At 35.4% G+C, this 57671-nt stretch carries 47 protein-coding genes, 5 pseudogenes and 1 other annotated feature (1 of these 53 running past the window's edge); of the genes and pseudogenes, 35 read left to right on the top strand and 17 right to left on the bottom strand.

The genetic code is table 11. From position 1 onward, the window contains the following. The 8 genes from AXY_RS11970 to AXY_RS11935 all read left to right on the top strand — a co-directional run. On the top strand, positions 1-823 hold the 3' portion of the coding sequence (locus AXY_RS11970; protein WP_015011092.1) for a LysM peptidoglycan-binding domain-containing M23 family metallopeptidase. The gene continues 626 nt to the left of window position 1, outside the view; 823 of the gene's 1449 nt are visible here — the last part of the coding sequence; the start codon falls outside the window, past its left edge; it ends in the stop codon at positions 821-823. A gap of 673 nt (positions 824-1496) precedes the next feature. Continuing rightward, complete coding sequence (locus AXY_RS11965; RefSeq protein ID WP_015009078.1) at positions 1497-2717, top strand: IS110 family RNA-guided transposase; 1221 nt, start codon at positions 1497-1499, stop codon at positions 2715-2717. Between the two features lie 404 nt (positions 2718-3121). Next, positions 3122-3823 carry a response regulator YycF gene (gene yycF, locus AXY_RS11960; RefSeq protein WP_015011091.1) on the top strand — a complete coding sequence of 234 codons (702 nt, stop codon included), beginning with the start codon at positions 3122-3124 and terminating at the stop codon, positions 3821-3823. 4 nt (positions 3824-3827) lie between these two features. After that, positions 3828-5651, top strand: coding sequence for a cell wall metabolism sensor histidine kinase WalK (walK, locus tag AXY_RS11955; protein WP_015011090.1), 1824 nt, complete (start codon positions 3828-3830; stop codon positions 5649-5651). 2 nt (positions 5652-5653) lie between these two features. Next, on the top strand, positions 5654-7003 hold the full coding sequence (locus tag AXY_RS11950; protein WP_015011089.1) for a YycH family regulatory protein: 1350 nt from the start codon (positions 5654-5656) through the stop codon (positions 7001-7003). Beyond that, positions 6984-7919 carry a two-component system regulatory protein YycI gene (locus AXY_RS11945; RefSeq protein WP_015011088.1) on the top strand — a complete coding sequence of 312 codons (936 nt, stop codon included), beginning with the start codon at positions 6984-6986 and terminating at the stop codon, positions 7917-7919. Before AXY_RS11950 ends, AXY_RS11945 begins: the two co-directional genes overlap by 20 nt. Then, positions 7916-8713, top strand: coding sequence for an MBL fold metallo-hydrolase (locus tag AXY_RS11940; RefSeq protein ID WP_015011087.1), 798 nt, complete (start codon positions 7916-7918; stop codon positions 8711-8713). The genes AXY_RS11945 and AXY_RS11940 overlap by 4 nt, the downstream gene beginning before the upstream one ends. A 54-nt stretch (positions 8714-8767) precedes the next feature. Further along, positions 8768-10015 carry a S1C family serine protease gene (locus tag AXY_RS11935; protein ID WP_041450400.1) on the top strand — a complete coding sequence of 416 codons (1248 nt, stop codon included), beginning with the start codon at positions 8768-8770 and terminating at the stop codon, positions 10013-10015. Positions 10016-10452: 437 nt separating this feature from the next. Here AXY_RS11935 and AXY_RS11930 read toward each other — a convergent pair whose 3' ends face one another. The 3 genes from AXY_RS11930 to AXY_RS11920 all read right to left on the bottom strand — a co-directional run bounded on the left by AXY_RS11930 (position 10453) and on the right by AXY_RS11920 (position 15210). Continuing rightward, a complete protein-coding gene (locus tag AXY_RS11930) occupies positions 10453-11820 on the bottom strand; it encodes an ABC transporter substrate-binding protein (protein WP_015011085.1) in 1368 nt (455 codons plus the stop codon). A 251-nt stretch (positions 11821-12071) separates the two neighbouring features. Further along, a complete protein-coding gene (locus AXY_RS11925; protein WP_015011084.1) occupies positions 12072-13616 on the bottom strand; it encodes a glycoside hydrolase family 43 protein in 1545 nt (514 codons plus the stop codon). Between the two features lie 61 nt (positions 13617-13677). After that, the gene (locus tag AXY_RS11920) at positions 13678-15210 is read right to left on the bottom strand and encodes a glycoside hydrolase family 43 protein (protein WP_015011083.1); all 1533 of its coding nucleotides are present in this window, start codon (positions 15208-15210) and stop codon (positions 13678-13680) included. A gap of 298 nt (positions 15211-15508) precedes the next feature. On the opposite strand from AXY_RS11920, the gene AXY_RS11915 reads away from it, so the two are divergent. The 3 genes from AXY_RS11915 (at position 15509) to AXY_RS11905 (ending at position 19312) form a co-directional block, all read left to right on the top strand. Continuing rightward, positions 15509-16291, top strand: coding sequence for a helix-turn-helix transcriptional regulator (locus AXY_RS11915; RefSeq protein WP_041450204.1), 783 nt, complete (start codon positions 15509-15511; stop codon positions 16289-16291). Between the two features lie 192 nt (positions 16292-16483). Further along, positions 16484-17602, top strand: coding sequence for an IS4 family transposase (locus tag AXY_RS11910; RefSeq protein WP_041450203.1), 1119 nt, complete (start codon positions 16484-16486; stop codon positions 17600-17602). Between the two features lie 171 nt (positions 17603-17773). Then, entirely contained in the window at positions 17774-19312 is a 1539-nt protein-coding gene (locus AXY_RS11905) for a hypothetical protein (RefSeq protein WP_015011080.1), read from the top strand. A gap of 58 nt (positions 19313-19370) precedes the next feature. Here the strand turns inward: AXY_RS11905 and AXY_RS11900 are convergent, their stop codons facing one another. The 5 genes from AXY_RS11900 to AXY_RS11880 all read right to left on the bottom strand — a co-directional run bounded on the left by AXY_RS11900 (position 19371) and on the right by AXY_RS11880 (position 24205). Then, the gene (locus AXY_RS11900) at positions 19371-19730 is read right to left on the bottom strand and encodes a Lin0512 family protein (RefSeq protein WP_015011079.1); all 360 of its coding nucleotides are present in this window, start codon (positions 19728-19730) and stop codon (positions 19371-19373) included. A 98-nt stretch (positions 19731-19828) separates the two neighbouring features. Then, positions 19829-20656: an energy-coupling factor transporter transmembrane component T family protein gene (locus AXY_RS11895; RefSeq protein WP_015011078.1), complete on the bottom strand. Its 828-nt coding sequence runs from the start codon at positions 20654-20656 to the stop codon at positions 19829-19831. Beyond that, positions 20647-22362, bottom strand: a complete 1716-nt coding sequence (locus tag AXY_RS11890) for an ABC transporter ATP-binding protein (protein ID WP_015011077.1) — start codon at positions 22360-22362, stop codon at positions 20647-20649. The genes AXY_RS11895 and AXY_RS11890 overlap by 10 nt, the downstream gene beginning before the upstream one ends. A 46-nt stretch (positions 22363-22408) precedes the next feature. Continuing rightward, positions 22409-22963, bottom strand: a complete 555-nt coding sequence (locus AXY_RS11885) for an ECF-type riboflavin transporter substrate-binding protein (protein WP_015011076.1) — start codon at positions 22961-22963, stop codon at positions 22409-22411. A gap of 384 nt (positions 22964-23347) precedes the next feature. Beyond that, entirely contained in the window at positions 23348-24205 is an 858-nt protein-coding gene (locus tag AXY_RS11880) for an SAM hydrolase/SAM-dependent halogenase family protein (protein WP_015011075.1), read from the bottom strand. Between the two features lie 62 nt (positions 24206-24267). Further along, positions 24268-24550, bottom strand: a binding site (T-box leader). Between the two features lie 279 nt (positions 24551-24829). Between AXY_RS11880 and AXY_RS11875 the strand changes: the two genes are divergently transcribed. Next, the gene (locus AXY_RS11875) at positions 24830-26158 is read left to right on the top strand and encodes a hemolysin family protein (protein ID WP_015011074.1); all 1329 of its coding nucleotides are present in this window, start codon (positions 24830-24832) and stop codon (positions 26156-26158) included. Positions 26159-26278: 120 nt separating this feature from the next. On the opposite strand, the gene AXY_RS12880 is transcribed toward AXY_RS11875, so the two are convergent. From AXY_RS12880 to AXY_RS11865, 4 genes are all read right to left on the bottom strand, one after another. Next, positions 26279-26470, bottom strand: a complete 192-nt coding sequence (locus AXY_RS12880) for a hypothetical protein (protein ID WP_015011073.1) — start codon at positions 26468-26470, stop codon at positions 26279-26281. Between the two features lie 15 nt (positions 26471-26485). Next, positions 26486-26632: a hypothetical protein gene (locus AXY_RS12875; protein ID WP_155835513.1), complete on the bottom strand. Its 147-nt coding sequence runs from the start codon at positions 26630-26632 to the stop codon at positions 26486-26488. A gap of 138 nt (positions 26633-26770) precedes the next feature. After that, positions 26771-28108 (bottom strand): CoA-disulfide reductase, encoded by a 1338-nt coding sequence (locus AXY_RS11870; protein ID WP_015011072.1) that lies wholly within the window; start codon positions 28106-28108, stop codon positions 26771-26773. Between the two features lie 134 nt (positions 28109-28242). Beyond that, complete coding sequence (locus AXY_RS11865; protein WP_041450202.1) at positions 28243-28947, bottom strand: ferredoxin reductase domain-containing protein; 705 nt, start codon at positions 28945-28947, stop codon at positions 28243-28245. A 232-nt stretch (positions 28948-29179) separates the two neighbouring features. On the opposite strand from AXY_RS11865, the gene rlmH reads away from it, so the two are divergent. The 9 genes and pseudogenes from rlmH to AXY_RS12870 all read left to right on the top strand — a co-directional run bounded on the left by rlmH (position 29180) and on the right by AXY_RS12870 (position 38984). Continuing rightward, positions 29180-29659, top strand: coding sequence for a 23S rRNA (pseudouridine(1915)-N(3))-methyltransferase RlmH (rlmH, locus tag AXY_RS11860; protein ID WP_015011070.1), 480 nt, complete (start codon positions 29180-29182; stop codon positions 29657-29659). 22 nt (positions 29660-29681) lie between these two features. Next, positions 29682-30803 (top strand): annotated as a pseudogene (locus tag AXY_RS11855) (DUF3387 domain-containing protein); the annotation flags it as partial. 148 nt (positions 30804-30951) lie between these two features. Beyond that, positions 30952-32082, top strand: coding sequence for a protein kinase family protein (locus AXY_RS11850; protein WP_015011068.1), 1131 nt, complete (start codon positions 30952-30954; stop codon positions 32080-32082). Positions 32083-32261: 179 nt separating this feature from the next. Beyond that, positions 32262-34976, top strand: coding sequence for an ATP-dependent DNA helicase (locus AXY_RS11845; RefSeq protein WP_015011067.1), 2715 nt, complete (start codon positions 32262-32264; stop codon positions 34974-34976). Positions 34977-35735: 759 nt separating this feature from the next. After that, positions 35736-36398, top strand: a complete 663-nt coding sequence (locus tag AXY_RS11840) for a hypothetical protein (RefSeq protein ID WP_015011066.1) — start codon at positions 35736-35738, stop codon at positions 36396-36398. A gap of 125 nt (positions 36399-36523) precedes the next feature. Then, entirely contained in the window at positions 36524-37378 is an 855-nt protein-coding gene (locus AXY_RS11835) for a hypothetical protein (RefSeq protein ID WP_015011065.1), read from the top strand. Between the two features lie 374 nt (positions 37379-37752). After that, positions 37753-37905, top strand: a complete 153-nt coding sequence (locus AXY_RS13050) for a hypothetical protein (RefSeq protein WP_015011064.1) — start codon at positions 37753-37755, stop codon at positions 37903-37905. 113 nt (positions 37906-38018) lie between these two features. Next, positions 38019-38294: a RhuM family protein gene (gene rhuM / locus AXY_RS13045; protein WP_015011063.1), complete on the top strand. Its 276-nt coding sequence runs from the start codon at positions 38019-38021 to the stop codon at positions 38292-38294. A gap of 528 nt (positions 38295-38822) precedes the next feature. Further along, entirely contained in the window at positions 38823-38984 is a 162-nt protein-coding gene (locus AXY_RS12870; RefSeq protein WP_015011062.1) for an AbrB/MazE/SpoVT family DNA-binding domain-containing protein, read from the top strand. A gap of 265 nt (positions 38985-39249) precedes the next feature. Here the strand turns inward: AXY_RS12870 and AXY_RS13235 are convergent. Beyond that, positions 39250-39402: pseudogene (locus tag AXY_RS13235) on the bottom strand (ATP-binding protein); the annotation flags it as partial. A gap of 107 nt (positions 39403-39509) precedes the next feature. Between AXY_RS13235 and AXY_RS11820 the strand changes: the two are divergent. From AXY_RS11820 to AXY_RS11805, 4 genes are read left to right on the top strand one after another with little or no spacing between them, the layout of a single operon-like run. Beyond that, positions 39510-40823 carry a toprim domain-containing protein gene (locus AXY_RS11820; protein WP_015011060.1) on the top strand — a complete coding sequence of 438 codons (1314 nt, stop codon included), beginning with the start codon at positions 39510-39512 and terminating at the stop codon, positions 40821-40823. Next, a complete protein-coding gene (locus AXY_RS11815) occupies positions 40799-42226 on the top strand; it encodes a hypothetical protein (protein ID WP_015011059.1) in 1428 nt (475 codons plus the stop codon). Before AXY_RS11820 ends, AXY_RS11815 begins: the two co-directional genes overlap by 25 nt. Continuing rightward, positions 42168-42881, top strand: a complete 714-nt coding sequence (locus AXY_RS11810; RefSeq protein WP_051007556.1) for a hypothetical protein — start codon at positions 42168-42170, stop codon at positions 42879-42881. The genes AXY_RS11815 and AXY_RS11810 overlap by 59 nt, the downstream gene beginning before the upstream one ends. Next, positions 42862-46050, top strand: coding sequence for an AAA family ATPase (locus AXY_RS11805; RefSeq protein WP_015011057.1), 3189 nt, complete (start codon positions 42862-42864; stop codon positions 46048-46050). Before AXY_RS11810 ends, AXY_RS11805 begins: the two co-directional genes overlap by 20 nt. Positions 46051-46082: 32 nt before the next feature. Here the strand turns inward: AXY_RS11805 and AXY_RS11800 are convergent, their stop codons facing one another. The 3 genes and pseudogenes from AXY_RS11800 to AXY_RS12690 all read right to left on the bottom strand — a co-directional run. After that, entirely contained in the window at positions 46083-46304 is a 222-nt protein-coding gene (locus AXY_RS11800) for a hypothetical protein (RefSeq protein WP_172635014.1), read from the bottom strand. Next, entirely contained in the window at positions 46282-46662 is a 381-nt protein-coding gene (gene gloA, locus AXY_RS11795; protein WP_015011055.1) for a lactoylglutathione lyase, read from the bottom strand. Before gloA ends, AXY_RS11800 begins: the two co-directional genes overlap by 23 nt. A 269-nt stretch (positions 46663-46931) precedes the next feature. Next, positions 46932-47129, bottom strand: a pseudogene (locus AXY_RS12690) (ATP-binding protein); the annotation flags it as partial. Between AXY_RS12690 and AXY_RS12685 the strand changes: the two are divergent. Continuing rightward, positions 47121-47303: pseudogene (locus AXY_RS12685) on the top strand (ATP-binding protein); the annotation flags it as partial. The pseudogenes AXY_RS12690 and AXY_RS12685 overlap by 9 nt on opposite strands. Before the next feature lie 35 nt (positions 47304-47338). Here the strand turns inward: AXY_RS12685 and AXY_RS12860 are convergent. Next, positions 47339-47622 (bottom strand): annotated as a pseudogene (locus AXY_RS12860) (hypothetical protein); the annotation flags it as partial. 321 nt (positions 47623-47943) lie between these two features. On the opposite strand from AXY_RS12860, the gene AXY_RS11790 reads away from it, so the two are divergent. The 9 genes from AXY_RS11790 (at position 47944) to AXY_RS11750 (ending at position 57603) form a co-directional block, all read left to right on the top strand. Continuing rightward, the gene (locus tag AXY_RS11790; RefSeq protein WP_015011054.1) at positions 47944-48435 is read left to right on the top strand and encodes a DUF2975 domain-containing protein; all 492 of its coding nucleotides are present in this window, start codon (positions 47944-47946) and stop codon (positions 48433-48435) included. A gap of 10 nt (positions 48436-48445) precedes the next feature. Then, positions 48446-48664, top strand: a complete 219-nt coding sequence (locus AXY_RS11785) for a helix-turn-helix domain-containing protein (RefSeq protein ID WP_015011053.1) — start codon at positions 48446-48448, stop codon at positions 48662-48664. A 38-nt stretch (positions 48665-48702) separates the two neighbouring features. After that, positions 48703-49470, top strand: a complete 768-nt coding sequence (locus AXY_RS11780; RefSeq protein ID WP_015011052.1) for an isoprenyl transferase — start codon at positions 48703-48705, stop codon at positions 49468-49470. A gap of 109 nt (positions 49471-49579) precedes the next feature. Continuing rightward, entirely contained in the window at positions 49580-50932 is a 1353-nt protein-coding gene (gene brnQ, locus AXY_RS11775; protein WP_015011051.1) for a branched-chain amino acid transport system II carrier protein, read from the top strand. Between the two features lie 183 nt (positions 50933-51115). Beyond that, positions 51116-52165, top strand: a complete 1050-nt coding sequence (locus AXY_RS11770) for a hypothetical protein (RefSeq protein WP_015011050.1) — start codon at positions 51116-51118, stop codon at positions 52163-52165. Between the two features lie 59 nt (positions 52166-52224). Beyond that, a complete protein-coding gene (locus AXY_RS11765; protein ID WP_015011049.1) occupies positions 52225-53598 on the top strand; it encodes a M28 family peptidase in 1374 nt (457 codons plus the stop codon). Positions 53599-53817: 219 nt separating this feature from the next. Next, positions 53818-54660: a methyl-accepting chemotaxis protein gene (locus tag AXY_RS11760; RefSeq protein ID WP_015011048.1), complete on the top strand. Its 843-nt coding sequence runs from the start codon at positions 53818-53820 to the stop codon at positions 54658-54660. A 204-nt stretch (positions 54661-54864) separates the two neighbouring features. Then, positions 54865-56274, top strand: a complete 1410-nt coding sequence (locus AXY_RS11755; RefSeq protein ID WP_015011047.1) for a SulP family inorganic anion transporter — start codon at positions 54865-54867, stop codon at positions 56272-56274. Between the two features lie 207 nt (positions 56275-56481). After that, positions 56482-57603: a glycoside hydrolase family 113 gene (locus AXY_RS11750; protein WP_015011046.1), complete on the top strand. Its 1122-nt coding sequence runs from the start codon at positions 56482-56484 to the stop codon at positions 57601-57603. Positions 57604-57671 lie beyond the last annotated feature (68 nt).

Genomic DNA, 57671 nt, shown 5'->3' with positions numbered 1-57671 from the left:
AGCCGTTAGACTATTAGAAAAAGGTACTTTAGAAGATATGATTCATCAAGTGGTCTCAGGAGATACGCTTTACTCAATAGGTGAAAAATATAATCTATCACAAGACCAATTATTAAAGCTTAATAATGATTTAGATGTAGATAGTATTTTACAACTTGATCAAGAAATTAATGTAACGGATTATGTGCCATTAGTAAATGTAGTTGTTTATGAAGAACAGCGTAAAGAAGAAGTAATAAAAGCACAGAAAAAGACTGAAGAAACTGATGAGCTTTATCGAGGCGAAACAAAGATAAAACAAGCTGGTGAAGACGGTAAAAAAGAAGTTCATCTAGCGATTGAAAAAGTAAACGGACAAGTCGTTGAACGAGAAGTCTTGGATGAGAAAATTATTAAAGAAGTGAAACACGATATTACGCTTGTAGGGACTAAAGTGATTCCGTCACGTGGTACAGGTGATTTTGCTTGGCCAGCAGTTGGTGGCTACATCTCAAGTAGTTATGGTTCGCGTTGGGGATCACATCATAAAGGAATCGATATTGCTCGCCCAACAAATCGTAACATCCTTGCATCAGACAATGGTGTTGTTGAAAGAACAGGTTATAATAGCGGGTATGGTAACTTTGTAGAGATTAACCATAACAATGGTTATAAAACATTGTATGCTCATTTATCAAGCATTGAAGTGAGTAAAGGTGACACTGTACCAAAGGGAACGAAGATTGGTACTATGGGAACAACAGGCCGTTCAACAGGCATCCACTTGCATTTTGAAGTGAAGAAAAACGGGTCAAATATTAACCCTGCTGAAGTATTAAATTAATCAAAAAACCTCTGTTAGTAAAGAGGTTCTATAATTTTTGGTGTTGGTGAGTTCTTTTACGAATTCGCTGGCACCTTTTTTGTGTTTCCATCGAAAAAGGCCCGTAGATTCCTTTAGAGTTAAGTTGACGAAAACCAATTTAAAGGAGAATCTACATGGCCTACGCTCATTGTATACGAAAAATATTTAATATTAAAGACGAAGGGTTAAATCCCTTACATTTATAGAGGAACGAAAGCAAGAGGAAACTGCTTAGTTAAAATAGTAGCCATTTAATTTAGTAGTGAAAAACAGCAGGTGAAATACACGAGACTCCTGCGGGAATAAATCTTTTCGGTGGGACGAGTAATCGCAGTCCCAGCACGAGCTGAAGATCCACTAAGGCAAGCGCTCTTGGCTTGCCTTAGTTAGCTAAAAGCCGTGCCCGTGGAAACATACTAAGATTAGTAGTACAAGACCTAGGCCAGGTTTTGTGCTACTATTTTTTTATAGTAGAAGTGAAGTAAAGCCGAATCACGCTAAGGACCTTGAGTTCGACGATCGGAAACTGGCTAACTTCACTCCCTTATTTGAATCAGCTTAGTATGTTGGGTCCCCAGAGACCGTGTATAAGAAAGTGGAATCGATAAGGTAAAGTGGAGACTTCTACAAAAATATTAAGGAGGAGAAGAAAATGAGATGCGTTATTGCTTTCGACGTTAGTCGAAAGAGTAGTACCATGGCCGCTTACAACGAGCAAGGTAACTGTGAATTTGAAGGGAGGTTAATTCATTCAAAAACGGGATTCTCTAATTTAAGTAAAATCATTAAAGATCTAAGTGAAAAGAATAATTATACCTTAGAATTTGTTTTTGAAGCGACTGGAGTATATTCGGCTGCTTTAGAACGATTCTTACGAGAGAATAATCTCGTTTATTATTCTTTAAATCCTTTATTAGCACACCTTAACACCCAATCTCTAAGAAGAAACAAAACAGATATAAGTGATGCGCATCAACTGGCTAAGAATCATTTTAAAAACGATTATTTCCAAACTTATCGCGAAGATTCTTATTACGAACAGATGCGTACAATGTCACGTCGCTATGATGAGATTATGAAAGAGAGGATTCAGTACAAAAATCGACTACATGCATCATTACAATTATCTTTCCCAGACTTTGATACGGCTTTTATTAACAAATCAAAACTTTATTATAATCTTGTACAAGTATTCCCTCACCCAAACTTGATATTAAAACGATCTAAAACAGTTATTAAAAATCGTATTAAAAAATGCACTAAGAAAAACTATTCATTAAAAAAGTTAGAGGAAAGAGCAATTTTATTGATTGAAATCGCAAAGGATTCATTTCCAGCAGTTGATGAAACAGACTATTCTTGTGAGTTAGTAAGGGATTATGCCAAGAAAATATTAGAGATGGAGGAAGAGCAAGATGAAATCATTCAAAGAATGACAGAAATGTCAAAAGACCGTAAAGAATACAGGATCCTTCGGTCATTTCCCGGAATAAAAGATAAATTAGCCTGTAGAATCATAGCTGAACTAGGGGATTTAACACGTTTTAAAAATAATAAACAACTAAATGCATACGCCGGTATAGATATCGTAAGATATCAGTCTGGAAATATGGAGTATAAAGATCGTATAAATAAACGCGGTAATAGTAGACTGCGTGGTATTTTGTATTTTATGATTGTCTCAATGCTTTCTGCTAAAGGAAAACAAATAAATCATTTAGTTGATTATTATTATAAATTAAAAAAACAACCCTATAATAAGCATCATAAGGTTGCAGTAGTCGCTTGTATGAATAAATTCTTGAAAGTCGCATTTCATCTTATTCAAAACGACCTATTGTATGATTATGAGAAAGCTTCAAGCCAACAATAATCATACTATGATTTAATTATAACACAATAGACCTTGAAAAAAAGACAAAAAACACAAGGTCTATTCGAAGTGCAAAATTTTAATTAATTCCCGGAGGGGTACCCCTCCGGGAATTAATTAAAAAAAGGGATTTAAACACTTGACTAAACGTAAGAAAGCGAGTGTATTTCACCTGCGGTGAACAAGTTGTAACTTTATTAATACTAATATAAATTTATTCTCGACTAATTATAAAACTACCAACACTATTTGACATTGAACCAGTAAAGAACAGAGTTTTTTTTCATCCATTTGAAATGAAAAAAGTTAAAATATACAAAAATCTATTTCAGCATAAGACATTTTGCTTAAAGTGCGTTAAAATAAGGCAAGAGGATAATATATTATCGGGAGGCAATATCGACATGAATCATAAAATTTTAGTGGTAGACGATGAAAAGCCAATAGCAGATATATTAAAATTCAACTTAGAAAATGAAGGTTATGAGGTCATATGTGCGTATGATGGTGATGAAGCGATTGAATTAACACATAAAGAAAACCCAGATTTATTATTACTTGATATCATGTTACCAAAACGTGATGGTAATGAAGTTTGTCGGGAAATAAGAAAGACACACAATATGCCAATAATTATGCTAACAGCTAAAGACTCGGAAATTGATAAAGTTTTAGGTCTAGAGCTTGGTGCTGATGACTATGTGACAAAACCATTTAGTAATCGTGAAGTAATTGCCAGAGTTAAAGCTAACTTAAGACGTCAGCAACAACCATATGATCAGACAAGTGTAACAAAAGATATTCAAGTAGGGACATTAATTATTCATCCAGATGCTTATGCGGTGACTAAGGGAGGCAAGCAGGTGGATTTGACTCATCGTGAGTTTGAATTGCTTCATTACTTAGCGAGACATATTGGGCAAGTCATGACACGTGAGCACCTATTAGAAACTGTTTGGGGCTATGACTATTATGGTGATGTGAGAACAGTTGATGTGACGGTCAGAAGACTTCGCGAAAAAATAGAGGATAACCCAAGTAATCCAGTTTGGATCATTACCCGCCGAGGTGTAGGTTACTATTTACGAAATCCTGAACAGGAGTAAGCACATGAAAAAAGTAGGACTATTTCAATCGATTCAATGGAAGATCATCATTATTATGATCTTACTTCTATTATTAGCGATCCAAGTTATTGGTGCCTATTTTTCTCAAGGATTAGAGAAAGAGCTTAAGCAGAATTTTGAAGAATCTATTGATGAACGATTGGAAGTTTTGAGTTATAACATTAGAGATGCGATATTAGCAGATAGATCAGAGGGTAATTTAGAGCGCTCGCTAGAGTATGATATTGCAAATATCATTGCACTATATGGCCAAAGTGATGCATACTCGAAGCTACAAATTGTAGATCGTCAATTCCGTATTATTGGTACAAATAATCAAGAAGACATTGGCAAGATTGTTACTGGTGAAAGTAGTGTAAGACCATCGATAATATCAGGAACCAAATCACGATCGATTCAAAGAGATGCTGTTACTGGTGAAAGGCGACTTGTTAAGATTCACCCATTATCAAACAATGATGATGAGCCAATTGGTGCTATTTATTTAGAGGCGTCAATGGAAAGTATTTATGAGCAACTTGCTAGTATTAATACGATTTTCCTTAATGGTACCTTAATTGCAGTTGGTATATCAGCTATTGTTGGTGTCTTAGTTGCTCGATCAATTACAAAACCGATTACTGAAATGCGTGAACAGGCGCAGATTTTAGCAAGCGGTGATTTCTCACAAGAAGTAAATGTATATGGTGTTGATGAGATTGGTCAGTTAGCTAATACATTTAATGAAATGAAAGAAAATATTAAGATTGCTAATCATACAACTGAGGAAGAGCGAAGAAAGCTAAGTTCGGTCTTATCAAATATGTCCGATGGTGTAATTTCTACTAATGAAGCAGGGCAAATCATTTTAATGAATGATCCGGCAGAGATTTTAATCGGTCAAACCTTTGAACAAGTACAGAATAAGCTTATTTTCGATGTGCTTAATTTAAGTGAAGATATGATTCAATTAGTTGAAATGCAAGATTCGAGTTCAATTACAATTGATTTTAGTGATGATAATCACTTCTTATTATTAAAGGCTAATTTTACTGTAGTAGAAGATGAGTATGGCCGATTTTCAGGATATATTACTGTGATTAGTGACGTTACTGAACAGGAAAAGGTTGAAAGGGAACGTCGAGAGTTTGTATCCAATGTATCTCATGAACTACGTACGCCATTAACGACAATGCGTAGCTATTTAGAGGCTCTTATTGATGGAGCATGGACGAATAAAGAGATCGCGCCACAATTTTTAGAAGTGACTCAAAATGAGACTGAACGAATGATTCGTCTTGTTAATGACTTATTACAATTATCCAAAATGGACAATAAAGGTCACGAAATGGTAAAAGAACGAGTGAACGTTGTACCGTTTTTCCACCATGTACTTGATCGATTTGAAATGAATAAAGATGAACGAATTAAAATTGAACGGAGTATCCCTCGTGAAAGTATTTTCTTATGGATGGATAAAGATCAAATTATTCAAGTCGTTGATAACATTATGTCAAACGCACTAAAATATTCACCACAAGATGAGGCTGTTCGGTTTAAATTAACGAAAGAGCGAAATCGCATAAAGGTAATGATTGCCGATAATGGCCCTGGTATCTCACCAAGTAAATTGGACAAAATATTTGATCGTTTTTATCGTGCTGATGCTGCTCGTTCTAGAGAACGTGGAGGTACAGGCCTAGGCTTAGCAATTGCTAAAGAAATTATTGTCAATCATCAAGGTCAAATATGGGCAGAGAGTATTGAGGGGCAAGGAACGAGAGTATTCTTCTCATTACCTTTAATTGCACGAAAGCAGGGTGATTAACGATGAAGCGGGAACAATTAAAAACAATCCTACTCGTATTACTTGTGTTTTCAAGTATGTTTTTAACATTAGCAATTTGGAACCACCAGCCGAACTTTGAGATGTCTGGTAATGATGAGAATTTAGTTGATCCAGAGATTGAATCAGGTTATCGTTTATCACGCTCAGAAATTTTAAAGCCCATCTATCTAATTATGCATAAGCAAAGCGAGGAAAAACCAATCGGTTTAGCAAGAAAATTAGCAGAAGTTCATTTATTTGAGCGAATCCGTGAATATTCATTATATAATTTTACGAGTTTTAATTTAGATGAGGAGTGGTGGGAAGAAAATAATGATCGATTAGAAATCGTATTTGCGACAGAACTACCATCTGAAACAATTTATGATTTATTTTCAGTTGATCAATCAACAGATATTCCAGAAGGTATTTTTAATCGAATCGAAATTATTTTAAATCATGAAGGATTTCATCTCATTTTTAGGAATGATCTAGAAGATCGGGTAATTGGGGCTAGTTTACAGGAATATGCGGAAGGAGTAGAGCGGATTGAGCGAGTATTTTCTACTGAGCCGTCAATAACATATGAAGTCCATGAAAGTAGTCGTGGGACAAATATGTATTTGCCGAATTATTTAGATGTTAAAGTTTTACTTTTTTCTTATCGAGATATCCCAATCGATCCGTTTAAGAATTTCCTCTTTAGTACCCCATCAATTGTTCGAAGTTCAAGAACTTCAACAGGAGATACAATTTTTATTGATGGCACTAGAGAGCTATCACATAAATCAAATTATATAACATTTACCAATCAAACAAATCAACAAAGAATTTCGGATGAAGATCTAACGTATTATGAGTTGCTAAATGAAGTAAATGATTTTATCAATACACATAAGGGTTACACGTATGAGGAACCATTTAGTTACTTTATTTCTCGATTAGAGATGACACCACAGACGAATCGTGTAGATTTTTCACTATCTTATAATGGGATTCCAATTTTCTCAGAATCACCGTTATCGACTATTTCGGTTGCTTGGCATAATCATGTTGTTTATCAATATCGTCACCCATTAATTACTTTAGTGGAACAGCGTGGTGTTGCTAGGGAGATGACAAATTTAATTAGTGCTAATGAAGTTATCCAAATATTGAGTGGTGATAGTTACCGGAGATCAGCAATCTATGATGTAACTGTTGGTTATCGTGTTAGAGAGCAAATAGGTGGTCAAGGCCAAGTGTATGAATTGATTCCGACCTGGTATGTTAAGGGGATTAATGGCTGGAGTCCGTTAGTAATTCTGCCGGAAGGTATAGGAGGGGATTCAAATGCAATGGGGCCAAATTAAAAATTTATTTATTGTTTGTTTTTTAATTCTAAACATATTTTTAGTGAAACAGCTGATTGATCGGCAAGAAGAGGACATGGCTACTATACCCATTACATCCCGTGAAGAACAATTGGAATTCAACATTAGTGGCTTAGATAACCTTTCAGATGAGAATTACACAGCGCCACTAATTCATACGCAAAATTATAATTATAATTTATATGCCCAAAAAGAACTTGAACAATTACCTAATCAACAAATTGTAGTGATCGATGATTTTTATTTGTTTTCTCGTTTTGATGAGCCAGTTGCTTTTGATTTTCTTGATGAGGATAATCAACTAAGTGATATTATTTTAAACGGCGATCGCTATACTTATTGGGATGAAGTTGAACAAGCTAGAGTACTGGTCTATTTTCAAAGTATCGAACACCCTGTATTCTATAATTCTAATGCTATTCTGTTGATTCATCTAAATTCTGAAGGGCATATTACACAATATGAACAGACACAATTAAGGGTTGTTGGTGGTGCGGATGAAGAGAGATCATTGATTAAACAATATGATGCTGTTTACCGACTATATCATCACTTAAACGCTTTAAGAACAGGTGATACAATCACAAATGCTTCTTTGGGATATCATAATTTAGTTTCACTACCTAATGGTGAGCAATTACTCAATCCAACTTGGAATATTCAAGTAAATAATAGTCAACATCATTTTGTTAATGCGATTGAAGGTCATAATTATCCACAAAATGATCAGTTTTTTTTAGAAAATATCATCAGTTTAGTAGACTTACTTGAATCAGAACACGATGATAACCTGAAATTTTATCACTTAGAGGAAGAAAGAGAAGATTTACTTTCAAAAATTACACAAACATTATTAGGTGTTCATCAAAATATAGTTGAGGTGGATAAAGAATGACGTTTCAATTTTCAGTGCTTGCCTCAGGAAGTTCAGGCAATGCATTTTATATAGGGACAGATAAAGAGAAAATTTTAGTCGATGCTGGGCTTAGCGGAAAGCAGATCGATCGATTGTTTGAAGAATCGGGTTTAAATCCCAAAGAACTATCAAGGATTTTAGTTACTCATGAGCATAGTGACCACATTAAAGGGCTCGGCATTATCGCAAGAAAATATAATTTGCCGATTTATGCAAACGAAAAAACATGGAAGGCAATGGAGCACTCCATTGGTAAAATCTCACTTGATCAAAAATTTATTTTTGAGATGGAACAAGTTAAAACATTTGGTGATATTGATGTAGAATCTTTTGGTGTATCACATGATGCAGCTGAGCCGATGTTTTATGCATTTCACCACCAAGGAAAGAAAGTTGCAATTGTAACGGATCTAGGCTATGTTTCCGAACGAATTAAGAAAACAGTGGAAAATGCTGATGCATTAATATTTGAAGCTAATCATGATGTTTCAATGCTTCAAATGGGCCGATACCCTTGGAACGTTAAGCGTCGTATTTTGGGTGACTATGGTCACGTATCAAATGATGACTGCGCGCTTGCATTAGAAGATATAATTGGTGACCAAACAAAACGAATTTATCTGGCTCATTTAAGTAAAGATAACAATATGAAGGAACTTGCACGAATGTCAGTAGAAAATCACCTAAAGCAAGCTGATTTTCCAATTGGTGATACAGTTACAATTCATGATACAGATCCTCTAGTGCCTACGCCTCTTTATCAAGTGGTTTAAACTTCAACTTTTTGAGGTAAACTAGTCACATTGGTAGTAAAGGGGTTGATCAGGATCGTATATTTTGATGATGGTACGAATAGAAGCCGAAATAAACGTTATCGACGAAATACAATAAATCTATTCCTCTCCTTAGTTATAGGAGTAGTTTTAGGTGCATTTTTGTTTGCTGTAGCTTTACCTAAACTAATAGAATTGGACTTGTTACCGTATCAATTTTATGTCGTATCCGAACAAGGAAATATTGTTGGACAGATGATGCATACTACACAAGAAGAGTCCACTTATAAATTAGATCCAATTAGACCTGTAAGTGTTGATATTGCTACACAAGTAACCTCGATTGTTGAACGTGTAACGCCAGCTGTAGTTGGGGTTGAGAATCTCCAAACGAAATCATTTAACTTTTGGGATCAGGCAAGTTATGATGGTGGGACGGGATCAGGCGTTATTTATAGAAAAGAAGCTGATCGAGCCTATATTGTGACGAACCATCATGTTATTGAAGGTGCAGATCAAATTGAGATTATTTTAGAAGACGATACACGCTTAATTGCTGAGCTTAAAGGTAGTGATTTATACACTGATTTAGCTGTACTAGAGGTTGATGGAACACATATTGATGTAGTCATTGAGTTGGGAAATTCTGAGCTAACGAAAGTTGGAGAACCAGTGATTGCAATTGGTAATCCATTAGGTTTAGGATTGTCAGGCTCTGTCACACAAGGGATTATTAGTGGCACACAACGTTCAATACCTCAAGACTTTAGTGGTGATGGATTAGCAGATTGGCAAGCAGATGTTATTCAAACGGATGCTGCTATCAACCCAGGTAACAGTGGTGGTGCGCTGATTAACATGCAAGGACAGTTAATCGGAATTAATTCAATGAAAATTAATCAGGAAGCGGTTGAAGGAATTGGCTTTGCGATACCCATTAATGAAGCCCTACCTGTTATTCAAGAATTAGAGCAAACAGGGCAAGTGACACGCGCATTTTTAGGTGTTGAGGCATATTCACTAATTGACGTTCCTAAAACAGAGTGGAAAAGAAGCTTACAATTACCTGATCACGTGATGGGTGGTATTTACATTCAATCAGTTGAACCCTTTACTCCCGCAGACTATGCAGGATTACAACCTTATGACGTCATTGTTGAATTAGACGGGGAACCCGTCCATACGATCGTTGATCTAAGGAAGTTTTTATATCAAAAGAAACAACCGGGTGATACGATGGTGGTCGACTTTTACCGAATGGGTCAAGCAGAACAGGTCATAGTTGAATTAACAAAACAGTAAAATTTAAATACCATATATAGTTCCTAATTAAAAGTGTTAGTGTTATGCTAACACTTTTAATTTGTTAAAAAATATTTATATATATGATGTCCACAGGGATTAAAATGTATTAAATACAAGTCTAATCAGTTGGATATAAGGCTAAAAGGAGCTAGACAGGGTAGGTTTTGGGGATAAACCAAACGTTATCCACAGACTGTGCATAACGTTGTGTGTAACTTTCAATATATAGTACAGAACGGGTATTCCCACACAAAATGTCTAACTGAAAAAAATAAATTTTCAACAAAGTGTGGAAAAGTTGTGGTTAACCTGTGTAGTATCAGTGGATAAAGCAATATAATGAGTTCTGTGGATAAGAAAGTGGATAAAAAAATTTAAGCAGTATCCTACTTAAACATAGGATACTGCTTTATGATTAGCTTTTGAATTATTTATTATTCTCCCCAAACCTCGTCAATGGCTGCTTGGAATGAAGGACCATATGATTCAATGAGTGTTGAAATATTAACGCCATCACTTAACTCACCACTAAATTCGTAATAAGGCATTGATGGGTAATAGTCAATTTGCTCAATAACTTGGAAACTTTGAACAGCTAATCTAGCGTTGTTAATATCATCTTCATTATTGAAGTGTGTTTCGAAGTTAGCTTGTTCTGGATAGTCATAAATTGATTCAATGTCATACATCTTCTCCCACAGATAAACAATCTTATCTGGATCCTCTACAGCACTTGGAATTGTGTAGTAGTTAGGAATTGTAATATGTGTTTGGTAACTTGATGCACTTGGCCCCATAGGGAAAGGAAGGAATCCAATATCATGGTCTGGTAGTCCATCAATAAAGTCAGCCATCTCATAGTCCTGACCTACATACATTAGAGTATTACCTTGTAAGAAGAACTGTTTAGGTTCAGTCCAGTCTCCACCTTCAGTTGGACGAGCAATACCATCACCAAGCTCAGAAATAAACTCCATAACTTCAATAGTAGCTGGATCTTCTAAGTTTTGTTTTCCGTTACGTACAATTGCTGCTTCGTTAGCTGCAAGTGCTTGGACGAGAATGCTTGATGTTGCAAGTCCCCACGTGTCGATAGTACCATCATTGTTAGTGTCTTGATTTGCTGATTCAGCAACTGCTTTAAACGTTTCCCAATTCCACTCACCATTATCAACATAAGCCTGTAATGGATCTAAGTTTAACTCATTCATAAGTGTTCGGTTATAGAATACACCACCAGCAGCTCCTGCGATACCGACACGGAATCCATAACCTCTACCGTCAAACTCAGAATGTTGTTCAGTGTATTGAAGAACAAATGAGTTTTCATTAATAACGTACTCATCTACTGGATGGAATAATCCTTGTCTAGTTAGTGTAGGAATCATCCATGGTCTCGGAAGTCTAATAATATCACCTAAAGGTTCACCAGCAATTAATGATGCAGTAACTCTCTCTTGATACTCACCGTAATCAACTACAACGTATTCAATATCGAAGTTATGCTTTTCTTTTAGTGCTTCCATATTCTCAGAAATAGCAATACTGTCTGGGCTACCTTCACCTACTTGCTCATCGTACCATGATACAAGCTTGAGTGTTCTGCCACCTAGGTCAAAATCCATTTCTGGTGTTTGTTCATAGTCAACTGTGGGCTCTTCTTCTTCAACCTCATCAGTCGTCTCTTCAGTATTGTCGGTGTCGTCACCCTCAACGTCATTTGGAGAAGCAGTATCTTTATCTCCACAAGCTACAAGTGCAAAAATAAGTACTAATAAAATTGCCAATATCCGCTTTTTCACCTTTATACCCCCAAAAATATAATTTGGATCACGAAATCAGCTTAATATATATAGACCTCCACTTCGTTTTGATTCCGTTGTCCTCACCTTAAATGATAGCGCTTTCAAATTAAAATACCACATGTCATAAGTTAGTTATTTAACAGGGGAAATTCTAGGTGAAAATAGGAAAAAGCATAGATATGATCTCTGGTCAATATTAATCCAAAGTGTATCTATGCTTTGCTTTTATTTAACTATGTTTAATTATATTACTTTATATATTTAAACTGACTGAATTGAACAGTGCCGCCAGATTGCTCTGTTGAATAGTAGAATAAACCAAATCTACATCCGGTAAAGTGATCTAGTCTAAAAGCCGTTTGATGATTAGGGCCTATCTGAATAAATTGATCGTCTTTTTGATAAAGGAATTTTACTTCGTCTTTCATCTGCCAAAAGTCCGCTTCAATTCTAAATGTCATCGTAGGATGATCAATTTCAATTCGCTCCCACTCTTTTTCAGGTGTTTCATTCGGGTCAAATGATTGCATCTCTAAGTTATCTAGTGGCTTAGTTCGCATAATTAAATAGTATTTTGAATCTTGCTTTGTGATGCCAACAAATCCATACGCTCCTTGAAATGCGCTAAATCCTGTCACATCGCCATCTTTAATTTGGCTTGCATCAACAGTAACTTCAGCGGCACAGTGAGGGAAGAGCATTCTAGTTGTTAATGTATTTGTTGCATCTAGTATATTATTTGTCACTTTACTTGTTCTTAATTCAAAATAACCTTTATCCTCATTAATTGAAAAATCACTTTCAATTGGTTCATGATTAAATTGCCATATTGGCGCTAATCCATAAGTATTATCGTAACGTTGCTTAAAATCATCAGAGTTAACTAATGGTTGATATGAATAATTAGGTCTTGTGCTTTTTGTTGTAAAATCAGTTGGTACCTTTCCTTCAGCACCGAATACTGGGAAGTCATTTTCCCATTTAATCGGTAGTAAAATTGGAATACGTCCAACTGCTCCATGATCTTGGAATAGAATTGCATACCAATCTCCATCAGGTGTATCAACAATGCCTCCTTGAGCCACCCCTTGACCGCAGTAATTACGATCATCTATGAAAATGTCTCCACCTTTAAATTCACCATCTATTGAATCAGCAACAAAACAGCCTTCTACTCGCATCCATCGATCCGGCAATGAACGGATTAAGAACACATAATACTTCTGGTTAATTTTATAGAAGTGAGCACCTTCATAACCTAAATTAGGGTTGTCACGGTCAGATACGATTGTCCTGTTAATTCCACCTTCTTTTGGTTTAGATAAGTCACTTTCAAGTTCGATTAGTTGGACATCTCTATTACCATATACAAGATAGACACGATCATCATCATCAAAAAGTAAAGAAGAATCATGATAGAAGCCTTCGATCTCGCTTTTTTCCCATGGGCCTTCTACTTGTTCTGCTGTAAATAGGTATGTTTTGCGTGTATCGTTTGCAGCAAATATAACGTAAAACTTTCCTTTATGGTGACGAATGCTTGCTGCCCACATTCCTTTACCATAGATGTTTTGACCATTTTCAAGTCTTTGAGCAGGTGTACTGTCTAACTTATCATAAACGAAAGCGGCATGCTCCCAGTTAACTAAGTCATATGAACGTAGAATTTCACAACCTGGCATAAAATGCATTGTCGTTGTGACCATATAGTACGTATCATCAACCCTAATGACATCAGGATCGGGATAATCTAGTGGGACAATTGGATTAATCGCTTTAACTATTTCAGACATTTAAATCCTCCTCTTGAAAATAACTGATTAAAAGGCTGAGCCAAAGCTCAGCCCTATCTCATTATTTATTTGTTTTTTTATTTTCTAACCATTCAAAGTCAGCATATCCAGGTTCTTTAGCAGTTGACGTTGTGTAGATTCCTAATGTACAACCAACGAATCCACCAGCAACTTCAGTACTTAAATAGTGAGCATCAACATCTTCAGCAATAACCAGTTCTTGATCTCCTACTCGGCAAATACCTTTAACTCTTTGTCCTGTGCCGTGAATTTCTAGAACGATGTCTTTCTCAGTAATCACTTCTGATCCTACTACTGTTTCTTCACTGTCAATCATTGTAACCATTTTAACAACTGTTTGATTTTCCTCTTCAACAGCTACAAGGCGGATTGAGTACTTATCATTTTGTAAAATGACTAGACCTGCTTCTCCACCTGGAGCGAGTGCTAGCTCAACATGTGTAGATAGTTTATACCACATTGATTGTTGACGAACACTTAAGAATGTAGGTGAAGCTAAGTCTTTAATTGTTGTAGTAGTTGGATGTAGACGTAACCATCCTTCTCTTACTTTATTATCGAAATTACTCATATCTGGATTACGTAAAAACATAAATTCTGGTTTAATCGTTTCAAATGTATGTTTTTCAGTTTGCTCAACAGGTACTAATGGTAGCTTATGCTCTTGTACTTCAAGCAGACGTCCAACACCTGGGTTAACAACTGGCCAACCATCTTCCCATACAACCTCAGCCAAGAATGTTTCTCTACCTAGGTTACTGTATCCATCGAAAATTCGGCTAGCTAATAATGTAATATACCATTTTCCATCAGGTGTTTCAACAAAGTCACCGTGTCCAACATTGTGAACAGGGAAATCTTTACCTAGGTGACGGTGTGTTAAGATTGGGTTGTTTTTATTTCCGATATATGGACCGTCAACTCTTTCACTACGAGCAACCGTACAAGCGTGGTTAAATCCTGTACCACCCTCTGCAATTAATAAATAATAGTAACCATCTTTTTTATAGATGTGAGGCGCCTCTGGCCAAATCGCTGTGTGTAAAGCACCTTTCCAAAGCTTCGTACTTACACCAGTTAGTTGCATTGTTTCAAGATCAAATTCCTGTAACCATACTTCCCAATCCCCATTGTATTTTACCCCTTCTGGATTCGGGCGAGTTCCGACATAGTAGCACTTTCCGTCATCATCAAAGAATAGGCTAGGATCAATTCCAGGTGCATTGTCAATAAAGTATGGATCTGACCAAGGACCAGCCGGGTCGGTTGCTGTAACTAAGAAGTTACCACCATGAGATACGTTAGTAGTAATCATATAAAATGTTCCTTCATGATAACGAATACAAGGAGCAAATATACCAGCAGAATGCTCTGCGTTTAATAGTTTTAATTGCTCTTCTCGATGCAAGGCGTTACCGATTTGCTTCCAGTTAACAAGGTCTTTACTGTGATAAACAGGAACACCAGGGAAATAGGCAAATGTGGATGTTACTAAATAATAATCATCCCCTACTGCACATACAGATGGGTCTGGTGCAAATCCTTCAATAACAGGGTTTGTGAATTTATTCATGTTAGTATCTTCTCCTTTTAAAATAAATAATTAAAATTAAGGTGATTAAATAGATTTAAGCATTTAATACCGGATAGTTGTTCGGTTGAATGTGTTACGATATTTATTTAAATATGAGTTTAACGTAAACTTGAACAACTGCTTCAATTGGAGGTAGGTTATCTGTATGACTAGTAAAATATAAAATAGTAATCTAACAAATAACATATCTCATACTGATATTGTAGTGTGTAAAGGCTTGCAAAGACAAGACATAATCTATATAGTAATAGACAAAAAGTATAAGGGGTTGTATATGATGATAGAATTCCAACATGATCATTATGGCGAGGATTTAGCTGTCTTTCAGTTCCATCCAGAGTCATTAACCTATCCAGAACATGTACACCGAAGCTTTGAGTTGATTATATGTAAGCAAGGTCATAGTGTCTTAAATATTAACCAAACATCGTATTCGTTGACTAAAGGTGATGTTGCGTTAATTTTGCCATTTCAGACACATTTTATTGAAACGCCTATTCAATCTAGATTAGACATTTTAATATTTTCACCTGAGTATACAGAAGATTTTTATTCAAAGACTGAATACAAGGCATTTGATCACCCAATTATATCTTTATCAGATGAACAAATTGAACAACTACATGAGCCTCTATTTAACACTGATTCGTATTATTATCGAAAGTCAGCACTTTATTATATTTTGTATCAATTTGAACAAAAGACAAAGCTTGTCCATGTGAAAAATAATCAAGGGTTATTAGCACAACTACTAATTTATATTGAAAATAACTTCCATGATAATTTAAGGCTAGATCAATTAAGTGAGGCTTTAGGCTATAGTAGTGTCTACGTGTCTAAATTAATCTCGGAACATTTAAATAGTACGTTCCCTGGTCTATTAAACTATTCACGTGTCAACCACGCATGTTTTTTACTCAAGAACTCAAGCTACTCAATTACTGAGATCTCTGATAAATCGGGATTCCAAAATGCACGAACGTTCAATCGGAACTTTAGAAAATTAATTGGTATGACGCCGAAGGAATATCGACAAAAACATCTCAATCAGTCAGAATAGGTTGATAGAAATGATTGCGCTTTCTTTTGTTTAATTTATAATTGATCTTAATTCACTAGCGTTGCATTAATTATTACTGAAAATTAACATTATTATGAATTTTCAGCAATATCGTTTTTACCCAAGAAAAAATCCTTTATAATGTATTTAGATGGTGGTTTCCTGTCCAATACACTACAAAGGAACAATTCTATGGACAAGAATACACTAAAAACTTCATTTGGTAAATGGATATCCCCTATAAACATGAAAAAACTTTCTAAACAAGTGGATATTCTAAAACAAGATTACTACACAAAGAAACTAACGACAGAATCATTTCTAAAGATTATGCTCTTTGCACAATTACATGAAACAGAAAGTTTACATGCGATTAGCGACGCTTTATTGGATGAAGATTTTCAAAAAGCCGTTGGCTTTGATTCGATTAGTGCTTCGCAATTATCACGTAAGAATAACGAATTAGATCCAACCGTTTTATCTACCATCTTTTTGGATTTAGTGAGTCAAATCCATACACACCATAATCAATCAAAAAACTTGATACCGTTGAAAATTATAGACTCAACAACGTTGCCGCTTAATCTTACTAATTATAAATGGGCAACGTTTCGTAAAACAAAAGCAGGCGTTAAGCTTCACTTACGACTTGTGTTTATGGGTAAAGACAATGTCTACCCAGATAAAGCGATTATGACAACAGCTGATGAGCACGATCGAAATCAACTTGAGGTACTCGTAGATGACAAGGAAGCCATGTATGTATTTGATCGTGGCTATGTCGATTATGAACAATTTGATCGAATGACTGATGATGGCTATTTCTTCGTCTCAAGGTTGAAGAAAAATGCAGTAACTAGAGACGTATATTCATTTAAGTTACCAGGAAATTCAACAGTTATTAGCGATAAGATGGTCCTAATTGGAACATATCAAAATCGAGCTGAACATTATTTTCGACTAATTGAAGTCGAAGATACAAAAGGAAACCAGTTAAGACTCATTACGAACCGTTTTGACCTATCAGCCGATGAAATTAGTTATATTTATCGTTCGCGTTGGGCGATTGAACTATTCTTTAAATGGTTAAAACAGCATGTAGAAATCAAACATTTTTACGGTATGACTGAAACGGCATTACAAAATCAAATCTATTTAGCGTTGATAACATACTGTCTTCATGTTCTTGTCAGATTAAAAGCAAATAGTGATAAGCCTTTACTACGAATAAGCCGTTGGCTTAAGGCTGCTTTATGGAAACCTTCATATATTTTTACCAAATGGACAGAGCCACTTTTAGTTGGTTACTAAGTTTTTTTGTCATAATTAGAATTAGTAGTTTACTGAAAATTCAAACTACATTTATGCAACGGTAGTGTAATTAATTATAAAAATATTTAATCCTTATAGTTTACAAAGTAGGAAATATCAAGTATTCTATCAATGAAATCGTTATCATTATTATAACTTTGGAGGTATGTTATGGAGTTTATGATAGAACAGTTTTCTAATATGAACTTATTAAATCAGTTTTGGATTTCATTATTCCTGATTATCCCGATCGTTCTCATATCGAGGACCGTGGTAGCAGGAACCCGTTATTCACCAATTTTAATTGTAGTAATTTTTGGTCTAACGATGGGTTATATTCTAGTCGAAACCGGTGTAGCAGAACCAGGATTGCCTTCCTTCCCGATGGTTAATTTAATTGCTTCATCTACAATTATCGCTTTAGTTGTTACCTTCTTCGTTGGAGGCCAAGCATTACGAAAGCTACTTTCAAAAGATGATTCAGAGATTGATGAACTAGTGATCCCATCAGATGAAGAATCAGTATTAGGTACAACGCGAACACAAATGGTCATGATCATTCGCGCCTTCTTCTTATTAATTGGGATTGAAGGAGCAACAAGAGTATTGATTGGTCAAAGTAATAGTGCACTTAGTGAAGTATACCCACTGATCGCTTATATTGGAATCGTTGGTGCTGTCATATTTATTGATAATCGAGCAACTATTAAAAATAAACCTTTATATATTAGAAAAGGGATTATTGAGATTATTGCCATTATTTTAGTTTTATATTTATCAAGCTTGATCTCTCAATGGATTAGCCCAATTATTGCTCTACCACAAATCTTTTTCACAATGGTACTTTCCTCATTAACGGGAGCCTTATTATACCGCTGGTCACTAGGTCCAACAATTAAAGCATTACTATTTGCAGGTATTCCTGTTGTTTTAGCTGGAAACTTTATGGTTGGTGGCTCACGTATGGGCGAAGCATTCTCAGTTGAAGGAATGTCAGCGGTTCTAGCTTATGGATTCTTCGGGCAACTCCTCTTTATGTTTGGTGGAATTGCACTGATGATGTTCTTAGGGAAAACAAACCACATTCGCAACCTAGCGCCTAGTGCGGCTGGAGCATTATCTCACTCTGGGTTGACAGGTGCTGCTACTGCAGGGGACCTAGGATCAGAAGCACAAAGACGTACACCAATTATGGTTAACATGCCATTCTTCGGTCATATATTTGTCTTTTCAATTCTAGCCATAAGCTCAGAACGAGGTAGCCTATGGATGTGGCCGTCCGTTTTAGTTGTTGTAATTGGTTTAGTACTTACACTTATCTCCATGAAAACATTACGTAAATCAAATGGTGATGATGCACAAGAGGTTAAAGCATTAATGCAATTTTCGTTTGGCTGGCAAGTTGTAGCAGTCTTTGGTGGCCTACTATTATTAACACTAGGATCGCTACCACTCGATTATGCAGGAATGGGTACAACCTCATCGCTATCACACTTTGGACTATTTGCAGCAACACAAGGCGGATTATTTGGGGCAGAAGCGGCTCACTTAATACCATTTATCTTCTCAATGCCGTTTTTAGTTCACCCAGTCGTCTTCTTTATGTTTGGTAAAGCGATGAAAGATAATGGACGCATGCCAGAAAAGACAGTCTATGCTATAACTGCAGTTGGTATTATTGGTGTGTTAATTTCAGCATTTGTTTTATAAGCAATATAAAAAGCTTGCTCTCATCTTAATGATGACGAGCAAGCTTCTTTAATTCTAATTAATAACCAACTTGAACAGCTGCAATCACAATATACATTAAATCATTTTTATCATCTTGCTCTGGTAGAATAATGCCACTTGTTGTTGCTAATCCACCACTTACCACTTCCACTGTGACATGACCATAAGGAATTTCCTCTTTAACTGCTTCAAGATCAAGTAACTCTTGATCTGCTGGAACACCTAGCACAATGTTTACTCTCATATTGTGTAATGACTGACCTGGTAAATAATCTTTCAGACCAGGCATAGAGTTTGAATGAATCGCATTTTGAACAGCACGTCGAGCTGCCTTAGTAATATCTTGACCATGCGTATCTACTCCAACCCCTGTTTCAATAAAGATCACTTTCTCCACACACTTGTCCTCCTACACCATATTTCCTGTCGATATTTCCCAGGAAATAGTTAGTTAAGCATTTCTAAGTTATCAATGGTATACCCAATCCGCTTAAATTAAAACGGATTGTAAAATCGAGAACCATCATAAAATGTTACAACCATTGCCAATGTAAATAGTATCACACTCGCTACGAGTACAATCCAATCAATTTTTGTTAAAGGTCTAGCGCTATACCACGTTCGTTTATTATGCTTGCCAAAGCTACGTAACTCCATTGCCTGACTAATTGTTTCAATCCGGTCTAAGCTAGAAAAAATTAACGGCATAATAACCGAGCTTACATTTTTTAATCTTCGTAGTAGTTTTTCATTTTTTGAAAAATCAACCCCACGCGCTTGCTGAACTTGACTAATTGTTCTGAAGTCTCGTTGAATATCTGGGATATATCGTAACGCTAGCGAAACCGCGATACTAATTTTATAATGGACACCAATCTTATTTAGTGATGCGGCAAATTCACTTGGTTGTGTTGTAATAATAAATAATAAAGCAGCAGGTGTAACGACAATATATTTTAACGTAACGTTAAGTTGATAAAATAATTGCTCAACTGTCATGTTGTACCTACCATAAATCGTAAAAAGCTCCGTCGAATGATTATAGATTTGAACGCCTTCTTGTGGCGAAAAGAGATAAATCGCTAAATTATTTAACAATAGGAAAAATAAAATTAAGACCAGTACAACGCTGATTTCTTTAAGTTTAACTTTTGAGAGCTTGAAAATCACTAATCCTAAAACAAATAAGACAAGTAACACCCGAGTATCATACGTTAACATGGCTGCTGTTGACCAAAGCAGGAAGATGATCAACTTTGTTACACCAGACAAACGATGAATCACTGAATCACGTTCAAAGTAACCTAACATTTTTACTGCCATGTTTTTCGTACCTTCCTATCGTGAGAAATAAAATGGTCAATAAATTGAGTTGGCTGTTTAATTCCTGCTTTAACAGCTAAATCAAATAATGAAGTTCGTTTAAGATGTGCTTGTTCAATTAAACGATCATTTGTTAGGACATCGACTGGATTTTGATCAGCAATCAACTTCCCATCAGCTAAAACTAACGCCCGTGATGTGTATTCAAGCATTAGGTGCATATCATGCGTAATAAAAATAATTGTCACTCCACGCTGATTTAACTGCTCTAAAAAATCCATAATTTCAGTATAATGTTTAAGATCTTGCCCAGCAGTTGGCTCATCTAAAATGATTAGCTCTGGCTCAAGCACTAAAATTGAGGCAACGGTTAATCGCTTCTTCTGTCCAAAGCTTAATGCGGCAACCGGCCAATTTCTAAATGGATACAGACCACAAACCTGAAGCACATCATAAACTTTTTCTTTAACCTTTTCCTCAGGGACATGTCTTAATCTGAGTCCTAATGCAACCTCATCAAAAATTAAGTGCTTAGAAATCATTTGATTTGGATTTTGTAATACAAAACCAATTCGATTCGCCCGTTCAAAAATTGACTCTCCCTCAAGTGGTACACCAGCAAAAGTTATATGCCCGTGCTGATGCTTTTCAAATCCACAAATGACCTTTGCTAAAGTTGATTTACCAGCACCATTTTTCCCGACCAAACTAATCATTTCACCACGCTTGATTGTAAATGAAATATCAGATAGTACTTGTTCGGATTCATAACTGAAATTAACGTTATTTAACGACAAGAGTAGATCAGCGTTTGGTGCTTTTGCTTGTTCGCGGTAATGAGTTTGCCATTGCTGTAATCTGCTAATATCTGATTCTGATAAAATAAGCTGATCAATATGTTGAGGGTTATGACTAGGTTTAATCATAGATCCACTATATTTTAGTGCTTTCGTATATAGGGGCTCGCGGATATGAACTTGATCAAGCGTTTGAGATGCTAACAATTGATTCGGTGTCGTATCGGCAACGATTTCACCGTTATCAATTACTATTACACGATCAAATTGAAGCTGTAACGCATCCTCTAACCGATGCTCAATAACAATGACTGTTTTCTTATTTACTTGGTGAATTTGATCTATGAGCTTCATGGCATAGCGACCAGTAGCTGGATCTAAGTTTGCTAGAGGCTCATCAAATAATAAAATGTCTAGATCCTGCTCAACTAAAACACCACCAAGTGAAACACGTTGTTTTAATCCGCCAGATAATTCGTGAATGGAATGCTGAATATGTGAGTCAACATTGACTAGTTTAGCTGTTTGATCAACAATCTCTTTCATTGAATCCTGAGCAATATTTTCATTCTCTAAGCTAAAGGCAATATCCTCACCTACAGATAGTCCGATAAATTGGCCATCCGTATCCTGTAACACAGTACCAACAATTTTTGATAAAGAAAAAATGTCTAACTCCTTCGTTTCTTGATCTTTGATCTTTAGCGTACCAGTCATCTCACCCTTATATGAAAAAGGCACAAGCCCATTGAGGCAATGGGCTAATGTGCTTTTTCCAGAACCAGAAGGTCCTAAAATTAATACTTTTTCACCGTGATTAATTGATAAATTAATCGACTTTAAGGTAGGCTCGACTTGACTGTGATATTTAAAAGAAAATTGCTCAAACAATATAATTGGTTTTTCCATCGTGACACCTACTTTTTAATTAAAAGAGCTACTTGAAAATTTTTGATTAATCTTCCTTAGTTAAGCTATTACCTCGACTTTGAGTTTTTGAATAAGACAACAACAGAATGGTTGCGAATACACCAACTGAAATGATGTTTAATAATGCTGCAACTAAACCTTGAGTAAACACCTTATTGACAGGTTCTGCGTAAATTAAAATATCTAGCACTGGTGCTAAAAGTCCCCACCCAATAATTTGAACGACTACTTGAACTAAATTAAATGAAATAATTTCCTTCTTACCAAATTGTCCTTCCTCAAGCTTAATGCGATGTGCGACTAACCCAATGAAGAATCCGACAAAGAGAGATACAAGCACCCAGCTCCACCAAACTGAACCAAACATTAAGAAATCCTTTAGAGCGTGTCCAATGAGTCCCACAAGTCCACCGGCAATTGGTCCAAAGAGAACGGCAATAAACGCTAAGAAAGCAATAGCTGTTTCTACGTTCGTATTCGGTACACCTGTCGGAATGGTAACAAAGCGCCCTAGAACTAAATAAACAGCAGAGCCAATCCCAATTGCAACAATTGTCTTAATCGATAAATTTTTAAACATGTAAATCCTCTCCTTTTTTATTATGAATGAATTTCATAATGACTTAATTGGCTATAAAACACGAACAATTGGGTTACAGGTGACGCGGTGATTTCCACTCTAGGCGGACGCTTTCGGGCCTACAGGATGTAGGTCATGCAAGCGTCGTCACACGACGTGACGGTTTTAGCTTGCCTTCGTTAAACTCAGCTAATTGATAAAAGCTTTTCAAGCTTTTATCACTGGATCTTCGGACACGATTGTTCCCGCTGGAGTCGCCGCCTGCCGTTCCAATCACTTGATTAGGCTTCTTTATTTACGTATTATATTGTATTTTCATTTGTAATTGTTCGTGTTCTTAACTAGATTTTTGTATTATGAAATTGACTCATTATATATAATGTTTTAACTATAAACGATTTTAGCGGCTTTACGAATTTGGATTTTTGAGTGTAAGCCTGTTTTAATGTGATACGCATCAGCGAATGAACCTTGATTTAAAGCAACGCCTATTTTCTCTAGTGAATTAACATATAGTAACGGTTCACCAACTTGAGTGTCTGCAAATGATTTACCAAATGACATGACGTTTTTATAAATTTGACGATTTTGATCATAAATGGATACTTCTAATGTATCTCCATATTGGATACCCTCTTGTTCGAAATACGCTTTATTAATATTCGTCCAGAGGTTTCCAAATCGGACATCTAAAATATCAATAGTTCCCTTAATGACCCGATTTTCAATCTCTACTTGTGGTGTTTCTAATTGGATGATTTGGTCGACGTCAAGCTTTGGTCCGACTTCTTCAAAAGTAATTGTATTAGATGCAAGTCTTGCACCAGTATAAGCATATACATCCCGACCATGGAAAGTATATGATTCATATGAGCGTGGTAACCGATTGACCTTCTCATCTATTTCTCTTACTTCACTTAGACCTACAGATTGTGCCAAATGTGTCAGTGTCCCATTATCAGGAGTAACGATATACTGATTATCATTTGTTTTTGCCACAACACTTAAACGATCAGACCCTACACCCGGATCGACAATTGAAACAAATACTGTCCCCTCAGGCCAATAAGAAGTACTTTGATAGAGGCGATAAGATGCCTCAAAAATATTATAAGCCGGAATTTCATGGGTAACATCATATAATTGTAAATCAAGACTGACTGATTTTGCTACACCATACATAGCACTGACAGCCCCGTCTACTAATCCAAAGTCAGATTGAAAAACTAATAAATTACTCATTGTGTCATGCCCCTTTCGAATTTAAAAAGATTAAAAAACGCCCCTATTGCTCCGTTAAGAACAATAAGGGCGTTGGGTTTAATATCAACACGGTACCACCTTAGTTTACTATTTGCTTACACAAATAGCCTCTATAAGTACTCCACCCAGTAAAATAGGCTTTTATACTTTGGTTTTGGTAACGAGTCCCCACACTCGGAAGTGACTTACTTGTATAGATGACTATACGTTCAGCCCCCAGCTCATAGGCCATTTTCAGTATCTACATTTTTGCTTCTTTTCAGCTACCGAAGCTCTCTTTTGAAAAACGTTAAAATACTTACTTTCCCTAATCATAGCTTTTAAAAAAATTTGAATAATTTGTGAACTTGGATTTATTATAGGCGAGCAAAAATTAAAAAGCAAGTCTTTTTTAAAAATTTTTAGAATTTTTTAATATTACTAAAATTAATAATTTGGTTGGACTAAACTAGAAGAGTACTCATACATGTGGAACTTTACAGTAAATTTACATTACTTTGCTACACTAAAAATGTAAACAAAAAAAATAAATGCTATAATTTATTCTATGTGGGTAAACTGATACCTACTTAATTTTTTTAATTAAAAACGGGGGTTTAATCTTTGACAGTAGCAATAATCACACTGATTGTATTGATTTTAATCAATGCATTTTTTGCAGCATCTGAGCTTGCCTTTGTAAACGTGAATGCTAATAAAATAAAACGAAAGGCAGAAGCCGGTGATAAAAAGGCAAAGAAACTATATAAATTAACATCTAATCCGAGCTTGTTTCTTAGCACGATTCAAATTGGTATCACTTTAGCTGGATTTTTATCAAGTGCTTTTGCAGCTGATTTCTTTGCTGAGCCATTAGCACAGTTTATCTTTGATTTAGGTGCACCAATGTCTTTAAGCGTGCTACACACAATTTCTGTTGTCGTGATTACAATTATTTTATCTTATTTTACATTAGTATTTGGAGAACTCGTTCCAAAGCAATTGGCCTTACAAAAGGCAGACCAAATATCAAAATTTGCTGTTGGTCCTATCTCACTTCTAGCAAAAATTTGTTTACCGATCGTAAAGTTTTTAACATTTTCGATCAATGCGATATTAAAAATGATGGGTATTGACCCAAATGCTAAAAGTGAAGAAGCAACAGAAGAAGATATTCGGATGATGGTTGATATTAGTGGCGATAGCGGAATGATTAACCAGACAGAAAAAACAATGATTGAAAATGTCTTCGAATTTAACGATAAGTATGTCTCGGATATCACAACACACCGTACTGAAATGACGGCACTTTCGATCGATCTTTCATTTGATGAGGTATTAAGCATTATTGATCAATATAGATTTACACGTTTTCCGGTATATGAAGAATCAATTGATAATATTATTGGAATTTTACATGTAAAAGATTTGTTCCCTTACATTAAAAGAGGAGCGAGTGAAACCTTTCATTTAAAGCAAGTTATTAGAGAACCGTATTTTACACTTCAAGTTCAAACAATAGATGTCTTGTTTGCGAATATGAGAAAAAATAATATTCATATCGCAATCGTTCTTGATGAATTTGGTGGGACAGAAGGTTTAGTGACGATTGAAGATGTGATCGAGGAAATCGTTGGAGAAATCTCTAGTGAGAGTATTGAACCAGGATTCATTGATGAGGAAATTACACAAGTATCTGCTAATGAATATAAGATGAAAGGCACATATCGACTATGGGAGCTTGAAGACATTCTAAAGGTGGGTTTACCAATCGATGACTACGATACAGTAAGTGGTTTTCTAATTGATCAGCTCGGTTATATCCTTGCAGAACATGAAAGGCCGACATTTACTTATAAAAATCTACATTTTAAAGTAAACAGTGTAGAAGAAAATCGGATTGAATCCGTAACGGTAAAAGTTCTAGAAGAAAACGAAGAATCAAACTTATAAGACTTAAATAACATCTAGCAAAAAGCATGAGTTTTATTGATAACATCCCTATACTTACCTTAAGGGATATTATCAGAAACTCATGCTTTTTTATATTTTTATATTGGTTGCCACGATAGTTTAGTTTTCATGGACATGAATGAAATAGCTAAAGTAGACAATTAAAGTACCTTGCCTTTCTGAAAATGTGTATTCAGCAGGTGTTAATTTCCTAGCAACTGGAGCATGAGGCTCGAAGGCAACTAACTCATGACTAAAACCAGAGCCTACAAGATCTCGATTAACTTTGTGTGAGGTCGTGGTTTGGACCATTCAAAAAAATAAACACTAAAACAGCTGCCTAATCCGTTGCACTTGTCGATCTTGATAATAGCTGGCTAACCTGCGCTCGATGACACAGTGGTCATTATTACGACTCAGCCGGTAATACATGATTTGTTTAAATTGATTGAGTTTTCGCTTTAGTCGTTTCATTTTTCCACATCCTCTGCGACTATGATAATTCAATCATAGCGAAATAAATGGAAAATAAAAACAGACTTATGAATGAATTTATTTCATCCATTTGGTGGAGCGTAACTCATGCTTCAGATGGAGAAGCACGTTGCAAAATCAACCTAATCCTGATTTTCTTACCAATTGCTGAATTGGATCCCAAGCACCGTTATAAGGTGGTGCATAACTTAAATCGAGATCAAGTAGCTGAGACATGGTTAACTCAGCATAAAGTGCTGTTGCTAAAACGTCAATTCGTTTATCGACACCTTTTTTACCAATGATTTGACCACCAAGTAACTGTTTTGTTTCAGTATGATAGATCAATCTCAAATTAAGCTTTTCTGCACCTGGATAATAGCCAGCGTGAGAATTTGCTACACTTGAAATAATGGTATACGGTAAATTAAGCTGTTTCGCTTCATTTTCATTTAACCCTGTACGTCCTAACGATAAATCAAAAAACTTTATAATCGACGAACCAACTACACCTTTAAAGGCAATCCGACGCCCTGCCATATTCGCACCAGCAATCCGTCCTTGCTTGTTGGCAGTTGTCCCTAGAGGGATATAATCGTGTTGCTGCTTTATTCGGTGGTAATGAGTAGCACAATCTCCTGCTGCATAGATATGTTTAATCGATGTCTCTTGATAAGCATTCACAATCAGTGCACCGTTAGGTAATATATGAATCCCGGTATCGTTTAGAAATTCAGTATTAGGTTTCACCCCAATGGCTAACAGGACAAGATCAGTTGGATACGTCTGCTTATCCGTCATAACGGCCTCGACACGATCATTTCCTGAAAAACCTTTTACCGTTTCCTCTAAAATAATCTCTATCCCTTGCTTTTCTGCTTCGTTTTGAACAAGCACAGCCATATCACGATCAAAAATTTCAGCCACTTGATCTTCACGTTGAATGAGTCTGACATCAAGTCCTCGTGACTTTAAAGCATCCGCCAATTCAAGTCCGATGTAACCAGCCCCGATAACTGTCACTTGCTTAACGCCATCAGTAAGATCACTCAGCAAATTATTGGTGTCGGTAATGGTTTTAAACGTATGAATCCCCTCTAAATCAATCCCATCCCAGTTCGGTTTAATCGGATCTGCCCCTGTCGCAATTAACAGTCGATCATAAGCAACTGTAAACTCTTCATTTGTAACTGTATCGATTGCAATAACTTCCTGATGATCAACGTTGACATCTATGACAATCGTATTTGTTCGTGCATTAATTTGATACTTATTTCTAAAATCCTCAACAGTACGTGCAATGACTTTGTCAGTTGAGGAAATCAAATCATTGACGACATAAGGCAAACCACATTGCCCGTAAGAATAATCTTGCCCACGCTCAAGTACAGTTATATCAGCTGAATCATCTGTTCGGTAAATCTCCATCGCTGCACTCATCCCCGCAGCTACACCACCAATAATGACATATTTCAACTATAACCCTCCTCAGATTGTTCAAGATAGCAATTGTCATATCCCTATTATTGCTTACTAATATTGTACCAAACATTGTTCAAGTTATATAGTTTATCAAGACCGTGAAGACAACAACCCTACCTGATAAATTGTTAAAACGTTAAGAACTCTGGAACTCTTCGCTTATGCTTATCAAGTATAATCTGATTTGCCTTAATGCCATTCATACGTAATAAGTCAATATTCTGAAGCAAGAATTCATCACTTCCAACAACATAGAATAGTCCATCCTGATCAGACGCAAGCTTTTCTACTTCACGATAGTAATCCACTCGATTATCCACAAACTGTGAGGTGAATTTTTTCTCAGACGATGATTTAAAAAGATCGGTAAATAAGAATTGTCTTCCTGAATCAACATTGAGTGAATGAACATGTTTCACGCCATCGGGACGGTTGAAATATTCTAATACGAGCGGCCTAAATGTAGCCAGTCCGACCCCAGATGATAAAAGGTAAATATTTTTTTGCTCGCGTCTTAAAGGTACATTCGAATGTGTCTTGAATAAAGCCACTTCCTGACCATGTTCATATGTTCTCAAAATGGATTTAAACTCAGAACAATCTTTACGAATGCGCGTCGTAATGCCAATTGACTTTTCACTTGGTAAAGTTGAAATCGACATATGTCTGACAAGACTACGATTTGGACGCTCTCCCTCATTGAAACCTTTGAGCGCAAAGTGCGTATGTGCACCTTCTTCCCAATCAAAATCTTCCGGACAGTCGAGTAAAAACGTCTTAATCTCTGCTGTCTCATCAATAATCTCATTTATTTTAGTCCAATATATTTTCATCATCCATTCCCCCCAAACAATGATATTAAAGAGTAAACCCTAATATACAACAAATGATAACGATTCTCAATTAAAAGGATTGATTATTCAGAAAATATTTCTGAATGAGGATAATTCCCACTCGTATATGCAAAAGTGCATGGAAAAACTAATGATAATGTGGAAATAATGGATTTTAGTGGTACAATAATAATTAAAGACAAACAAGAAATGACAAATAGCGAGGAAATAAATGAATATCACAATTATCAGTGTCGGAAAACTAAAAGAAAAATATTTAAAACTCGGAATTGACGAATATGCAAAGCGACTCAAATCATATGCAAACTTAAAATTAGTCGAAGTTGCTGATGAGAAAGCACCAGAAACTTTATCAGAAGCAGAAATGCAAGCGGTCAAGGACAAAGAAGGTGAGCGAATTTTAGCAAAAATACCAGCTGACACCTATGTGATCACATTAGAAATCGAAGGCAAGCAACTTTCTTCTGAACAACTTGCAAGCCAGCTAGACGAGCTAGCTACACATGGAAAAAGTAAAATTGCTTTTGTGATTGGCGGATCGTTAGGCTTAAGTGAAGCGGTAATGAAACGAAGTGACTATGCCCTATCATTTTCAAAAATGACATTACCACATCAACTCATGCGACTAGTGTTGTTAGAACAGGTATATAGAGCATTTAGGATAAATAGGGGGGAACCGTACCACAAATAGAGGCAAAAATTGTGGTAGATAAGGTGGAGTTGTCATTGATTGCATTGGTATATTAGATAGATTAAACAAAGTATTATAACAGTATACGGATAGCGATAAGAAAACAACAGGTATTGATACATCTGCTGCAGTTGCAGTTATGAAAGAGAAGTTAGAGATACTTCAAGATATAATGCATGGCTATGACTACTCTGCATATATGAGGACTTCACAAGCTGGACGTATTCGTGCAATTACTGGTGGAATGAATGTTATCTTTGGTAAGAATGAAAAGGTACAAAAGGAATGCAAACAGATAGCAACAGAACTAGCGAAAGCTCACTCACTTTGTGCGGCAACAGATGAGGGAAAAGAGGTTGCTCTGGAAGTCAGTTATTTTAAAGCTGTTAAAGCGAGTTTAAACAAACTCCAAGAAAAACAGCCAAAGCGTAAGTCAAAGAAAGAAGTAGAAGCTCGTGTAAGCCAATTACGCGAACGCTCCATTATCTCAGAAGAAGCTGTAGATGTTTTTGAAGTAATGGGCTTGAAACATCCTGATGTTTCCATCTTATCAGAGGAATTTTTAGAAGAAGTGCGTTCATACGAACATAAAAACCTAGCCGTTGAGATGCTTAAAAAATTGCTTGAAGGCAATATTAAGACAATGGAAAAACGCAATCTTGTAAAATCCCAAAAATACTCAGAAAAGCTAAAGCAATCATTGAATAAATATAAAAATCAAGCCATTACCAATGCCGAAGTAATGGAAGAATTAATTCAAATGGCTAAAGACATGAAAAAAGCTCGCCAAGAGGAAGAAGATCTTGGGCTTGATGATGATGAGATTGCATTCTACGACGCTTTAACTTCTGAATCTATTGTAAAAGAGTTAATGGATGATGAGGTATTGCTTAAAATAGCTAATGAGTTAACGCAAGCAATCAGACGTAACATGACGATAGATTGGCATGTAAGAAAAAGCGCACGTGCAGGTATGAGGAGAATCATTAAGAGACTATTAAGAAAGTATGACTATCCACCAGATCAAGCAAAAAAGGCATTAGATACTGTTATGCATCAAGCGGAGTTGATGGCGGAGCATACAGAAGTAAGGGATTGGGATATACAGCAGGCAGCGGAATCAAAAGGTGAATATAGATTATAACAGCGAATGTCAGTCATTTTAGAAAGAGTTTAGTGGATAAACCTTTTTTGGATGACTGGCATTTTTTTATACCATGACAATCTGTAGAAAAATAAACAGTACGTAATTTAATTTAGACTCAAATATCCAAAAAGGAGAGATTACTTTGTTGAAAGAAGGACAAGTAGTTGAATTTGATAAAATAAAATCATTAGAATATGTAAGAAATCTAGGGAATGGGGGTACAGGGCAGACAGAATTGTTTAAAGAGGAACTAACAGATACTTTATTTGCTATAAAAAAGTATAATCCAGTGTTCGAGAATGATACAGAAGATGGCTTTGGTAGATTCATTAATGAAATTAAAATACTTTTTAAAGTTTCACATCCTAACATTGTGAGGATATACAATTATTATTTATATCCTGAATACAAAACGGGTTATATTGAAATGGAATTTATTAATGGTATTCCGATTGATCAGTATAATCCAATAAGTTCTCAAAAACCTTGGGAAAAGATATTTGTGGAAGTCTTGGAAGCCTTCGCTTATTTAGAAAAGATAAAAGTTTTACATAGAGATATAAAACCTTCAAATATATTAATTGATGAAAATAATAATGTGAAAGTAATTGACTTTGGATTTGGTAAAAAGCTAGATGCTAATGAAATAGGAGGACATAGTATAGTATTAAACTGGCCATATAGTAATCATCCTGAAGAAATCCAAAATGGTTCATTGTATGATCACCAAACAGAGATTTTTTATATTGGGAGTCTATTTACTCAATTATTAAGTAATGAGATTGAAAGATTTAAGCATAAGACAATACTAAAGAAAATGACTGAGATTTCTAGAGCTGAGAGATTTAGTGATTTTAAATCTGTATTAAGAGAAGTTTATAGTAGTCAATTGATTACTGAAATGTTCTCAGATGAGGACAGACAAATATATACTACATTTGCAGATAATTTGATGGCCGCTGTAAACCATTTTACTTCAGATTATAAACCACTAGAAAATGAAGATGAAATTATGAAAGGTCTATTAAAAATAGTTGAAGATAGTGCATTGGAATATCTAATACAAGATAACGCGCAATTAATAGGGACTTTTGTTAATAATAGCTTTAACTATTCTACAAAACCATTTATTAGTGTTGAGGTAATTATTGAATTTATTGAGATGCTACGAAGGTTTACTCCTTTTCAGCAGAAGATTGTATTCAATAATATTAAATCAAGATTAAATAATGTAAAGGTAATATATGCACTGGATGATGATGACTTACCTTTCTAGAATGCTTAGATGAAAAAGCGGCTGGCTTTAAATTTTAATACAATCGTATTGAGAACAGTGTGTAGCGAAAAATGGAAAATGTTATTGTAAGTTTCTAGTTTGGGCCTAAAGAGCAGGTAAGGAGATTGCCATTTTATTTAAGTTTTATTAGCTATGCATGAAAATTAAGGAGGATATCTTTGAATAGTATTGATTTAGAAATCTTAAATATTGATAAAGTTATTTGCAGAAATATTGATAGATTTGATTCATCTGATAGAGGGTTATTATCACAAAACATTCTATCGCAGCTTAGAAATTTTGTTGAACATATATCATTAAAAGCGTACGCCAATGGACAAGATATTGAGAACAGCTATGAAAATATAGGGAAAGCAAATAATTATGTTAAATCTAAAGGTAATTTAAAGTTTTTGAATAAATTCCATAAGCTCTTACAGATTACAGCTTCTCATTATACCCTCAATGAAGAAAATTCCGAGAGACTAATGCTGAAGTACTATGAGTACCTACTTAAAATAAAAAAGTTTTTAAAAGTTGAATTTGATCTCGATGTACTAACTAACATAGATGAGTACCCTATTAATATAGATTCAAATCTTAAAGAGTATTATGAAAAAATCTCGGATAAAATAAATCAACTATCTTTGACTAGAACCAATAGCATATATAAAGAACGGTATTATATCCAAAGAATAAAGCCATTTTTCGTAGATTATAATGTTTATTATGAAGTGACTCTAACTCTTGCTAATGATAGAGCAAGTAAGTTTGATAGAATTATTGCATTCACAAAACTAGATCTAACACACAACTATGCTGTTAAACTTTCAATAAAGAGTGATTCTGTAAAAATTTTAGGAAAAGAAATGCCGATATTAATTATTGAGGGATGGGAAGTTTCGATTCGTCCTTGTGAACTAAATAATTTTGCAAAAATTTTTGGGTTTAATCCTAAAATACAAAGTGGACATACTGAGTATCGAGGGTTGATGAGATATCTAACTGAAACAGGACAGAATTTAGTTGAAGTCATTGATTCATCAGAAAGTGAATATATGAGTATTAAGAGCCATGTAGCTCAAGAATCTAAAGTCTCTCCTTTTTTTGAAGTACTAGATAAATGCCGTGAATTGGCAAAGAATAATAGTTTAGGAAGTAATGTAATTAGATATTTACTTTACAGATTAAATAACAAGATTATCAAGCAGCAATATAATTCCGGAGGTTGCGAAGTATTATCAAATCTAAATCTTGCTTATGGATGTATACCGTTTGAAAAAATGCCGTTAAATACTTCATTAAGAAATCATAATCCTAAAATCTCGGATTTGCTTGACTGCATAGATACAACTAATCGAGGTCATGAGATTTTTGCAAGATTTGTTAAAAATAATACAGAAGTAAAAGGCCAATTATATACTCCTAAGAACGATATTACAAGTTTTGATGATATTGATGGTTTTATGGAGATCTATAACAGTAAGTTATATTATAAGCATCAACATAGAAGGTTAGAGAATTACAAAGATTATATTTATATAAATGGTTATGAAGAGGACACTCAAAGTATAATTCAAAATCTTAAAGAGTTAGCTTCATCTGGTATAGATAATTACTCAAACTCTGTTCAATTTTGGTTGCAATCTTCCGCCTATGATATTGATTGTGATGAGAAGAAATCTTATTTAAATAAAATGTTTGAGAACTCCAAAGTAGCTTTTATATACGGTTCTGCTGGAACTGGAAAATCTACTATGATAAATCATATCTCTAATTTTTTTAATGATAAAAAGAAGCTATATTTGGCAAACACTAATCCAGCAGTAGATAACTTAAAAAGGAGAGTTAATGCTGCTAATGGTACTTTTAAAACTATTGCAAAATTCATAGCACAAAGGAGTTGTGAAACAGATTTTGATTTATTGATTATTGACGAATGTAGTACAGTTAGTAATTCAGATATGCTTAAAGTGATAAGAAAGGCATCCTTCAAATTATTAGTTTTAGTTGGAGATGTTTATCAAATCGACTCAATAGTCTTTGGAAATTGGTTTGAGGTTGCTCGTTCCTTTGTTCCTAAAACATCAGTATTTGAGTTAACAAAGCCTTATCGAACTAGTAATTCTAAGTTGCTTACTTTGTGGAATAAGGTTAGGAACATGGATGAGGATTTATTGGAACACATTACCAAAAATAATTATTCTATCAGCCTAAATGAGTCGATATTTGAACATTCTGGAGAAGATGAAATAATACTATGTTTAAATTATGATGGTCTTTATGGAATAAACAATATTAATCGATTTTTGCAAAGTAGCAATGGAAACTATGCTTATTACTGGGGTATCCAAACCTATAAGGTCAATGATCCTATTTTGTTTAATGAGTCTGAAAGATTTGCTCCTTTAATTTATAACAACTTAAAAGGGAAAATAGTAGGTATAGAAATATTTAATGATAAAATACAATTCGATATTGAACTAGATAAAGTAATAAATCAGTTGGATGCAGCGGGGTATGATTTTCAGCTGATAGGTAGTTCTGATAATGGAAATTCAATTATACGCTTTTTTGTTAATAAGTATAGAAGCACTGATGAAGATGACGATTTATCATCAGACGCTGTGGTTCCGTTTCAGGTTGCCTATGCTGTTTCAATTCACAAAGCACAGGGGCTGGAATACAATTCTGTTAAAATTGTTATAACAGATGAAATTGAAGAAATGATTACTCACAACATATTCTATACAGCAATAACTCGCGCAAAGGAAAAATTAAAAATATACTGGACACCAGAGACGGAGCATAAAGTTTTGAGCAATCTGGAAATAAAAAATAGCAGAAGAGATGTTTCTCTATTATCATCAAAGATTAGTGAGCCAGTTGAATAAAGTTCTGACTTTAATGCATATTAACTTCCCTTAAAAGTCCTGTTCTCTTTAAAATTATACGTATTGGTCAGTAATGCTTTAATGAGAATAGTACATCTTTTCTTATATATTGAATAAATGTGATTATATGGCACAACAAGACCCTAGAAATATTGGCAAATCTAGGGTCTTGTTGTGCATTTTTATTTAATCGGCTTTTCTAATACCAATGAACTTCGCACTAGTTTCTCTCCTACTCTTTTTTGCCGCCTTAACAAAAAGTCTCACAATTCTTTCTTCCTTGGTATATTTTCTTTTTCTAAAAAACCTTTTTAGCAATGTGTTCCCTCCCTATTTTTCTATAAATATATTACTTGGAAGATAAAATATGATAGATATTTCAAAAGTTGACTAAGGGAAAGTCGTTTATATTTTTATTAAACAATTTCTTTTGTAACTATCAAAAATATTACTATTAAGATGATAGAATAATTCTATGAATTGTGTTGCTTACGTTCGAACAGGTAGTAAATGATTACAGCCAAGGAAATGTACTAACGTTGCCATACTTTTTACCACTGAATGATAAAAAATGAACCAGTAAATGACAGATGTTTACAACGACACCTTCTGGTTGATTAAAGTTTGATTTTCAAAAAGGTCAATCTTCCATAAATGAGCATTCTTGAGCTATATTTATATAATAGATAAACTAGTAACTAAATTTGCTGTATGATATGCTAAATCTAACTTTTAAAAGAAAATGGGGAGAAATCTATTATGAAAGATATTTTTTCATATAATACAGATATTAATAAAACAGCATATATGAATTGGCGTACAAGTCACCATGATCATTTACATAATATGCATGTAATTGCTAAAGGATTTGCTGATTCTTCATTAGTATTGGTTAAACAAATCTTAGAAAATAATAATAAAGGTAAAGAAGCGGATTCATTAATATTTCCAATCTTATTTAATGCAAATCATGCAATTGAAGTTTATTTAAAATTATTAATATGGACATTAAATACCCTCTTAGCGAATGGAAAAACTTATGAAAACTCTCATAATCTTAAAACCTTATTAAAGGAAGTCAAAAGATTAGAAAAAGAATTTGAAAATAAATTGGATTATGAACATTTTTTCGGGAAATTAACAAAGTACATAAATGAGTTGTATAAAAAAATTGAAATTCAAAATAAAGAAGGAAAAAGTTTTTCGGATATTACTTTTGCAAGATATTCACTAACTAGAGAAAAAGAGCCACAGTTTTATATAAATGAGTTCGATAATGTTGTCGTTGATTTAACTAACTTTATTGTAGTATTCAATGAAATATTTAAGAATCTGGATGACTTATCAATGCACTATCAACATTTAATTGAAATGAGAAATGAAATGGAATCTGAAATGAGAATGGATTCTTATTATGAATAGTTTCAATCCTCCTTTTATTAGGAGGATTTTCTGTTTCTCATTATATTACAAAGGGACAATTTTAAGTTTATACTAGTAATATATAGTTATTATTTGGGAGACTAATGCGAAGGGGAGATGTGCTGATGAGTAGCATTAAAGATGTTGAAAAAATGGATAGACAAATAAGAAAATTACCAAATACGTATGAGCCAACAGCTTTCAGACAGGCTACAGAGGCAGTACAAGGATTGCGCAAAGCATTTGATACATCGGCTTATAGACAGGCTACAGAGGCAGCACAAAGATTGAGCGAAGCATTTGATACATCGGCTTATAGACAGGCTACAGAGGCAGCACAAAGATTGAGCAAAGCATTTGATACATCAGCTTATAGACAGGCTACAGAGGCAGTACAAAGATTGCGCAAAGCATTTGATACATCGGCTTATAGACAGGCTACAGAGGCAGTACAAAAATTGAGCGAAGCATTTGATACATCGGCTTATAGACAGGCTACAGAAGCAGTGCAAAGATTGGGCAAAGCATTTGATACATCAACTTATAGACAGATTTCAAACTTAGCGGAGAGATTGAAGGGAATCACAAATGGTTTTCAAGATAATGGGTATTATTTTGCTGTAGTAGTGGCGGGTATTGATTATTTAGAGAACACAAAAAATCTTGAAAATGTTGTTGAAACAAAAGATTATTATGAGGAACAATTAGAAATACTCGTTGAATGTTACACAACTCTGATTGCACATTTGCAAAAGCTATGGAATGTAATTACTACTGAAAAAGCTAAAGATATTATGACTGTAGCAGGTTTTATAATATCAGTAGTTGGATTTATAATTACTATTAAAGGGGTAGTTCCGAATGATAAAGAGCAAATGCCCCAAATTCATATACACAATTATTCGGATAATGTGGAAATTGATACAAAAATAGAAGATAATAAAGTTGAAATATATATTGAAGAAAAGGAAATAGAATAAGTCGTTGTCAGGCGGAGAAAGAACTTAATGAAGAATTATAGCAACTTTATTCAGAAAAGGGTAGAGTTGTTATTGAAGACACTGGATTTATACTCCAGTGTCTATTTTTTGCCTCTCAAATAACCACGGTGAACCGTATCATAAATAGTGGTAAAGCAAAGAGTGGAAGTTGAATTAAGTGAAACGATATTAGAACAAATTAAATAATAGTTTAGTTGACCACCCTCTAAAAAGTTTGAGGGGGCGTTTTCGTACAAAGGTAAGTCATAATTGATACGAATAAGCATTCCACTTTTGTTAAGTATCTAGTGTTGAAAATGGTATAATAATACATAGAAAAGAAGGGTAATAATTTTTTAATGGGAGTGACTAGAATGCAGAATGAAACAAACATTTTAATCTATCAAACTGAGGATGGAAATACAAAAATTGATGTTAGATTGGCAAATGAAACCGTTTGGATGACACAAAAAGCAATTGCCGAATTATATCAAAAAAGTGTAAACACAATTAATGAGCATTATTAAAAATATATATGCAGAAGGTGAACTTCAAGAATCGTCAACTATTCGGAAAAACCGAATAGTTCAAACTGAAGGAAAGAGAGGTTGAACGTGAGGTATCTTTCTACAACCTTGAAATGATTCTCGCAATTGGCTACCGAGTTCGTTCCCATCGAGGCAGCCAATTTCGTCAGTGGGTAACTGCTCGCTTAAATGAATATCTAGTCAAAGGTTTTACAATGGCTGATGATCGTATGAAAGAAATGCGGAATTTTGGAGAGGATTATTTTGATGAGTTAGATGAAGAGACTAGTTTATCTTCTTATCATGGTTTGGCACTATCTAAGGAAGGATTATTGATTGGCTTGTTTCATCCCCACGTATATGCATTTAATTTAGGTCTGGAAGTCTGAGCACTTAAATCATTTTGGCGAGATAACTGTAGATTCGGAAGGGACTTCTTATTTTGCTGGGATAAGTGCATTAATTGCTTTAGATACAGAAGGAAATATAAAGTGGGAGATGGAGTTGCTCTTTGGCTATGGTGTTGTAGTGATGATAGGATCTAATGAAGAGATATATTTAGCTATGGATGCTTATGAACAAGATCAGGTGTTGATTATAGGAAATAAGTAAAAGAGAATTATGAAAAATAAGAGGTTGCCCGAGGTATTTTAATTTTCCTCGGGCATTTTTATTGATTAGTGTCCCATTTTCTTCATATGTATTTGTAGCTGAATTGAGATCTTATGAATAAGATAATTGCTACTCGTAAGTTTTAAATGGTTTCATTGTTCATTTTTCACCCCATAAGTATTTAAATTGATTTCTCTATAAAGGATTAGCGATAAGTTGTAAATGTAAGATCGAAATAAACTAAAGACAGTCGTTTTATCTTATGTATAAGTAAAGGTAAATTAAAAGTAAAGGGGGTGTTCGTTGTGGTAGAATCCAGGAAAACCAATGAGAAGGTTGTATATTCAACTTTATCTTCTAAAAAACAAATTACACTGCCTGCTATGATAAGGGAAAAGCTAGGTGCTGAACCTGGCGATCAAGTCGGATTTGATTACAATGTAGAAACGAAGGAAGTTATATTGTGAATATTATCTACCAGAAAGTTTGATTTAATATTAGCTGTACGAGTGAGAGGTTCTAACGAAATTTTCGGGGTTAAATGTTTAGATAAATCAAGTTAAGTAATAGGTAGCAGTGTATATTAAGAATTATTATGCTAGAAAATTTTGCAGTTTTTATCCGATCATTTAAATCTTAGCAAATCAGAGCGCTTGTGCCAAAACAAAGACAAGTGCTCTGATTCTATATTGCTTAAGATAAACGGCACATGAACATTTCATCAAAGTTCCTTCACAGGATAATCGTAATCGTTGTCCCTTCATGCTGTTTGGAGTGAACCTCCATTTTTCCGCTATGCAAATCGACAACTCCATAAGCAATATTCATTCCTAAGCCTTCACCCTCTGAACGTTCAATTATGTTCGTTCCTCGATAATAGCGTTTAAATAAATGCTCAACAAACTAATAATAAAATCTAAAGCAGACCATTTTATGCTCGCTTCTTAACAATAAACTACACTGTACTATGTTAAAATAGGAGGATAGGGAGTGTGATAAAAGTGATGTCAAAAGCTTGGCTTGATTATATAAATGAATATATCTTGTTAAAAGGAGAGACACTCCATCAATTGGACAGTGAGGATAACCATGATGTGATCCACCTTGATGTCATCAAACGTACGGCTCGAACGCGAAGAATCGTCGCTAAGTTAACGATAGGTATTAAAGAGTCAGGGGTCCCGCCAGAGACATTAATCAGTACTTTCCCTACCCCGAATGTTAAACGACAATTAAATGATAAGGAAAAGGCATATGAATGGATGAGAAATGGCTGGGTGATAAGGGAATATCGATTGAAAAAAGATGAGCGAACCATTGATCGTGAACAATACCGGATGGGTTATCCTTTATTTTTATTTCTACAAAAGCTAACGACAAAAATGTTAGAAGAGCGTAATGATTCGATGCGGTCATGGTTAAATAAATGGCAAAAAACAAAACATCCTGAGCAAGGACTTAGTCTCGAACGTCTTGATTTATTAAGACGATTAAATAATGTACTAAGTAAACTTGCTAGTGATGTCATTTTAGCAATCGATCATAACCTAGATCACATAGAATCCTTAAATGTTGGTTGGCGTTTTAAGAAACAACTTACATACTTACATTTCTTGCTTGCCTTATATCAAATATCGAGTGACCAACAGCAATTTGATTGGAAAGAAATCGGTGCGCGTTACTTCCAATATATCGGTGGATCTAAAGTGTTTGATTCATATAAAAGCGATTTGATTCAAGAAGCGGAAGTGTTATTGGGACGTCCTCTTCATTTATTTGGTTTAACAAGCCTTGGAACGATTACCCCCATTTACTTTGCAGGAGAAATGAAAAGTCCGCGAGCTAACTATCGTTATGGAAGCATCCATGCAACAACGGATTTGGCTGTTTTTACTGACCGATTTGAGACAACAGCTGACGTTATTTGGCTTGTTGAGAATAGAGGGGTATTGACACGCATGGCTTATGAGATTGACTTTATAAAAGCGTCGAAGAGTTTTATTCTTGCAATCGACGGTCAGTTACGCTCGAGCCATCGACAATTGATTCAATATTTGATGAAAAATGTGAAGCAAGTGATCATTTGGACAGATATTGATGAGGCGGGGTTGGTGATTGCTAAGGACGCAGCTGACCTTGTTCGAGCAAGTAATACAAAAATAAAATGGGTTGTTCCGCCGTTAGATGTTACGACAAATCAGATGGAATTCGAGGACAAGTATCAAATAGCTATGAAGATAAATAGGGAAGAACAAGAACAGGAGATGGGAGGTGTTGAGTGGTGGAAGAAGTGGATCGACGATTGATTTCTGTTTTTGAGACAGATGTTGATCAACCGGAACTCTTACAATCGATGCGTGATATCGTTTCTTTTTCAGGGGTGCTCAAAGAACTGAGTGATAAAGATTACTTTCAATCACCACATCAAGTGCTCCGGTTTTTACGTGTGATTCAGCTGATCAATTTAGAGGCACTCGGACTAACCGATGCCCTTGAAGATGAAGAGCAAATATTTTATCGATATCGGCACATTTATGAGTATGACGAAGAGATCACCTTAGGTTTTGTAAAACATCTCATCTATGTGTTAGGAAAATATAACTGGGTGACAAAAACATCCCGTAGGATTAAAATGCGGGATCTTGGAAAACGAATGATTGATAGCTTGATTCGTCTAGCAAATGACTCACTTGCTTATTATTTGAATGATGAAGTTGCCCGTTCCTTATTTCAAGCAAAAAGAGATGCCGAACTTAGTGAGGCCTATGATGATAAAGGCATATCTGGTGGCAATAAACTTGCGAGTATGATCCGAAACGTTGAAGAAGCAACTGAACTTTTAATTGAACGAGAGTTGGAATACTTAGCAGATCGAAATGCATTGATGCAAGTTGAGGTCATTCACCAACTGATGCAGGAATTGGAAGTAAAGATGGAAGAGCGCCTAGCTATGTTTGAAACGTTAGACCAGGAACTTATCTTTAGTACCATTAAACAGCGTGGCATCACTGCGATTAGCGAGGGGACAAAGATCAGTCTAGGAACGATTAATAAAATTCTGAAATTTGCCCATTTACGAGAAACCGATGTGATTCGAACGATTCAACCTGACCTATTAAGGCAATTTATTGAGCGGACATTTAACCCACCAGTCGATTCTGATATTCCAAATGCTCACCAGATTTTAAGCTTTATGGAACAAGATCAATATGAAGATGAAGCGATGGATGGCATGTGGGTTCCGATCAAGTTTGCTAGCCCGATCTCACCAGAGACAGTCGATATTGGGATTGACTATTTAGAAAACTATCAACCGACGACAGAACCGATTGAAGTTGTTGTGGAGGAGTTTTTTCCTGAACTTGATGAAGTGATGGAGGATGAGCTTGATGATTTAATGGGTGAGGCTAAGTGGCAAATGACCAAACAAATGATTCATACAGAGCGACTCGAAAATTACTTGGATGAAGTAGAGGAAGCAAGCTTAGATGAATTAATTGTTGAAGCGGGGTCATCATCATGGAGTGATGTTTTAAATGGTTTGATTGGTGCATCTGCATTGATTGGCAATAAGAAAGCAGATCTTGATGAAAAGGCAAATAAGAAAATTAAGCAAGATCATGAAAATAGAGATTGGAGGTGGATTGATGATGAACAAGGAGGCTATGGAATTAGCAAGCGAAGAAGAGGTGGAAGTGGAAAATCTTAATCCACTCACAGCGATGCAATCTGTAAAAGGCTATTTAACAAAGCTAGAAGAATTGACCTTTATGCAAATACTTTTCTCATCATCAGCAACGATTCGCAGAGGGAACTTTGGCTTGTCCCGTAAGGAAGTTGAACGATTACTTGAGATTGGTAATGATGAACATGCGTTTCAGTCTTTTTTAAAGCGGGTTAATGGCGCAGTGAGTCGTTATATGAAGGTTATCTATGACAAACAGCGAAATCAAGTCGTCGCTTTAATGCGTGTTCCAGCCAAACAAGCGCGAAATGTGTTGAGTAAAGAGAGCTTAGCCATTTTAATGTTTATTTTTTATCATCAAGAAGTGTTGCAAAATGAATACACGCTCTTTTCACAATTAATTCAAAGTTTTGGTCATGAATCTTTACAAATTACCCGTAAAATACAAGCGAATTTAGATCCTTTAAAAAAGATTGGTGCGATTGATGATTATGATGATAATAAGGGTGAAGATGCTTATCAATTGACTGCAATCGGGGCCCATCTTTTTTCAGATTCTTATTTACGTAGGTATACGGAATTCAGTCAATCCAATCAATTGCATCTAGAAGATGTGATTCGATTCTTCAAAAGATATAACTTGAAAGGAGATATAGCCGATGATCCCTTGGAGACTTAGATTCACAGGCATTCGTGATTACCCTGCAATCGATCTTGATTTTTCCGACAAGTCGGATCATATTTTAATATCGGGGCCAAATGGTGCAGGAAAATCAACGATTACCTTTTGTATGGGAGCCGTACTCTATTCAGGTAAAGTTGTGATTGATGGGTTAAAATCGAACAATTTACCTACGGATCAAACGTGGCACGCTAAGATTGATCTACTATTTAAAAATGATGGCGCTAAAAAGGTTGATGCTCCTCAATATGTTCAATTCCGTCTCGATATTGAGCAGAAACCTAGCGAGCCAATTAAGCGAGAATTTTATATTGAAGAAGGCGATGTGATTGACGAGTGGGAACGCTCGACGAAGTTTACGTCTGGTGGTAAGTATAATTTTACCGAATATAAACAACAAATTATCCACAAGTATGCGGTCGATCCTGATGCTTATTATTTGATTTGGTATCAAAAAGAAGTCAATCAATTTGCAGAGATGCACCCTGAAGAGCGCTTTCGCATTTTTAGTGAAATGAACGGGATTGATAAAATTCAGAAAAATTGGGAAGAAAGTAAAGCGCTCGTGAAAGAGACAGAGCTCACACTTGAAGAAGCAGAGAGTAAACAAGGTTTAAATAAATTGCAATTGCAACAGAAAAAAGGTGAACTCGATCGATACCTCGATCGTAATCGACGCTTGAAAAGAGGCTATATCGAATATAGAGTAGCACTGAAATGGTTAAAAACATACTATTTGGATCAGATCAATAGTCTAAAAGGACAGATCGAGCAATTAGAAGAGTCAAGAGTGGAAACAAATGATCTTAAAAGAGCATTAGAAAGCAAATGGCATGAAAAAAATGATCAAGATCAGTTGTTGGAAGAGAAAATAAATGAGCTCAATAAACAAAATGAATCGTTAGATCACAAGCGAAAGGCACTGATCAATCAGTTAAAAGATCGTCAAGCGAAACGAGATACAATTTCTAGTGAGATCGATCATATTAGCAAAGAAGTCGATCGGATAGGGCAATCAAGAAAAGATGTGGAACAACAATTAACGAATGCCAAAACCACAGTCAATCAACTGTCAAAGACGATTGATGATCTAGAGCGGAAGATCAAAGTAATTAACGCAAAAGTAAACGAAGACTTAAATCAGACGATTGCCACTTTAAATGAACAAATCAAACAAGATGAGCTGAAGTACCACCAGGTGAAAGACTTAATCGATACGTATAAAAGTAGCGCATTAGTTCAAGAAGAAATTGAAATGAATGATAACAATATTGATCGCTATCGAAATGATTTAATTGATTTAAGAAGAAAACAAATAGAATTAACAAAAGAGTTAGAGGCACTTAAGAAAAATCAACTCATCAGTTCACGACAAGAACAATCGATTAACTACTTTAAAAATCAGAATATCGTCGTTTATCCAATGCGGGAATTACTAGAGCTTGATTCATCTGCGAAAGCGAGCGATGAACAGTTATTTGACACGATTAAATATACGCTTTTTGTCAATAAAAAGATTTTTAACGCACCAAATGACCTTTATCATGTCTCATTACCAAACATTATTCCAGATAAATCACTAACGCATCTGCCAGAACAACGCATTAAAGTAAAAGCAGGATTAACTGATGATCTCTACGCATTCGCCGTTAAAGCATTATGTTGGACACGAACATTTTTTGAAGAAGAAAAGCCGAACATTGACCGGGGAAAGCTGATCGATCAAAGGGGTGTTCGTGGTCCTCAAGAAGAGAAACGTTTGATTTTAAATGAGAAGATGGTTCAGGTGTACCGAGAAGATGTTGAAAAAGAACTCGATCAAACAAATGACAGAATAAATCAATTTGAGAAAAAGGTGAAACAACTCAATCAACAAAATATGACCTTATTTAATCGACGTGAATCACTAAAACACGCAGAAGCTTTTCTAACAAAAGAAAATGAACGTGAATTAAGGAAAGAAAGACAGAGGAAATTAGTGGCTGAACGGAAGGATTTACTTGATCAAAAAGATGACCTTGAAGCTGAATTAGATCAGGCTCGAACAGATCGAGCCAAGTGGCAACAAGAGCTGAATACTTACCAGATGTATTATGAAACCTATCTTTTATATGAACAAGAACAAGATAAGATCGAAGAAGTTCAAAGATTAGATGAAGAAATCAAACAATTGCAATCTAATCGACAAAAATTAACGAAACAATTAACAGAGATAGACGAAGCACTTGAAGATGAAACACAAAAAAGACGTCGCCTCAACCGCTCAATTGAAGATATTGATGACCGAATTCAATCGCAAGCGCGAGAAATCGATCAGATTGAACGGCAGATCCAGGATCGAACAGAAGAGCGGTTTACAAATGAAGAAGTTTTTTCAAAAACAAAGCAAGATTTGGACAGGCTTGAGTCATCAGCGAGTTATGAACTCGAAGATGAGGAGCCTAAACTCACGCGATCACAAGCGGAGGAGATGCGTGAGCGTGGCAAAGCAACATATGAACTGGCTTTAAGTATCACAGATATTGACGAAGCAGCGCCGGAAAACTATCAAAAGATGAAAGAAGAATACGACACATCCGCCAATGAAGTGAAAAAATCGAAAATTTTATTAGATCAATATCGTGAACGGATGGAACACTTTAAAGAAGACTTAGAAAATACGATCAGTATGAGAATGCTCGGTGTGAATCAAAAGTTTGTTCACTACATGTCCCTATTTTCTTTTGAAGGAAATATTGAGTGGGATTATCTGGTCGATCGCCATGGACAAACACGCTATCGCTTATATATTAAAGCAAGAAAAGAAGGACATCGTGGCAAGCTCGAGGATGTAAGTGAAAAGGCCAGAGGTGGGAAAGTTGGAAGGGGGGTATCAGGTGGAGAAGAGTCGCTCAGTTCCTTGCTATTCGCACTCGCTTTGCTCCAGACAATTGAATCCTCACCAGGCTATATTGTGTTAGACGAATTCGATAGTGCCCTAGACGAAAGCCGAAAAGATAAAGTGTTCGAACTATATGAACAAGAATTAAAGCGAAAGATGATCATCCTTACGCCTAAGTCTCATGAAGAAGAATACTTACATCGCTTTTCAAAAGCTTACGTCGTCTACCATGACCCAAGTGTGCCTAAAAGTAAAATCTTTAAAGTAAAGCGTCAAGTTACCTGATCACAATTGAAATCAAAGAAAAGCAACACTCATCAGACCAACTGGCGAGTCGCTTCACTATCCACACTAAAAGCAAGATCACCTTTTAATTCGGCAAGAGCCTTATCATAAATAAATGAGCTTTTAGAAAGTAATGAATTTACAAGTTGCTTTGAGTGTTGATAAAAGGGAATAAAAAGAGTAAGCATGTTGGCTGTTGGCAACATGCTTACTTTTATAATCTTCACAAAATTATTTTGCACGCTTAACTTCAATCCGATAACCATCAGGGTCGGTTACAAAGAAATAGCTTGGTGTACCGCCTGCAAGTCCTCTTAATTCACCTGTCTCGTACTTAGAAGCTTTACATATGTCATGCATTTTTTCTAAGTCGTTGACAGTTACGCCTAAATGACTGAAGCCATTTCCAACATTATAAGGCTCGGCATCGTAATTGTAAGTGAGTTCAATCTGTACGTTAGAGCCGGGAGAATTTAGATAAATTAAATCAAACTTATCTTCAGGAAATTCTCTGCGACTGGCGACTTCGAAATCAAATAAATTCGTATAGAAGTCTAAAGTAGCATCAATATCTCTGACACGCAGGCAAATCTCAACGAGTACTTGGTTCATAATATCATCCTCCAATAATTTCTTATCTTAAGTCTAGCATGAATAGATCCAATAAGCATGTAATTAGACTGTTCGGTTCTTTTAAATTTATTCTATATCTATTTCTAAGTCTTTATAGTAATACTTCATGTCCCTATCATTAATTTCCCTCATCACTCTGCATGGGTTACCGACTGCGACAACATTGACATACCATAAAAGCTTCATTTGATAATACAAACAAAACAGTTATGACACCTATGTATCTCTACATTTTCCGTATGTAACTGTCAAGTTAAATTGAACACTTGGAGGTGCGGATGTTTTCTTGGACCAGTTTTACCATTAAATATTGAACGACGATGTATTAATCGATAACTGTCGCCTCCAAGTTGAATTACCTCTGATCGATGGATAATTCGGTCTAGAATAGCTGCGGTAATCGCTGGATCACCCAGTAACTCTCCCCATTCGCTAGGTCCTTTATTTTCACATCAAATAAAGGCCCAAAAGAATGGGGTGAATTATTAGGAGATCAAGCAATTACAACTGCCATTTTAGATAGAATCTTACATCGTGTTGAAATCATTCATATAAATGAAGACAGCTATCGAATGAAACATAGGTCAACCATATTTGGGCAAGAAAGTGTTTCAAATTAACGAGCAGAAATTGTGTCTTTTTACTTGACGGTCACACGCTGTTTTGCTACATAGTCATACGTACTTCTAGGGATTTGTAGTAAGCTACACATTGCTGTTACCGAATATTTATGTGCGTTATTTCTAATCACATTTATTTTCGTCCCATGATCAGCGCTGCTTGCATTTTAGAGTAACTTAACGATTGGTCGTTTAGTTACTCTTTTTCTTTAGCGCAAATATCATTTTCCATTGCGAGTTGCTTATTTTGCTTTCTAAGTCGAATAAGTTCTTCTTGTTCAGATGTACGTTTGTCCTTTTCTTTAAATGAACCACTTGTTCTTTAAATGTGTTTGTAAAAGTTCGACGTTTTTCTTCTTGTCATGTTTATTCTCTCCTACGAGCAGTTAATAACTTAATATTCGTGACCTTAAGAAATCTGTTCAACTTAGTGTAACCTATCCACAATAACGGCCTTACCATGTGTAGGCCCGTTTTTTTAATGCACATACTGTTATTTTTATTCCAATCGACTAAGAGCGACAAAAGTTTTAACCTCAAGACAACAACAATTTATTAATTATTATCAAATATTTATTGATAAACGATAAATAATAATTTATAATCAATGTGAAAAATGATTAAATGAGGTGTTGGATCGATGAGGCAAGTTTCAACGATGTTTTTGAAAGTCATTATTATTGCGATGACAATTCCAGTTTTATTTTTGGGCCTATATGTATTGCCGAAAATGGCAGGCGGTGCATTTGGTTTTGTCACAGACGGTGATTCAATCGGATATGCTATTCTTGGTATTGTACTTGTCATGTACGTGACTGCAGTTCCATTTTGTTTAGCTTTGTATCAAACGGTAAAATTATTGACTTATATTGAGAAGGATCAAGCATTTTCACAAGTGGCTGTCACAGCTTTAACCAAAGTAAAAAACTACGCCAAAATAATTAGTGGTTTATATGTTCTGACGCTACCGATGTTATACATCGTCGCAGAATGGGATGATGCACCTGGGGTTATTGTGATAGGCATTGTCATTATTGGTGCTTCGTTTTCTATTGCAGTCTTTGCTTCTGTTCTCCAAAGACTCCTACAAAAGGCGATTGATTATAAAGAAGAAAATGATTTAACGGTCTGAGGTGGAATGAATGGCAATTATCGTAAATCTTGATGTGATGTTAGCAAAAAGAAAAATGAGTGTGACAGAATTGTCTGAGAAGGTTGGCATTACGATGTCAAATATATCGATACTGAAAAATGGAAAGGCAAAAGCAATCAGATTCTCAACGCTAGATGAAATTTGTAAAGTGTTAGATTGCCAGCCGGGTGATATTTTAGAGTATCGAAGTGATGATGAATCAGAATAAATATGAACTTGAGTAGTGACAAGATGAGGAGTGTGGCAATGGCTATTAAACTGCCTTTTATAAAAAGTAAGCAAGCAAAACAATCGCCCGAAATTTCTACAGAGAATACGCCAAAACATATTGCAATTATAATGGACGGGAATGGGCGTTGGGCGAAAAACAGAGGACTCGTACGGGTTGCTGGTCATAAAGAGGGTCTATCTTCACTGATGAAAATTGTAAAGGCAGCGGTGAAATATGAGGTGGAAATATTAACTCTTTACGCCTTTTCTACGGAGAATTGGAAACGTCCCAAGTCAGAGGTGGAATTTATCTTGAGGCTACCAAAAGAATTTCTAGAAATCTATTTACCTGATTTGATAGCTAACAATGTGCGTATTAATGTTATTGGAGATATGGAAAAACTACCTGAATATACACGAGAAGCTGTTCAATATGCAATTGATCGTACCCAAAACAATGATGGCTTACAAGTAAACTTTGCGCTCAATTACGGTGGGAGACATGAAATTATACAGGCAATGAAAGAGATGTATACAGATTTATTAGATACGAAATTAACCATCGATAAAATTGATGAACAGCGTTTTTCAAATTATTTATATACAGCACAGATGCCTGAACCTGATCTTTTGATTCGTACAGGAGGGGAAAAACGGTTAAGCAATTTCTTGCTTTGGCAATTGGCTTACACTGAGTTTTGGTTTACAGATGTATTGTGGCCAGATTTTCAAGAAGCGGATTTTTCACTTGCAATTGATCATTTCCAACAACGAAACCGGAGATACGGTGGGTTATCTAATTAATTTATATGTAGTTAGTATTAGCGTTGTAAATTTTTTATCTATGCTTGAAATAATATATCTATGATATAATCTATTCCAATACACCATTGCTATTTCAAGGAGACTTATGATGGATAAAAAACTTAATTTTCAAGCTAATTTGTTAATTGGCTCACTACTGTTCGGCTTGTTTTTTGGTGCGGGGAATTTAATCTTCCCTGTTCATATGGGTCAATTAGCAGGTGCTAATACCTTACCAGCTACGATTGGTTTTTTAATTACAGGAGTTGGACTTCCAGTATTAGGGGTAATCGCTTCAGCGCTTTCGAGAAGCGAAAGTCTATATGATATGGCGGAACCTGTCAATAAAAAATATTCTGTACTATTTACTTGTGCTTTGTATTTAACAATTGGTCCGTTGTTTGCGATTCCTCGTACGGCTACAGTTGCTTTTGAGGTAGGCCTTGCTGATTTTATCGGTGCTGACTATCTTCGAATCGGCTTACTAGTCTATTCGTTAATCTTTTTTAGCTTAACGCTTTATTTCTCATTTAAACCTGGTCGAATTCTAGATTGGATCGGAAAATATTTAACGCCTATATTCTTAGTGCTCTTATCTGTTTTAATTATTGCGACGTTCATTAGCCCAATGGGAGAGGCGAGTCAGTTTGCACCTCAAGGAAAATACGTTGCACGTCCTTTATTTAAAGGGATCCTTGATGGTTATCACACAATGGATGCTTTAGCATCACTTGCCTTTGCAATTGTGATCATTTCCAATATTGAAAAGCTTGGCGTACATGATCCGAAAAGGAAAGCAGTTGAGACACTGAAATCTGGCGTAGTTTGTTTATTAGGTATGGGTATTATTTATGCCTCACTAGCTTATATGGGTGCAACGAGCCTTGGTAGTGTAAAGAGTGGTGCTAATGGCGGTATTATCTTATCAATGGTTAGTGCGCATTACTTTGGTTTTGTCGGACAAATATTGTTAGCAGCCATTGTGTTTTTTGCTTGTTTGAAAACGGCAATAGGTTTGATTACATCGTGTGCGCAAATGTTTAGTGAATTGTTCCCGCGCTCGATATCTTACAATAATTATGCGGTTGTTTTTACGCTTGTATCTTTTGTGATTGCCAACTTTGGCTTAGATACAATTATTCAGTTATCAGTTCCGGTGTTAATGTTCCTTTATCCATTGGCGATTACGTTGATTATCTTATCTTTACTATCACCGTTAATTCATAAGCAAAAAATTGTCTATCGCTGGACAACAGGTCTGACGATATTTGCAGCATTTTTTGACTTTATAAATGCATTCCCCGATTCAGTAAAGGAAAATGCGGTGATGATTAAGCTGATTAACTTTGCGGAGACGTATTTGCCAGGATTTGCTGATGGCTTTGGTTGGGTTGTTCCCGCACTGGTTGGTTTTATGGTTGGATTAATTATATGGAAAGTACGTGAAAAGTCACTAAATTAGGATAAAGAGTGGATTGAAAAAATTAATCAATCCGCTCTTTTTTTATTTACTTTTTACTTAAATTAATAATTTATAGCAATCTAAGACTGACAAATTATATAATGGGAATATACATACAATGGAATAAACACATCATCGTATCTTGAAAAATATGATTATAAATTATTCGATCGGAGGCGTGGCATGATGCGTTTAAGTGAGAAATCAATTGAAGAACTGTATGATTTAGAGGAGAAGGAACTAGAGCTATTAGAAAAAGAAGAAAATAGAGGCTATTATCATCTAATTAACATTTATGAGTCTATATTGAGAGAATTACAGAGATTAAAGATGAGTGCTGAAGAGATAGAATACGTTAGGAAAAAGATAATCAGAATATGCATTGATTATGGAACATATTTAAAAACTGTCTATAGGAAAGACGATCATTCTGCAAAAACGGCATTGAATAGAGCTTTAAAATATGATCGAAAAATTCCGATTGTTCACTATCGGCTAGGATTCTTAAGCTATAAAGAAGGGAAATATGCTCAATCGCTTAATTATTTTACAAATGCCAATACATTAAACGAAACTTATAAAAACAAAAAATACTGCTTAACAAACCAACAACTATATAATACGCAGCTTTACTTAATGAATAGTGCATTTAAAATTGCAGAAAGCGCAAATGAAACCCTACAAGAGCTTAAGCAAGATAGTAGCATTGAATTAATTCCAAACCTAGAGCAATCATCTTATTTGGCAATTATTGATGGAATTGATAATCATTTAGAGGAAAATGCATTTACTGTTGTTAAGCAAGAAGATTCGTTTAGCTGTTCAAAAGAAAAATCCGAGGAAATAATTGATCATTATGAACGTTCCAACCACTTAATCTTATATTTTGCTGATCGAGAAAACAGTTTGATTTATAAGGGAAGATCTGTTCAGCTATTAGGTAATCAAGCAGAATTATTACGATATTTCCTGTTACATACAACAGAAGACCGTCCAGCTCACAAACATGTCTTTGAGCCAATTATAACGATAAATATAAAAAGAAATGAAATCCTCAACGCCACATATAGGCAGAATATACGTAGAATAAGAGAGAAAATTAGAGATGTAGGAATTGAGGAAACAATTATAGAAAATAAAACGATTAACAACAACCCAACCTACTATTTTAATCATAAGATTCCATATATAATCATTCACCGTACGGATACATCATTCTTATTGTCGGTGTGACAGGGGTGTCATTCCATGATTTGTATACTTTAAATATCAAATCAAAAGGGGATGACGAAATGAAAACATGGAATCAATTATTTATTCGTTATGGTTGGAATTTAGCTGAGCAAGAAAGGAATCAATTTAACTGTCAGGGGGAAACGGAAGATAATATAAGCTTTTTAGTGGAGACTTTAGAAAAGTTAGGTGTAGCATATCAATTAGATAATCAACTGTTAACTGTTTTTGACGAGCCAGTTGTTGAACAAGAGTGGCTTAAGGCAATTGATTTTCAACATCGTGGTAGAACAGGTTTTTGGTTTAAACCTGGTGAGCAAGAACTAAAAATAAGAGAGCTAGATACGTTCATTAGTGGTGTCGTACGTCAGTTGAATCGATTAGGTTTCTATACGGATATCTCTTGTGATGGCCATGATAGATCTTTACCTTCGATTGGTCTTTCGAAAAATGTGAAATTCGACCAATTAGAACAGCTATTCAATGCGATAGGATTGGATAAAGTGCGTATTTGTCGTGAAAGGTCACCACGCATCAGCTTCCGTCTAGATCGTCGACAATTACCTCTGGTTGCTGAACAATTGAGTACTATTGAAGTCGCGTGGCTTTCTCAAGGTGAAGAAACGATAAAAAAACAACTCTTCTTTAAAACATTAGAGGAGCTACTTGTTATTCCAGGGGCAAGCAGAAATGAAGGTAAGATTCGTCAAGTAGTCGTAGAAAAGCTTACACCTTTAGTTGATTATATTACGGTTGATAAATATGGGAATATTTTAGCTGAGAAAACTTATCGCGGTGGAACCGGACCAACAATCTTACTGAATGCACATCTTGATATTGCAAGTGAAATTACTGAAAACCGTGAAGTCATTAAAGATAATCAAATCTGGTCAAGTAGTGAGGGTATTCTTGGGGCGGATGATCGCGCAGGAATCGCAATTATTCTACAACTTGCAAAATCTCTAGCTTGCTCAACGTTTAGTGGCAAAGTAAAATATATCTTCACTGTTGAAGAGGAAATTGGATTAGTAGGTGCAAGACACGTTGAAGATTACTTCCTGTGGGGAACAGATGCAGCAATTGTCCTTGACAGACGTGGAACTGGGGATATTGTGACATCGTGTGGAGAATTTATACCGTTTTGTAATGCGTGGTACGGTGAGTTTTTTGAAGATGTTGCGCGTGAAGAAGGTCTAGCTGATTGGCAAGTAACGAGTGGTGGTAGTAGTGATACAGGAGTTTGGGCTAAGCATGGTATCGAGAGTGTAAATTTATCAGTTGGCTACAACAATGAACATATGAAATATGAAACGCTTGATGTTGAGGCAGCTTATCAAACAGTAAAGCTAGTTAAAGGTGTATTTAAGAGAGCAAGAACGTTAAAGTCTATTCAACTCAGTAATTTGAGAAACGATATAAGACAGATAGGTTAATCGTAATCAATCATCTTAGAACAGTAAAAAATAAAGCGAGCAATCTTAATTTGCTCGCTATTTTTTATGCATTTAATCAAGTAAGTGCTTTTGATTATCCAATAAAAATACAATTGACAACTTTGTGAAATGGTTAACTTATTTGTATAAAATGTTTACTTAAAATGTTTCCTTTTTACCATGGAAATATATAATTAAAATGAAAAGGGGGAAGCGTTTATGAACATAGAAAATAATAAAGAAATAGATAATACATTACAATTTTTCTTAAACAATGCATCGACAATTAAAGCTTTATTTAGTGAAGACGTCGACGTCACGGTAACAGACTGTGAAAAAGTACTTAAACACCTTCTATCTGAAGATATACCTGTATCTAGTTCAGAAGGACGTATTTTAGAAAATGGTGAGCCGATTATAAATGCGATACAAGGAAATCAAAGAGTGGCAATGGATATACCTGAAAACCTTTATGGTGTCCCTTTTACAGCTGTAATGGTACCAATCGTCGGTGAGACAGGGGAAGTAGTTGGTGCGATTGCTGCAAGTAAGAGCACGAACAGACAACAAAAGCTAAAAGGAGTTGCTGAAAAATTTGCTGCTTCATCTCAAGAGATCTCAGCATCGACGGAGGAGTTAGCTGGTTCTGCATCTGAATTTAGTCAATATATGGAGCAATTGGCTGAAGCCCAAAATGATATGCGTGAACAAGTTGAATCAACTTCAAAAATTTTAGAAATGATTGATGGCGTCGCGAAAAATACACGTGTATTAGGGTTTAATGCTGGAATTGAAGCGGCTCGTTCGGGTGAGCATGGACGTGGATTTAGTGTAGTAGCAAAGGAAATTACTAGATTGGCAAATGAAAGTGCCAATTCTGTTATCGAAATTCAACAGCTACTCGAAGATTTAAATCAGAAGGTCGAGAATGTTGCAAGTATTATAAAGAATACTGTTCAAATCTCAACGAATCAGACAACGTCAATCGAGGAAATTTCACGATCGATTCAGCATTTAACTGAAGGCGCAGAAGTTATCGAAGAAATGGCACAGGAAATATAAAATTGTTCAAACTTGATCTTGATGCTAAAAAAGTCTTTCAGTATGAACCTCTTAAACATGGGATTTACGTTTAGGGGGTTTTATTTTTATAAAAGAGAGAAGTTACTTTAATTCATCCAATCAATCAACCAGCTAATTTTCTATCTCAATTCGACAAAACATGTTACACTGGTTCTGGTTATCAACTATTGAAAGGAGTATTAAATGCATACAATTAAACAAGAATGGTTCGGGAATGTTCGAGCAGACCTACTGGCAGGGATTGTAGTGGGACTAGCACTGATTCCTGAAGCATTAGCATTTTCTTTTATTGCAGGGGTCGATCCACGTGTTGCACTTTATGCATCTTTTGTTATGGCTGTTGTCATTTCGTTTGCTGGCGGAAGGCCTGCAATGATCTCAGCTTCAACGGGGGCAATGGCATTAGTCATTGTCAGCTTAGTTGCAAATCACGGTGTCCAATATTTATTAGCTGCAACGATTTTAACAGGAATTATTCAAATTATTTTAGGAATCTTTGGTGTTGCGAATTTGATGCGCTTTATCCCAAATTCGGTAATGCTTGGCTTTTTAAATGCTTTAGGAATTATGATTTTCCTCGCACAAATGCCTTATCTAGTTGGTGGTAATGCCGCAACTTATATCTTTGCCATTGCTACGCTAATTCTCGTATACCTTATTCCACGTATGATTAAGGCTGTTCCAGCTCCACTCGTTGCTATCGTTGTGATGACGATTATTGCGCTAATTAGTGGCGTGAATATGCAGACGATTGGTGATTTAGGAACAATGCCAGATACATTACCAACCTTCCTATTTCCGGATGTACCACTAACGTTGGAGACGTTGAAAATAATTTTACCTTATTCACTAGCGCTTGCTGTTGTTGGCTTGTTAGAGTCACTACTTACCTCACAGGTGCTTGATGAGATGACGCAGACACCAAGTAATAAAAATAAGGAAGCAAGAGGACAAGGGATTGCTAACATCTTTACAGGCTTACTAGGAGGAATGGCAGGTTGTGCGCTTATCGGTCAGTCTGTTATTAACGTGAAATCTGGTGGTAGAGGTAGACTTTCTACATTTACTGCGGGCGTCTTTCTGATGTTTTTAATTTTAGTGTTAGGGGATGTCGTTGCGATCATCCCAATGCCGGTTCTCGTAGGAATTATGATAATGGTTAGTGCTACCACTTTTAACTGGAGCTCATTTAAATTCATCAAACAGGCACCTAAGTCTGAATCATTTGTTATGTTAGCAACTGTTGCGATTATTTTATTTACTAATAACCTAGCGGTAGGTGTTGTATTAGGTGTGATTTTAAGCTCGTTAATATTTGTTGCGAAATCATCAAAAGTATTAGTTAATCGAGAAGATAATCACTTCCATGTGAGAGGTCCATTGTTCTTTGCTTCAACAACTAAATTTGCTAAAGCATTTGATGATGTCGAAGCTAAAGATATTATGATTGATTTTACTGAAAGTCACATCTGGGACGAGTCAGCAGTAAGTGCTGTTATCAAAGTAAAGCAAAAGTTAGAGCAAAATGGAGCGACAGTTCATATTCAAGGGCTCAATGCCTCTAGTCAACAACTATATCAACAATTAACTTAATAAAATTGACAACTGATTTGTAACAGTAGTCACATCATGAAACAGCTATTTTTCTCATTTAATTATGAGAGAGATAGCTGTTTTTTTGTAAATCGATAAAAATACGCAACAAATCTAATTGTCTTGCATAAGAAGATTAATAGGACTTTTCTTCTTGATTCATTGTAAATGGTAGAATCGCAAATCCATTCTTAGAGGTGCGGCAGAATGTTAAAGTCGAAGCTAATCATGTGTATATTAATTGTCATCATCTTTCTATCAATAATTTGTATGGAGAAAGAGGTTTTCTTAGTCATGCCTAAAAGTGAGCTTTTAGAAGTGGCGTTATTACCAATAATAGAAGTAGAGAGAGTTGATAAAATGGTGCCACTAAAATATACAAGTCATGAATTTGAAGCGGGCATGAATATATTGATTTACGGACATCCCGATCTGAACGAGGTTAGAGACACTTTTGAGGATTTGCGGAATTTAGGTATTAACAGTGTGTCATTAAATTTTCCGTTATATCAATCAGATTGGCAGGCAAATCAGGTGACGACTAGTCCAGAATACACACCCACAGTTGAGGAACTTTATGATGTAATCGTTATTGCTCAAGAATATGACCTTGGTGTTATGATACGGCCCATTTTAGATGAACAAGTTTTTATGGCTGATGGTTTATGGCGCGGACAAATCAAACCAAGTGATCCAGACAGTTGGTTTGATAGTTATCAATCGATCATTATCACTTATGCCCAATTAGCAGAGTCAAGTAAAGCGGAATCATTAAATATAGGTACGGAGTTCAATTCTATGCAAAGTAGATATCAAGATCGGTGGATTGAGCTGATCGAAAGTGTACGTCAAGTTTATCATGGGAAATTGCTGTATTCCTTTAATTACGACACAGTATTGGAAATCCCGTCGCTTGAGTTTGTCAAACATCTTGATCAGGTTGGGATCGATGCATATTTTCCGTTAAATGTGCCAGATCATGCATCTGTCGATATGTTAACAGAGGAATGGCATAGGCAGATTGTCCAGCTAAAAGAAGCTTTATCTGATTATCCGATTGTCATTACGGAGGTGGGGATCCTTCCATATGAGGGGGTATATCGAACACCTTACGTATGGAGTTTTCCTAATGGAAATTATGATCCACAAACACAAGCAATCTATTATGAAGCAACATATAACGTGTGGAAGCCGTTGGTAGAAGGCATCTACTGGTGGGTCGTCACACTTGGGCAAGATCCTAATGAAACTAGTTTTTCTCCGTTAAATTTACCAACAGAGGACGTTTTAAAGAAATATTTTCTAAAGTATTCCAAAGTAATAGAGTGATGCCAAACTATAGTAGCGAATTATTTTTATCAAAATACTTATCATTATAATTGCTGGTTTTTAATTAT

Origin of the sequence: Amphibacillus xylanus NBRC 15112, assembly GCF_000307165.1 — a bacterium.
Lineage (GTDB): Bacteria > Bacillota > Bacilli > Bacillales > Amphibacillaceae > Amphibacillus > Amphibacillus xylanus.
Note: the sequence above shows the minus strand (reverse complement) of the source record. Positions and strands in the feature narration are given on the sequence as shown.

What these genes read in the sequence shown, in the direction of transcription:
- AXY_RS11965 (WP_015009078.1), top strand. Translation starts at nt 1,497, where the DNA reads ATGAGATGCGTTATTGCTTTCGACGTTAGTCGAAAGAGTAGTACCATG.
- yycF (WP_015011091.1), top strand. Translation starts at nt 3,122, where the DNA reads ATGAATCATAAAATTTTAGTGGTAGACGATGAAAAGCCAATAGCAGAT.
- walK (WP_015011090.1), top strand. Translation starts at nt 3,828, where the DNA reads ATGAAAAAAGTAGGACTATTTCAATCGATTCAATGGAAGATCATCATT.
- AXY_RS11950 (WP_015011089.1), top strand. Translation starts at nt 5,654, where the DNA reads ATGAAGCGGGAACAATTAAAAACAATCCTACTCGTATTACTTGTGTTT.
- AXY_RS11945 (WP_015011088.1), top strand. Translation starts at nt 6,984, where the DNA reads ATGCAATGGGGCCAAATTAAAAATTTATTTATTGTTTGTTTTTTAATT.
- AXY_RS11940 (WP_015011087.1), top strand. Translation starts at nt 7,916, where the DNA reads ATGACGTTTCAATTTTCAGTGCTTGCCTCAGGAAGTTCAGGCAATGCA.
- AXY_RS11925 (WP_015011084.1), bottom strand. Translation starts at nt 13,616, where the DNA reads ATGTCTGAAATAGTTAAAGCGATTAATCCAATTGTCCCACTAGATTAT.
- AXY_RS11920 (WP_015011083.1), bottom strand. Translation starts at nt 15,210, where the DNA reads ATGAATAAATTCACAAACCCTGTTATTGAAGGATTTGCACCAGACCCA.
- AXY_RS11915 (WP_041450204.1), top strand. Translation starts at nt 15,509, where the DNA reads ATGATAGAATTCCAACATGATCATTATGGCGAGGATTTAGCTGTCTTT.
- AXY_RS11910 (WP_041450203.1), top strand. Translation starts at nt 16,484, where the DNA reads ATGGACAAGAATACACTAAAAACTTCATTTGGTAAATGGATATCCCCT.
- AXY_RS11905 (WP_015011080.1), top strand. Translation starts at nt 17,774, where the DNA reads ATGGAGTTTATGATAGAACAGTTTTCTAATATGAACTTATTAAATCAG.
- AXY_RS11895 (WP_015011078.1), bottom strand. Translation starts at nt 20,656, where the DNA reads ATGGCAGTAAAAATGTTAGGTTACTTTGAACGTGATTCAGTGATTCAT.
- AXY_RS11890 (WP_015011077.1), bottom strand. Translation starts at nt 22,362, where the DNA reads ATGGAAAAACCAATTATATTGTTTGAGCAATTTTCTTTTAAATATCAC.
- AXY_RS11885 (WP_015011076.1), bottom strand. Translation starts at nt 22,963, where the DNA reads ATGTTTAAAAATTTATCGATTAAGACAATTGTTGCAATTGGGATTGGC.
- AXY_RS11880 (WP_015011075.1), bottom strand. Translation starts at nt 24,205, where the DNA reads ATGAGTAATTTATTAGTTTTTCAATCTGACTTTGGATTAGTAGACGGG.
- AXY_RS12880 (WP_015011073.1), bottom strand. Translation starts at nt 26,470, where the DNA reads ATGGTCCAAACCACGACCTCACACAAAGTTAATCGAGATCTTGTAGGC.
- AXY_RS12875 (WP_155835513.1), bottom strand. Translation starts at nt 26,632, where the DNA reads ATGAAACGACTAAAGCGAAAACTCAATCAATTTAAACAAATCATGTAT.
- AXY_RS11865 (WP_041450202.1), bottom strand. Translation starts at nt 28,947, where the DNA reads ATGAAAATATATTGGACTAAAATAAATGAGATTATTGATGAGACAGCA.
- rlmH (WP_015011070.1), top strand. Translation starts at nt 29,180, where the DNA reads ATGAATATCACAATTATCAGTGTCGGAAAACTAAAAGAAAAATATTTA.
- AXY_RS11840 (WP_015011066.1), top strand. Translation starts at nt 35,736, where the DNA reads ATGAAAGATATTTTTTCATATAATACAGATATTAATAAAACAGCATAT.
- AXY_RS11835 (WP_015011065.1), top strand. Translation starts at nt 36,524, where the DNA reads ATGAGTAGCATTAAAGATGTTGAAAAAATGGATAGACAAATAAGAAAA.
- AXY_RS13050 (WP_015011064.1), top strand. Translation starts at nt 37,753, where the DNA reads ATGCAGAATGAAACAAACATTTTAATCTATCAAACTGAGGATGGAAAT.
- rhuM (WP_015011063.1), top strand. Translation starts at nt 38,019, where the DNA reads ATGATTCTCGCAATTGGCTACCGAGTTCGTTCCCATCGAGGCAGCCAA.
- AXY_RS11810 (WP_051007556.1), top strand. Translation starts at nt 42,168, where the DNA reads ATGAACAAGGAGGCTATGGAATTAGCAAGCGAAGAAGAGGTGGAAGTG.
- AXY_RS11805 (WP_015011057.1), top strand. Translation starts at nt 42,862, where the DNA reads ATGATCCCTTGGAGACTTAGATTCACAGGCATTCGTGATTACCCTGCA.
- gloA (WP_015011055.1), bottom strand. Translation starts at nt 46,662, where the DNA reads ATGAACCAAGTACTCGTTGAGATTTGCCTGCGTGTCAGAGATATTGAT.
- AXY_RS11790 (WP_015011054.1), top strand. Translation starts at nt 47,944, where the DNA reads ATGAGGCAAGTTTCAACGATGTTTTTGAAAGTCATTATTATTGCGATG.
- AXY_RS11785 (WP_015011053.1), top strand. Translation starts at nt 48,446, where the DNA reads ATGGCAATTATCGTAAATCTTGATGTGATGTTAGCAAAAAGAAAAATG.
- AXY_RS11780 (WP_015011052.1), top strand. Translation starts at nt 48,703, where the DNA reads ATGGCTATTAAACTGCCTTTTATAAAAAGTAAGCAAGCAAAACAATCG.
- brnQ (WP_015011051.1), top strand. Translation starts at nt 49,580, where the DNA reads ATGGATAAAAAACTTAATTTTCAAGCTAATTTGTTAATTGGCTCACTA.
- AXY_RS11770 (WP_015011050.1), top strand. Translation starts at nt 51,116, where the DNA reads ATGATGCGTTTAAGTGAGAAATCAATTGAAGAACTGTATGATTTAGAG.
- AXY_RS11765 (WP_015011049.1), top strand. Translation starts at nt 52,225, where the DNA reads ATGAAAACATGGAATCAATTATTTATTCGTTATGGTTGGAATTTAGCT.
- AXY_RS11760 (WP_015011048.1), top strand. Translation starts at nt 53,818, where the DNA reads ATGAACATAGAAAATAATAAAGAAATAGATAATACATTACAATTTTTC.
- AXY_RS11755 (WP_015011047.1), top strand. Translation starts at nt 54,865, where the DNA reads ATGCATACAATTAAACAAGAATGGTTCGGGAATGTTCGAGCAGACCTA.
- AXY_RS11750 (WP_015011046.1), top strand. Translation starts at nt 56,482, where the DNA reads ATGTTAAAGTCGAAGCTAATCATGTGTATATTAATTGTCATCATCTTT.